Source organism: Nonomuraea sp. NPDC049400 (assembly GCF_044466425.1).
GTDB lineage: Bacteria > Actinomycetota > Actinomycetes > Streptosporangiales > Streptosporangiaceae > Nonomuraea.
This window is the reverse complement of the sequence record NZ_JBITMP010000007.1, coordinates 56,569-112,625: the sequence shown is the minus strand read 5'-3', so window position 1 is coordinate 112,625 and position 56,057 is coordinate 56,569. Positions and strand designations below refer to the sequence as shown.

Annotated in this window: 50 protein-coding genes (2 of these 50 only partly in view); 19 read left to right on the top strand and 31 right to left on the bottom strand. The window is 70.3% G+C overall.

Annotated features, from left to right (window positions below):
* Positions 1-1,208, top strand: partial view of a xanthine dehydrogenase family protein molybdopterin-binding subunit gene (locus ACIBVN_RS12400; RefSeq protein WP_397135522.1) — the 3' portion only. The gene continues 1,030 nt to the left of window position 1, outside the view; only the last 1,208 of its 2,238 coding nucleotides appear in the window; the start codon falls outside the window, past its left edge; its stop codon occupies positions 1,206-1,208.
* Here the strand turns inward: ACIBVN_RS12400 and ACIBVN_RS12395 are convergent.
* The 9 genes from ACIBVN_RS12395 to ACIBVN_RS12355 all read right to left on the bottom strand — a co-directional run bounded on the left by ACIBVN_RS12395 (position 1,201) and on the right by ACIBVN_RS12355 (position 16,575).
* Positions 1,201-2,493, bottom strand: coding sequence for an ArsB/NhaD family transporter (locus ACIBVN_RS12395; protein ID WP_397135966.1), 1,293 nt, complete (start codon positions 2,491-2,493; stop codon positions 1,201-1,203). The genes ACIBVN_RS12400 and ACIBVN_RS12395 overlap by 8 nt on opposite strands.
* Positions 2,494-2,625: 132 nt before the next feature.
* Entirely contained in the window at positions 2,626-4,212 is a 1,587-nt protein-coding gene (locus ACIBVN_RS12390) for a polysaccharide lyase family 1 protein (RefSeq protein ID WP_397135520.1), read from the bottom strand.
* A 162-nt stretch (positions 4,213-4,374) separates the two neighbouring features.
* Entirely contained in the window at positions 4,375-5,571 is a 1,197-nt protein-coding gene (locus tag ACIBVN_RS12385; protein ID WP_397135518.1) for a site-2 protease family protein, read from the bottom strand.
* Between the two features lie 55 nt (positions 5,572-5,626).
* Complete coding sequence (locus ACIBVN_RS12380) at positions 5,627-7,645, bottom strand: sensor histidine kinase (RefSeq protein ID WP_397135516.1); 2,019 nt, start codon at positions 7,643-7,645, stop codon at positions 5,627-5,629.
* 153 nt (positions 7,646-7,798) lie between these two features.
* On the bottom strand, positions 7,799-11,710 hold the full coding sequence (locus ACIBVN_RS12375) for an Ig-like domain-containing protein (RefSeq protein ID WP_397135514.1): 3,912 nt from the start codon (positions 11,708-11,710) through the stop codon (positions 7,799-7,801).
* 99 nt (positions 11,711-11,809) lie between these two features.
* Positions 11,810-13,642 carry a glycoside hydrolase family 127 protein gene (locus tag ACIBVN_RS12370; RefSeq protein ID WP_397135512.1) on the bottom strand — a complete coding sequence of 611 codons (1,833 nt, stop codon included), beginning with the start codon at positions 13,640-13,642 and terminating at the stop codon, positions 11,810-11,812.
* Positions 13,635-14,399, bottom strand: coding sequence for a carbohydrate ABC transporter permease (locus ACIBVN_RS12365; protein ID WP_349449182.1), 765 nt, complete (start codon positions 14,397-14,399; stop codon positions 13,635-13,637). Before ACIBVN_RS12365 ends, ACIBVN_RS12370 begins: the two co-directional genes overlap by 8 nt.
* A complete protein-coding gene (locus ACIBVN_RS12360) occupies positions 14,396-15,310 on the bottom strand; it encodes a carbohydrate ABC transporter permease (protein WP_397135510.1) in 915 nt (304 codons plus the stop codon). The genes ACIBVN_RS12365 and ACIBVN_RS12360 overlap by 4 nt, the downstream gene beginning before the upstream one ends.
* Positions 15,307-16,575 (bottom strand): ABC transporter substrate-binding protein, encoded by a 1,269-nt coding sequence (locus tag ACIBVN_RS12355; protein ID WP_397135508.1) that lies wholly within the window; start codon positions 16,573-16,575, stop codon positions 15,307-15,309. Before ACIBVN_RS12355 ends, ACIBVN_RS12360 begins: the two co-directional genes overlap by 4 nt.
* A 111-nt stretch (positions 16,576-16,686) precedes the next feature.
* Between ACIBVN_RS12355 and ACIBVN_RS12350 the strand changes: the two genes are divergently transcribed.
* Positions 16,687-17,700, top strand: a complete 1,014-nt coding sequence (locus ACIBVN_RS12350; protein WP_397135506.1) for a LacI family DNA-binding transcriptional regulator — start codon at positions 16,687-16,689, stop codon at positions 17,698-17,700.
* Between the two features lie 13 nt (positions 17,701-17,713).
* Here ACIBVN_RS12350 and ACIBVN_RS12345 read toward each other — a convergent pair whose 3' ends face one another.
* Positions 17,714-18,652: a beta-ketoacyl-ACP synthase III gene (locus ACIBVN_RS12345; protein ID WP_397135504.1), complete on the bottom strand. Its 939-nt coding sequence runs from the start codon at positions 18,650-18,652 to the stop codon at positions 17,714-17,716.
* A 46-nt stretch (positions 18,653-18,698) separates the two neighbouring features.
* Between ACIBVN_RS12345 and ACIBVN_RS12340 the strand changes: the two genes are divergently transcribed.
* Positions 18,699-19,304, top strand: a complete 606-nt coding sequence (locus tag ACIBVN_RS12340) for a TetR/AcrR family transcriptional regulator (protein WP_397135502.1) — start codon at positions 18,699-18,701, stop codon at positions 19,302-19,304.
* 106 nt (positions 19,305-19,410) lie between these two features.
* On the opposite strand, the gene ACIBVN_RS12335 is transcribed toward ACIBVN_RS12340, so the two are convergent.
* The 8 genes from ACIBVN_RS12335 to ACIBVN_RS12300 all read right to left on the bottom strand — a co-directional run bounded on the left by ACIBVN_RS12335 (position 19,411) and on the right by ACIBVN_RS12300 (position 23,953).
* The gene (locus ACIBVN_RS12335; RefSeq protein WP_397135500.1) at positions 19,411-19,626 is read right to left on the bottom strand and encodes a hypothetical protein; all 216 of its coding nucleotides are present in this window, start codon (positions 19,624-19,626) and stop codon (positions 19,411-19,413) included.
* A gap of 37 nt (positions 19,627-19,663) precedes the next feature.
* On the bottom strand, positions 19,664-20,014 hold the full coding sequence (locus ACIBVN_RS12330) for a nuclear transport factor 2 family protein (protein ID WP_397135498.1): 351 nt from the start codon (positions 20,012-20,014) through the stop codon (positions 19,664-19,666).
* 2 nt (positions 20,015-20,016) lie between these two features.
* Positions 20,017-20,334 carry a DUF3140 domain-containing protein gene (locus ACIBVN_RS12325; RefSeq protein ID WP_397135496.1) on the bottom strand — a complete coding sequence of 106 codons (318 nt, stop codon included), beginning with the start codon at positions 20,332-20,334 and terminating at the stop codon, positions 20,017-20,019.
* Positions 20,335-20,416: 82 nt separating this feature from the next.
* Entirely contained in the window at positions 20,417-20,863 is a 447-nt protein-coding gene (locus ACIBVN_RS12320; protein WP_397135494.1) for a YdeI/OmpD-associated family protein, read from the bottom strand.
* Positions 20,860-21,654, bottom strand: coding sequence for an alpha/beta fold hydrolase (locus ACIBVN_RS12315; RefSeq protein ID WP_397135492.1), 795 nt, complete (start codon positions 21,652-21,654; stop codon positions 20,860-20,862). Before ACIBVN_RS12315 ends, ACIBVN_RS12320 begins: the two co-directional genes overlap by 4 nt.
* A 319-nt stretch (positions 21,655-21,973) precedes the next feature.
* Entirely contained in the window at positions 21,974-22,990 is a 1,017-nt protein-coding gene (locus tag ACIBVN_RS12310; protein ID WP_397135490.1) for a LacI family DNA-binding transcriptional regulator, read from the bottom strand.
* A 68-nt stretch (positions 22,991-23,058) separates the two neighbouring features.
* Positions 23,059-23,328: a sulfurtransferase TusA family protein gene (locus tag ACIBVN_RS12305; RefSeq protein ID WP_397135488.1), complete on the bottom strand. Its 270-nt coding sequence runs from the start codon at positions 23,326-23,328 to the stop codon at positions 23,059-23,061.
* A gap of 22 nt (positions 23,329-23,350) precedes the next feature.
* Positions 23,351-23,953: a TetR/AcrR family transcriptional regulator gene (locus ACIBVN_RS12300; RefSeq protein ID WP_397135486.1), complete on the bottom strand. Its 603-nt coding sequence runs from the start codon at positions 23,951-23,953 to the stop codon at positions 23,351-23,353.
* A gap of 65 nt (positions 23,954-24,018) precedes the next feature.
* On the opposite strand from ACIBVN_RS12300, the gene ACIBVN_RS12295 reads away from it, so the two are divergent.
* Positions 24,019-25,266, top strand: coding sequence for an FAD-dependent oxidoreductase (locus ACIBVN_RS12295; RefSeq protein WP_397135484.1), 1,248 nt, complete (start codon positions 24,019-24,021; stop codon positions 25,264-25,266).
* Positions 25,267-25,380: 114 nt separating this feature from the next.
* Positions 25,381-28,218, top strand: coding sequence for a BTAD domain-containing putative transcriptional regulator (locus ACIBVN_RS12290; protein WP_397135482.1), 2,838 nt, complete (start codon positions 25,381-25,383; stop codon positions 28,216-28,218).
* A gap of 115 nt (positions 28,219-28,333) precedes the next feature.
* Here the strand turns inward: ACIBVN_RS12290 and ACIBVN_RS12285 are convergent, their stop codons facing one another.
* Together ACIBVN_RS12285 and ACIBVN_RS12280 are read right to left on the bottom strand one after the other, a co-directional pair.
* On the bottom strand, positions 28,334-29,218 hold the full coding sequence (locus ACIBVN_RS12285; RefSeq protein WP_397135480.1) for a phosphotransferase enzyme family protein: 885 nt from the start codon (positions 29,216-29,218) through the stop codon (positions 28,334-28,336).
* A 10-nt stretch (positions 29,219-29,228) separates the two neighbouring features.
* Complete coding sequence (locus tag ACIBVN_RS12280; protein WP_397135478.1) at positions 29,229-29,450, bottom strand: hypothetical protein; 222 nt, start codon at positions 29,448-29,450, stop codon at positions 29,229-29,231.
* A 52-nt stretch (positions 29,451-29,502) separates the two neighbouring features.
* Here ACIBVN_RS12280 and ACIBVN_RS12275 point away from each other — a divergent pair, with 52 nt between their 5' ends.
* The 3 genes from ACIBVN_RS12275 to ACIBVN_RS12265 all read left to right on the top strand — a co-directional run bounded on the left by ACIBVN_RS12275 (position 29,503) and on the right by ACIBVN_RS12265 (position 32,654).
* Complete coding sequence (locus ACIBVN_RS12275) at positions 29,503-30,639, top strand: sensor histidine kinase (protein WP_397135476.1); 1,137 nt, start codon at positions 29,503-29,505, stop codon at positions 30,637-30,639.
* Complete coding sequence (locus ACIBVN_RS12270) at positions 30,636-31,304, top strand: response regulator (RefSeq protein ID WP_397135474.1); 669 nt, start codon at positions 30,636-30,638, stop codon at positions 31,302-31,304. Before ACIBVN_RS12275 ends, ACIBVN_RS12270 begins: the two co-directional genes overlap by 4 nt.
* Before the next feature lie 96 nt (positions 31,305-31,400).
* Entirely contained in the window at positions 31,401-32,654 is a 1,254-nt protein-coding gene (locus ACIBVN_RS12265) for a cytochrome ubiquinol oxidase subunit I (protein WP_397135472.1), read from the top strand.
* 54 nt (positions 32,655-32,708) lie between these two features.
* Here the strand turns inward: ACIBVN_RS12265 and ACIBVN_RS12260 are convergent, their stop codons facing one another.
* Positions 32,709-33,923: an RNA-guided endonuclease InsQ/TnpB family protein gene (locus ACIBVN_RS12260; protein ID WP_397135470.1), complete on the bottom strand. Its 1,215-nt coding sequence runs from the start codon at positions 33,921-33,923 to the stop codon at positions 32,709-32,711.
* A gap of 122 nt (positions 33,924-34,045) precedes the next feature.
* Here ACIBVN_RS12260 and ACIBVN_RS12255 point away from each other — a divergent pair, with 122 nt between their 5' ends.
* A complete protein-coding gene (locus ACIBVN_RS12255; protein WP_397135468.1) occupies positions 34,046-34,786 on the top strand; it encodes a cytochrome d ubiquinol oxidase subunit II in 741 nt (246 codons plus the stop codon).
* Between the two features lie 3 nt (positions 34,787-34,789).
* On the opposite strand, the gene ACIBVN_RS12250 is transcribed toward ACIBVN_RS12255, so the two are convergent.
* On the bottom strand, positions 34,790-35,545 hold the full coding sequence (locus ACIBVN_RS12250; protein WP_397135466.1) for an alpha/beta fold hydrolase: 756 nt from the start codon (positions 35,543-35,545) through the stop codon (positions 34,790-34,792).
* 9 nt (positions 35,546-35,554) lie between these two features.
* Positions 35,555-36,289, bottom strand: coding sequence for an SDR family NAD(P)-dependent oxidoreductase (locus tag ACIBVN_RS12245; protein ID WP_397135464.1), 735 nt, complete (start codon positions 36,287-36,289; stop codon positions 35,555-35,557).
* A gap of 68 nt (positions 36,290-36,357) precedes the next feature.
* Here ACIBVN_RS12245 and ACIBVN_RS12240 point away from each other — a divergent pair, with 68 nt between their 5' ends.
* Positions 36,358-36,954: a TetR/AcrR family transcriptional regulator gene (locus ACIBVN_RS12240; RefSeq protein ID WP_397135462.1), complete on the top strand. Its 597-nt coding sequence runs from the start codon at positions 36,358-36,360 to the stop codon at positions 36,952-36,954.
* An 11-nt stretch (positions 36,955-36,965) separates the two neighbouring features.
* Here the strand turns inward: ACIBVN_RS12240 and ACIBVN_RS12235 are convergent, their stop codons facing one another.
* Positions 36,966-38,627, bottom strand: coding sequence for an alpha-amylase family protein (locus tag ACIBVN_RS12235; RefSeq protein ID WP_397135460.1), 1,662 nt, complete (start codon positions 38,625-38,627; stop codon positions 36,966-36,968).
* Positions 38,628-38,789: 162 nt separating this feature from the next.
* Here ACIBVN_RS12235 and ACIBVN_RS12230 point away from each other — a divergent pair, with 162 nt between their 5' ends.
* Complete coding sequence (locus ACIBVN_RS12230) at positions 38,790-41,348, top strand: choice-of-anchor P family protein (protein WP_397135458.1); 2,559 nt, start codon at positions 38,790-38,792, stop codon at positions 41,346-41,348.
* A gap of 33 nt (positions 41,349-41,381) precedes the next feature.
* Here ACIBVN_RS12230 and ACIBVN_RS12225 read toward each other — a convergent pair whose 3' ends face one another.
* The 4 genes from ACIBVN_RS12225 to ACIBVN_RS12210 all read right to left on the bottom strand — a co-directional run bounded on the left by ACIBVN_RS12225 (position 41,382) and on the right by ACIBVN_RS12210 (position 46,652).
* A complete protein-coding gene (locus ACIBVN_RS12225; protein ID WP_397135456.1) occupies positions 41,382-42,527 on the bottom strand; it encodes a helix-turn-helix domain-containing protein in 1,146 nt (381 codons plus the stop codon).
* A 63-nt stretch (positions 42,528-42,590) separates the two neighbouring features.
* Positions 42,591-42,791 carry an EF-hand domain-containing protein gene (locus ACIBVN_RS12220; protein ID WP_397135454.1) on the bottom strand — a complete coding sequence of 67 codons (201 nt, stop codon included), beginning with the start codon at positions 42,789-42,791 and terminating at the stop codon, positions 42,591-42,593.
* Positions 42,792-42,981: 190 nt separating this feature from the next.
* The gene (locus ACIBVN_RS12215; protein ID WP_397135452.1) at positions 42,982-44,274 is read right to left on the bottom strand and encodes a hypothetical protein; all 1,293 of its coding nucleotides are present in this window, start codon (positions 44,272-44,274) and stop codon (positions 42,982-42,984) included.
* A gap of 92 nt (positions 44,275-44,366) precedes the next feature.
* On the bottom strand, positions 44,367-46,652 hold the full coding sequence (locus ACIBVN_RS12210; RefSeq protein ID WP_397135450.1) for an MMPL family transporter: 2,286 nt from the start codon (positions 46,650-46,652) through the stop codon (positions 44,367-44,369).
* 178 nt (positions 46,653-46,830) lie between these two features.
* On the opposite strand from ACIBVN_RS12210, the gene ACIBVN_RS12205 reads away from it, so the two are divergent.
* Positions 46,831-48,081, top strand: a complete 1,251-nt coding sequence (locus tag ACIBVN_RS12205; protein ID WP_397135448.1) for an MFS transporter — start codon at positions 46,831-46,833, stop codon at positions 48,079-48,081.
* On the opposite strand, the gene ACIBVN_RS12200 is transcribed toward ACIBVN_RS12205, so the two are convergent.
* From ACIBVN_RS12200 to ACIBVN_RS12190, 3 genes are all read right to left on the bottom strand, one after another.
* Positions 48,073-48,525, bottom strand: coding sequence for a hypothetical protein (locus ACIBVN_RS12200; protein ID WP_397135446.1), 453 nt, complete (start codon positions 48,523-48,525; stop codon positions 48,073-48,075). The two genes, ACIBVN_RS12205 and ACIBVN_RS12200, sit on opposite strands and share 9 nt — an antisense overlap.
* A gap of 110 nt (positions 48,526-48,635) precedes the next feature.
* Positions 48,636-49,763: an NAD(P)/FAD-dependent oxidoreductase gene (locus tag ACIBVN_RS12195; protein WP_397135444.1), complete on the bottom strand. Its 1,128-nt coding sequence runs from the start codon at positions 49,761-49,763 to the stop codon at positions 48,636-48,638.
* 39 nt (positions 49,764-49,802) lie between these two features.
* Positions 49,803-50,429 carry a hypothetical protein gene (locus tag ACIBVN_RS12190; protein WP_397135442.1) on the bottom strand — a complete coding sequence of 209 codons (627 nt, stop codon included), beginning with the start codon at positions 50,427-50,429 and terminating at the stop codon, positions 49,803-49,805.
* Between the two features lie 63 nt (positions 50,430-50,492).
* On the opposite strand from ACIBVN_RS12190, the gene ACIBVN_RS12185 reads away from it, so the two are divergent.
* From ACIBVN_RS12185 to ACIBVN_RS12155, 7 genes are all read left to right on the top strand, one after another.
* On the top strand, positions 50,493-51,122 hold the full coding sequence (locus ACIBVN_RS12185; protein WP_397135440.1) for a helix-turn-helix domain-containing protein: 630 nt from the start codon (positions 50,493-50,495) through the stop codon (positions 51,120-51,122).
* Positions 51,123-51,203: 81 nt separating this feature from the next.
* On the top strand, positions 51,204-52,373 hold the full coding sequence (locus ACIBVN_RS12180) for a homogentisate 1,2-dioxygenase (RefSeq protein ID WP_397135438.1): 1,170 nt from the start codon (positions 51,204-51,206) through the stop codon (positions 52,371-52,373).
* Entirely contained in the window at positions 52,355-53,128 is a 774-nt protein-coding gene (locus ACIBVN_RS12175) for a hypothetical protein (protein ID WP_397135436.1), read from the top strand. Before ACIBVN_RS12180 ends, ACIBVN_RS12175 begins: the two co-directional genes overlap by 19 nt.
* Positions 53,129-53,192: 64 nt before the next feature.
* Complete coding sequence (fahA, locus tag ACIBVN_RS12170) at positions 53,193-54,296, top strand: fumarylacetoacetase (RefSeq protein ID WP_397135434.1); 1,104 nt, start codon at positions 53,193-53,195, stop codon at positions 54,294-54,296.
* Positions 54,297-54,369: 73 nt separating this feature from the next.
* Complete coding sequence (locus ACIBVN_RS12165; RefSeq protein WP_397135432.1) at positions 54,370-55,542, top strand: Ig-like domain-containing protein; 1,173 nt, start codon at positions 54,370-54,372, stop codon at positions 55,540-55,542.
* A gap of 72 nt (positions 55,543-55,614) precedes the next feature.
* Positions 55,615-56,046: an NfeD family protein gene (locus tag ACIBVN_RS12160; protein ID WP_397135430.1), complete on the top strand. Its 432-nt coding sequence runs from the start codon at positions 55,615-55,617 to the stop codon at positions 56,044-56,046.
* A gap of 3 nt (positions 56,047-56,049) precedes the next feature.
* Positions 56,050-56,057 carry the 5' portion of an SPFH domain-containing protein gene (locus tag ACIBVN_RS12155; protein ID WP_397135428.1) on the top strand. 1,069 nt of this gene lie beyond the right edge of the window, so 8 of the gene's 1,077 nt are visible here — the first part of the coding sequence; the start codon lies at positions 56,050-56,052; the stop codon falls past the right edge of the window.

Below are 56,057 nucleotides of genomic sequence, written 5' to 3'. Positions count from 1 at the left end.
ACCTGCTCTCGAACACGGCCATGCGGGCCCCCGGCGAGTCCATCGGCACGTTCGCCCTGGAATCGGCCGTGGACGAGCTGGCCTGGGAGCTGGGCATGGACCCGATCGAGCTGCGCATGCGCAACGAGCCCGCGCGCAACCCGATGGACGGCAAGCGGTTCGCGCACCGGATGTTGCGCGAGGCGTACGAGGTGGGGGCGGAGCGGTTCGGGTGGCGCGAGCGCGATCCGCGACCCGGGTCGATGCGCGACGGGCGGTGGCTGGTCGGCATGGGCGTGGCGTCCGCGTACCATCCGGCGTTCCAGCTCCCAGCGAACGTCACCGTGCGGCTGGGCGCGGACGGCGGGGTCGTGGTGCGGTGTGGCCTGCACGAGATCGGCGTGGGCGCGGCGACCGCGCAGGCGCAGATCGCCGCCGACGAGCTGGGGGTGCCGCTGGAGTCGGTACGCGTCGAGATCGGCGACTCCGAGTTGCCCGATGGCCCGATGGCGGGCGGATCTGGGCAGACGGCGAGCGTGGCCGCCGGTGTGGTGGAGGCCTGCCGCAAGCTTCGGCGTTCCGCGCTCGATCTGGCGCGGAAGTCACCGGCCTCCCCGCTGCGCGGCGTGACCGCTCCACAGGCCAGGGACGGCGGGCTCTACCAGGGCTCTCGCGGGGAGACGTACGCGGAGATCCTTACCCGCGCCGGGCGCGACCACCTGGAGGCCGCGGCCGGGATGGGCATGCTCCGGTTCCTGGCGAAGACCGTGCGCGAGCGCAGGCGGTGGGTGAAGGCCGCGTCCGGGGCGCAGTTCTGCGAGGTGCGGGTGGACCGGGACACCGGCGAGGTACGGGTGTCGCGCTGGGTGGGCGTGTTCGACGTCGGCAGGGTGATCAACGCCAAGACGGTGGCGAGCCAGCTGCGCGGCGGCATCGTGATGGGCATCGGCCTGGCGCTGTCGGAGGAGACGCTGGTCGACCAGCGCACAGGGCGGATCGTGAACGCGAGCCTGGCCGAGTACCACGTGCCCGTGCACGCCGACATCCCGCGCATCGACGTGCACTGCCTGGACGAGCCGGACCCGACGATGCCGCTGGGGCTGATCGGCGTGGGCGAGGTGGGCATCACGGGCGTCGGCGCGGCCGTCGCGAACGCCGTGCGCCACGCCACGGGCAAGCGGGTCCAGGATCTGCCGATCACGCTCGACAAGCTGCTGCCGCTCAGGTGAGGTAGCGGAACCACAAATAGGGCACCGACAGCGCCACGGTCACCAACGTGACCACCAGCCCGTACTTGGTGAACTGCCAGAAGCTGATCGGGGTGCCGTTGCGGGCGGCGACGCCGAGGATGACGACGTTGGCCGCCGCCCCGACGGCCGTGGCGTTGCCGCCCAGGTCGGCTCCGATGGCCAGCGCCCACCACAGCACCTGCGCGGGCCCGTTGCCCCCATTGGCGTGCACGAGGTCGGCCACGATGGGGCTCATGGTGGCGACGTACGGGATGTTGTCCACGACGGCCGACAGCCCTGTCGAGACCCACAGCAGCAGCATCGTGGTCAGGCCGAGCTGCCCGTGGGTGGCCTCGGCGGCGGCCTTCGAGACCTGGCCGATGACCCCGGTCTCCACCAGCGACCCGACCATGACGAACAGCCCCGCGAAGAACACCAGCGTCGGCCACTCGACCTCGCTGATGGCCTCCTCGGTCGTCACCTTCGTGGCCGCCACCAGCACCCCCGCGCCCAGCAGCGCCACCACGGACGGCGCGTAGTGCAGCACGGGGTGCAGCACGAACGCCGCCATCACCAGGGCCAGCACGGCGAGCGACTGCCACAGGAGCCTGCGGTCGGCGATGGCCTCCCGCTCGTTCAACGCCATGACCTCCGCGGCCCGCTCGGGGTCGTACCGGAACGACGCCCTGAACAACCACCTGCACAGCCCGACGAACACCGCCACCAGCACGACGATCAGCGGCGCCATGTGGACGAGGAAGTCGTTGAAGGTCAGGCCGCCGCGGCTGGCGATGATGATGTTCGGCGGGTCGCCGACCAGCGTGGCCGCGCCGCCGATGTTGGACGCCATGGCCTCGGCGATCAGGTACGGGGCCACGGACACCGACAGCCGCTCGCACACCAGGAACGTCACGGGGGCGATCAGCAGCACGGTGGTCACGTTGTCCAGCAGCGCGGAGGCGAACGCGGTGATCACGATCAGCAGCGCCATGAGCCGGAACGGCCGTCCCTTGGCGCGTTTCGCCGCCCAGATCGCCAAAAATTCGAATATCCCGGTCTGCTTCAGGACGCCGACGATGACCATCATGCCGAGCAGCAGGAAGATCACATTCCAGTCGATCCCGGAACGCTCGTCGAAGAACGCCGCTTCCGCGTCGGTGGCGTGGATCAGCAGCATGACCCCCGCGCCGCCGAGCGCCGCGGCGACCCGGTGCACCTTCTCGGTGGCGATCAGGGTGTACGCGCCGAGGAAGGCCACCACAGCCACCCACGCTGTGACGGTCATGAGGGCTCCGGAGAAATAGACGGCCAGGAACGGCGGAACGATCGCCGACCAGACTTCCCGGCACACCCATCAATAACCTATCAAGTAGCACAAGGGCCGCCGTCCGCATCCGGGCGGCGGCCCAAGGCGTGATCAGATCTTCCCCACCCCGGAGCCCGCGGTAACCGCGGCCTTCACGGTGTTCGGGTCGTCCAGGCTGTAGCCGTAGTACGAGCTCGGCTCCTGCACGCTGCCGCTGCAGTCAGGAGCGCCGGACTCGTCGACGAACACGTTGTTCCGCGCGACGCACCTGCCCGCGGGACCGGCGTAGTGGTTGCTCACCGGCTCCTCGACGCGCTCGAAGTAGTTGCCCTCGACCACGCAGCCGGCGTTCGCCTGGCAGGCCACCCCGACGTCGGTGTTGTAGACGTAATAGTTGTTGAACACGTGCACCGGCTCCCCGAACCGCACCCGCGGGTTGCGCTGCGGCGTCCGGTCGAACCAGTTGTGGTGATACGTCACCTTCAGCCGGCCGATGTCCTGCGCTCCATTGCTGTCGTCGTGGCCGAGCAGCATGTTCTTGGTGTGGTTGTGGGTGTGGTTCCAGGAGACGGTGACGTACGAGGAGCCGCGTTTGATGTCGATCAGCCCGTCGTAGCCGCCGGACAGGTCGTTGTGGTCGATCCAGACATGGTGGCTGAACATCTGGACGTTGATCGAGTCGTCCGTGGCCTTGGTGAAGGTCAGGTTGCGGATGATGACGTTGTGCACGGCGTCCGCGGGCGGCGCGGTGACCGCGTCGTCCGGCGGCAGGCCGATGTTGAGCCCGCCACCGGTGATGCCGGAACCGCCGCCGACGCCCACGATGGTCTTGTCCGAGGCGACGTTGTGCATCCCGGTGGGGACCGTGATCATCCCGCGTACGCAGATGTTCAGCGGCCCGCTCTGCCCGATCGCGGAGATCAGCTCGGCGGCCGTGTCCACCTCGACCGTCGGCCCGCCGGCACCGCCCGTCGTGCCGTTCTGCCCCCAGGCGTTCACCGAGGCGAACCCCGTGGGCGTGCCGGGGCTGGAGCACGTACCGGCAGGGGGCGGCGTCGGGGTGGTCGGCGGGGACGTGGGGCCGCCGACGTCGGTCACCAGCACGTCGTCGAACGAGGCGCTGGCATAGTAACCGGCCAGCCCCGCCCGCCCGGAGCCGATCGTGGAGTCGCTCGCCGAGACGACCGCCACGTTGTCCACGAACCCGCGCAGCGTCGTGCCGAACGCCTCGAGCCTGAGCGTGTACCACGTGCCCGCGGTCACCGTGGCCGCTGCCGTGGCGAGCGTCACCGGGCCGCCGCCGGTGCGCTTGCCGAGGACGACCGAGCCGGCGTTGCTCAGGCCGAGGAAGTAGTAGCTGCTGGTGCTCTGCGCCCTGGCCACCACCGCGACGTGCCGGTTCGCGCCGTTGAACGCGATCGGCTTCACCCGCGCCTGCACCGCCTGGTCCGTCCAGCCCGTGCCGGCCACCGCGCGGGAGTCCGCGCTGGTGCCCGACTGCCGGTACGCCCGGGAGCCGTCGGTCACCACCGACCAGCTCCCTCCGGACGTCGACCAGCCCGTGGAGTTCCCGTCCTCGAAGTCGTCGCCGAACAGCGTCGCGGCGGACGCGCCCGGCATCGCCCAGATCGCGGTGACCATGGCCGCCGCGAGGGCGGCGATCGCTAAGCGAGTCTTGCGTGCTTTCCTTCTGCGCACCGTAGGGCCTCCGGTTGTGATGGGGGCAAGCCGTGACCACGGAACCATTTGCGGAAACTCGCGAGCTTCACACCTTTATGCAACCGATTGTTAGGCGAGTCAATGCGTATGGTGTGCAGTTTTGTTGCAGCAGATCACCATCCTGCAAGCGATTGCACGGCGTCAGGCGGCGTCGCGGTGATGCCCGTGGTAGGGCGGGGCGAGGTCCGCACCGCGCGGACCCGAAAGTGCGCCGCGCAGGTCGGCCGTCTGGATCGTCCGGCTGATGTCCGTGGGCGTCAGCAGCCCGACCAGCCGCCCGGCCGCATCGAGCACGACCGCCCGCCCGTCGGCGGCCCCCTGCATCCGCTCCAGCAGGTCGGTCAGCGGCTCCTCGGGGCGGGCCCGCGGCACGTCCTGCGGCGGGCAGGCGATGTCCGCGAGCCGTACGGTGTCGCGCAGCTCCTCCTTCACCTCGCGGATCCGGTTGAGCGTCACCATGCCGCGGAAGGACCCGTCCTGACCCACCAGCGGATATGTGGACAGCCGGTGCCGCAGCACCACCCGCTCGATGAGCCCGGACACGGTCTCGTCCGGCGAGGCGACCACGGGGTGCGACGACATCGCGTCCGCGACGCGGATCCCGTGCAGGGCGGCGCCGAGCCGGGTCTGCTGCTCCTCGGCGGTGGCGGCGTTCACCAGGAAGAGGCCGATCAGCGCCAGCCACAGCCCGTCGAAGCTGCGACCGGTGGCCACCTCCAGGAACCCCAGCGCGATGAGCGTGTACCCGAACCAGCGGCCGGACCGTGCGGCGATGATCGCCGCCCGCGCCCGGTCGTGCCAGCGCGCCCACAGGATCGCCCGCAGCACCCGTCCGCCGTCCAGCGGCGCCGCCGGGATCAGGTTGAACACGGCGAGCAGCACGTTCACCCCGGCCAGATACACGAACATCCCGGCCACCAGCGACGCCCCGGAGACCAGCCCCGAGACCAGCCACGCCACCGCCCCGAACACCAGCCCGGCGAGCAGGCTCGTCACGGGGCCCACCACCGCGATCTTCAGATCCGCGCCGGGCGTGCGCGGCTCCCCCTTCAGCTCCGCCACCCCGCCCAGCAGCCAGAGCGTGATCCGCGACACCTCGACGCCCTCCCGCCGCGCCATGATCGCGTGCGCCAGCTCGTGCGCGAGCAGCGAGGCCAGGAACAGCACGGCCGCCACCAGTCCGGCCAGCAGGTAGACGGCCAGCGGGTGGCCGGGGAAGACCGCGGGGAAGCGCCCGAAGGCCAGCCCGAACACCAGGATCGCGACGATGACCAGCACGCTGATGTTGAGCCCCACCTGCACGCCCCCGATGCGGCCCAAAGGGATCGATGAACGCATGTCGCCTCCCGGGGGGATCGACTTACTCACCCCCTGCTGCCCGCGAAGGCGCGTCTCAGGCCACCTCGCGAGCGGTCAGCAGCGGAAGCATGACCTCCACGCGCGTACCGGCGCCGGACTCGCCGTTGACCACGCAGATCCCGCCCAGCTCCGCCGCCCGCTCGCGCATCGACCCGAGCCCCACGCCCGCACGATGCTCCTCGGGCAGTCCCTTGCCGTCGTCGGCGATCAGCACGCGCAGCACCGACCGCTCCCGCTGCAGGACGATCCGGGCGGTGGTGGCCTGGGCGTGCCGCCGGACGTTGGTGAGGGCCTCCTGGACGATCCGGTAGACCGCCACCTCGACGGCTGCGGGCAGCTCCGACAGGTCACCCTCCACCTCGACCTCGGCGGGCGGCGTGGACTGCCCGGCCAGCTCACCCACCGCCCGGACCAGGCCCAGGTCGTCGAGCGCGGGCGGGCGCAGGCCGTACACGAGCTCGCGGATGTCCCCCGTGACCGCGCCCATGCCCGTGTGCAGCTCGCGCAGCAGCTCGTCGGCCGCCTCCGGGGACTTCTTCAGGCTGAGCCTGGCCATGTTGATGGTCATCGCCATGGCCGAGAGGGTCTGGCCGAGCCCGTCGTGCAGGTCGCGGCGCAGGCGGCGGCGCTCCTCCTCCCTGGTCGTCAGGATGCGCTCCCTGGAACGTTGCAGGTCCGCCGCCATCCGCACCGCGTGCGCCACGTCCGCCGCGTACGGCGTGAGCGTGGCCAGCACCCGCTCGTTGTGCGCGGCGGGGAAGCGGCGCGGTCCCGGCGGCCCGACGAGCAGGCGGCCGACGCGCTCCCCGTGCCAGATCAGCGGCACCTCGCGCACCTCCGGCCCCACCCGGCCGCTCTCGACGTAACGGGGCTCGCCGTCGGCCACCTCCACGGCCACGCCCTCGACCGCCAGCCCGTCGCGCAGCACGCTCACCACCGAGGTCAGCGCCTCGGCCGGGTCACCGCGCCGCAGCGCCTGGGTCAGGCGCTCCGCCAGCACGCCGGGGTCGCCGACGGCCCCGTACAGGAGCCGGTCCACGGCCCGCTGCAACGCGCGCCGCAGCGGCTGGAAGAACGCGCCCGCGAACAGCGCGGCGGCGACCCCGGCGACCTGGCCGTAGCCGGAGACCAGCAGGCTCGACAGCGCTCCCGCGCCGAAGTAGACCGCGCTGATCACGACCACCACCCCGGCGGCCACGAACGCCCGGCTGATCACCGTGTCGATCCCGTAGAGCCGGTAGCGCATCACCGAGAACGCCACGGCGATCGGGATGAGAGCCGCCCAGCAGGTCGCGGCCCACATGAATCCGGGCACGTACGCGCCCACGACCAGGAACACGATGTACCCGGAGAACGCCAGCAGCGGCCAGCCGATCTGCCGCCTGGTGACGTGGTCCGCGCGTCGCATCCGCGACGCCAGTGACAGCGCCGCCAGCGCCATGGAGACGTAGATGCCCGTCCAGGCGATCAACGACACCGTCTCCGCGTACGGGGCCAGTGCCGGAATCTGCAGCGGGTTGGGGATGACCTTCGGGAACGGGTAGCCCGCGGCGGGCGGGGGCATCCGGAACACCCTGCGCAGCAAGTCAGCCGTGATGGCGGCGAGGCCAAGCCACAGGGCGAACCGCCAGCGCGGGGAGGGCAGCCGGCCGTCCGGTGAGTACAGCGGCAGCACCATCGTGAGCGCCGCCCCGCACACCGCCCAGCCGAGCGCGACCGGCAGTCGCAGGTAGCCCGCGAGGAGGAGGTCCCCATCGGCGGCTGCGCGGATCATCAGCGCCTGCGAGAGGTCGCTGACCGCGGCCGCGAGCCCGCCCGCGCACATCAGCCAGGCCATGTTCAGCCGGGGCCGGTGGAAGATGAGGAACGCGCCCACCGCGGGGAACGTCAGCCCGGCCGCGGTCTGGGGTGACACCGTGGCCTCGGGCGTCCACTCAGGTGGCAGGGCCGCCCAGACCAGCAGCGCGGCCACGGAGAGCACCGGCGACAGCACCGCCATGGCGACGGCGGCGGACCGCACGCCCGCCGCTCTCCCGGTGAATCCCGCAGCCATTCCCCCGCCCCCGCCTCTCCGATGCCAGGTACGCCTCCCGATGAAGAGGATTATGACCGCTTTATCGGGATAAACCTGTCCACCGTTTCGGCGCCTGCGGAGACCCCGCCCTGGCCTGCGATCCCGCGGAGGCCAGGGCAGGGAGCCGAGAAGCTACTCCACGGTCACCGTGGCCTTGGCGGCAACGGTCGTGCCCGAGACCTGGCCGCTCACCGTGAACGTGCCCGGCTGGGCGTACTTGTCAGGGCTGATCGCCTCCCAGGTGACCGGCACCGAGCTGTCCTTGGACCCGTCGTTGTACGTCGCCACGACGGTCTCGGGCAGCGAAGGAGCGACCCCGGCCCGGGTCGTGACCGCCTCCTCGGCGATCGAGGTGATCGTCACCGCGGACGTCGTGCGGACGTACACGGTGGCCTGGGCGGGCTGGCGCACGCCCTCGGCCAGACCGGCGACGGTGAAGCTGGTGCCGCCGGTCTTGACCTGGTCCGGCGTCACCTGCTGCCAGGTGACGGCGGCCGAGCTGCGCGCGCCGTCCGCGTACAGGGTCTCCACGGTGGCCGGCAGCTTGGGCAGCGTGTCGACCAGGGTGGGGACGTGCACGGGGCGCACGGTGTCCGGCGGGACCTCGTACGCCTTGACCTCCAGCAGACCGACCGACGCCCCGGCGGCCTCGAGCTGGACGCGCAGCTTCGAGGTCGTGACGGTGTCGAACGAGACGGTGTTGTAGGCGTCGATCGCCTTGGGATAGGAGGCGACGCCGGCGACGTCCTCGAACGAGTCTCCGTCCCACTGCTGGATCTTCCACGAGGCGGGCACGCGCACGCCGCCGGTGTCGTCGAAGAAGTACACGTCGGCCTTGTTCAACCGCACCGGCGACGGCCATTCGAGCTGCACCCACTGCGTGCCCTGCTGCGGCCAGGTGCCCCAGCGCGGGTTGGCGCCGTCGTTGGAGCGCGGCGGGTCGATGCCGTCGTTGATCGCGGTGACCTTCTCCCACGGCGAGGTGTAGGAGGCGGTGGGCGTGGCCCTGGGCGCCACGTTCACCTGAGCCGCCTGGGCCGTGGCGGCGACGGTCACGGTCGTCGAGGTGCTCTTCGCGCCGTCCGTGGCGGTCAGCTTGAGCCGGTACGTGCCCGGCTCGGAGAACGAGACCACGGTGTCGGTGCCCGTCGGGGCGGTGAAGAACACCTCACCGGGACCGTCGACCTCGGCCCACTGGGTCGTGAGCCTGCCCGACGGCAACGCGTCGTCCTTGACCACCGCGTCGAGCCTGGCCTGGCCCGGACGGTTGAACGTGGGATCGAGCACGACCACCACGGACGGCGCCTTGTTGACGACCGAGCCGGCGTCGGCGCCCGTCAGGTACGCCTGCACTTCCTTCACGCCCGTCGCGTAGCCGGGCTGGTGCGTGACCAGCACCCGCAGCTTCTGCGCCGTCACAGCCGGGAAGCGGACCACGTTGAGGTTCGCCCGCGGGTAGACCGGCTTCCTGGCCAGGCTCGGCACGTCCTTCCAGGCGTCGCCGTCCTGGTACTGCAGGGTGTAGAAGGCGGGCTCCCGGTAGCCGCCCGCCTTGCGGTCGTTGTAGAAGTACAGCTTGACCTGGTCGACCTTCCGGGCCGAGCCGAGGTCCACCTCCAGCCAGTCCTGGGGCTTGCCTGAGCCCTTGCTGCCCCAGTACGGCTCGTTGATCGTGAAACCGTCCACCGCGCCTGCCGGGTCGCCGTGGGAGGCGGTGGCGGACTTGACCAGGTTCGGGCGGGTGGAGCGCAGGTCCACACCGGCCTTCTGGAACAGGTCCTCGACGCGGTCGCCCGTCAGCTCCACCTGGGCGGGGGCCTTCATCGAGGTGGCCTTCTCGGCGTGCACCACCTGACCGCCCTCGACCTTGCCCGTCGCCGGGTCCCAGACGGCGTGCGCGAGCCCGGACAGGGTGACCTTGCGCTTGCCGTCGATCAGGATGGAGTACCCCTCGGGCACCCCGGCGTAGTGGCTCTTCCCGTCGCCCGGCTTGTCCCACACGATGGTGAGGTCGTGGCCCCGGTAGTTGATGGCGTTGACGGTGAAGTGGTCCCAGCCGATGTCCACCGGCCAGAGCTCGACCTTGCCGTCCGAGCGCGGGCGCAGGCCCATGACGTCCTCGATGACCGTCCAGTTGCTGCTGCCCAGGATCGTGTGGTGGATCCAGGAGCGGTAGCCGATGGTCTTGGTCGCGGGGTTCCAGTCGGCCCAGAACTCGTTGGCGTCGGGGTAGCGGGTGTCGCCGCCGACGTACTGCGACCAGGCGTTCCAGTACAGGAGCTGCTTGTACTGGTCGGCGGTGATGTACGGCGAGGTGTACTGCCGCAGCGCCTTGGAGAACAGCGCGAAGTTCCGGGTGGAGTTGATCTGCGAGAAGTTGTTGGAGCCGGGGTTCCCGGCCTCTGCGGCCTCCGCCTTGTCCTTCTGGTTAGCCGTATATGCCGGGAATATCGGATATTCCGCGGGGTCGGTCCACAGGCGCAGCGCCTCCCGGTACTTCGGGTCGTCCGTCGGCACGAGCCCGGTCGCGTACGGGATGTAGTTGTTCGACTCCTTCCACGGGATCAGGTTGCCCGTCTGGAGGTCGCGGTGCTTGAACAGCTTGTTCTGCTCGTCCCAGAGCAGCGTGAGGATGCCGTTCTTGACCTGGTCGGCCACGCCGCGCATCTCGGTCGCCTTCGCGGAGTCGCCCACCAGCTCGTACGCCTGCGCCGCCGCCATCGCGTTGGCGTAGACGTAGGCGCCTTCGAGCCGCTCGTTGGCCCGTTCGTAGTAGTGGAACGACACCGCGTCGGCGTCGTTGCCGGTCATGTACTCCCGCTCGTACTCGATGACCCCGTTCTTGTTGGAGTCGTACGCGTTGAGCTGGCCGTACACGTCCTTCTCTGCGTAGCGGGCGAGGTTGCGCAGGATCGACGGCTGCCCGCCGTGGATCTGGTAGCTCTCCAGTGCCGCGGCCGAGATGTACTGCGTGTAGCTGTTCGACCAGTTCTCGGGGTCGCCCGGGTTGTCGGTGTACTTCGAGTTGCGTGAGACCTCGCCCGCCGACACCCACGGTCCGTACGAGTAGATCGGGTCCCGCAGGTACTTGAGGTCCTGCACGAACATCGGCACGGTCAGCACGATCGCGTTGTTGTAGCCCAGCGCCCCCTCGACCGAGGTCGGGAACTGGAAGTCGTTCCCGGGGATGTCGGCGTCGAGGAAGTTGAAGCGCATGAGCCACCAGCGGTAGTACACGAACTTCTTGATGTTCTCGTCGGGCACGTCGATGTAGGGCAGGTTCTCGGCCCACCAGGCGTTGTAGTCCTGGAGCTGGCGGCGCAGCGCGTCCTGCGGCGAGCGTCCCTTGTAGCCGTCGTACTCGGCCCGCGAGCCGGCGAGCTCCTCGGTGGCGAAGCCCATCTGCACCTTGGCCCGCACGGTCTTGCCCGGCTCGACCGTCACCGAGCCCTTCAGCGTGCCGTCGGAGACCTTCAGCCCGTCACCGCTGAGCCGGGGGAAGATCGTGGTCAGCCTGTTCTTGGCGAACACGGTGCCGGTCAGCTCCCGGTCGCCGTCGGCCGTCCTGGTGTAGGGCGAGGTCACGGTGATCGGCACAGAACGCGACGCGGATCCCGTGTTGGTGATCTCCAGCGTCGTCACGGCCACGTTCTCGCGCGTGATGAACTTCTTCACCCCGACCGAGAGCCCGTCGCCCGTGTACTGTCCGGTCCAGTGGCTGGGCATCTGCATCCGCTTGGCGACGTCCTCGGCGAGCTCGCTGCCCAGCGAGATCTCGTACGCGCCGCGGTTGTCGATGCTCTCCCAATAGGCCGCGTACCCGCCGAACCCGATGACCGACGGATCGTGCTCCTTCATGAACAGCGCCCGCCCGCGCGACATCAACCACGGGCCCGCCGGATCGTCGCCAGGCCGGGCCAGCATGCGGTCGATCCAGTACGAGTCGCCGCCCTTCTCCTTCTTGTAGATCTCCGCCATCATCTTGCGCGAGTCGTACGCCACGGGCTCGGCGGGCACGGGATCGGCGCCGGTGAACACCGGCATGCCGAGGCTGTCCTCCGCGGCGTACGAGGGTGACGCGGCTAGCGAAGCTGTGAGCGCTAACACAGCTAAGCACACCAACGGTTTACGCACTTGCCTCTCCTAGATCGGTAGCCAGACACGCATGGTCGCGGGGCCGCGGTTGCCCCACCGGTGGTAGGGCACGAGCCGGAGCCTGACGTCCGCGCCGCTCGCCCGCCCGCCGGAGGCGGGCGCGTACGGCCAGCCGCCGCCGTCGCCGGAGCCCAGCGACGCCTCGACCTCCAGCTCCACGACGCCGTCCGCCTCGTGCTCCACGGGCGGCTGCACCCGCGCGGTCAGGTCGCCGAGCGGCGGCTCGTCGCCCACCGACTCCGCGCAGTAGACCAGCGGCCCCCGCTCCACCGCCGCGCTCCCCCGCAGCGCGTCGATCCGCCGGTCAGGGAACGTCCACCTGGGCGCCATCGGCAGCTCCAGCCGGATCTCGTCACCGGCCCGCCACGGACCCTCGACGTAGGCGTAGCCGGGGTCGACGGGGCGGATCGCCGGGCTCTCCTCCAGCGGCGCCTCCGGCGAGGACGCCGGGACACGCGCGAGCGTCGCGTCCGCGGCCCACGCCGGGACCCGCAGCCCGATCCGGCCCTCGCCGCCCTCCAGCACCCGGACGGTCACCGAGCCGTTCCACGGGTAGCCGGTCTCCACACGCACCGCCAGCCCGCCGTGCCGGATCTCCGACGGCGTGTGGTGGTGGATCTGGATGCCGTCGGCCGACGAGGTCGCGACGTACCCGGGCAGCGAGGCGAGCGTGCGGGCGATGTTGTGCGGGCAGCAGGACACGTCGAACCAGGGCGAGCGCAGCCCGCCCTCGGCTGCGTGGTTGACACCTTCGAGCGGCGTCGCGGGCACCCGCACCTGCAGTGGGTTGGCGTAGAAGAACGACCGGCCGTCCAGCGCCACCCCCGTGGCGAGCACGTTGTACATGGTCCGCTCGGCCAGGTCGGCATACCGGACGTCGCCGGTGGCCAGCAGCAGCCGGTGCGCCAGCATGATGGAGGCGATGCCGGCGCAGGTCTCGTTGTAGGCCCGGTCCGGCGGCAGCTCGTAGTCCTCGCCGAACGACTCGTCGATGTGCCGCGAGCCCATGCCGCCGGTGAGGTGCGTGCGGCGGGCGACCGTGCGCTCCCACTGCGCCTCGACCGCCTTCAGCAGCTCCTGGTCGCCGGTCTCGACGGCCACGTCGACCACGCCGGAGGCCAGGTAGAGCGCGCGTACCGCGTGCCCGCGGAACACCTGCGCCTGCCTGACCGGCATGTCGTCCTGGTAGTAGGCGCGGCCGAAGGGGATGTCGGCGAGCGCGGGGACGCCGCGGCGCTCGACGAAGCGGCGGGCCATCTCCAGGTAGCGTTCGGTGCCGGTGACGCGGTAGAGCTCGACGAGCGCCATCTCGATCTCGGGGTGCCCGCAGGTCTCGGTGCCTTCCATGAAGCGGCGGCAGACGTGGTCCGCGGCCTTGATGGCGACCTGGGTGAGCCGGTCCTCGCCGTGCATGCGCAGCCTGGCGACCCCGGCCTGGATGAGATGGCCGTAGCAGTAGAGCTCGTGGCCCCACTCGAAGTCGGTGTAGCGGCTGCCGGACCAGCGGGTGTTGATGTAGCCGTCGCCCTCCTGCGCCTGGCCCACGGTCTCGGCCAGCGCGGGCAGCCCCGGATGGTCGGCCCAGGCCATGGCCTCCAGCAGCTTGTAGGTCTCCGAGTCGCTGAACTCCCGGCCCCTGCGGGGACGCACCCCACGGAAGTTGGGGATCCAGCCTTCGCGTTCCTCCCATTCCACGCAGTGGGCGATGGTCACCTCGCGGTTGAGCGCCGCCCGGTCGCCCCAGAAGCCGCAGCTCAGCCGTACCTTGTCGAGGCCGAGGGGGGACAGGACGCCCGATGAGGGCAGGACAGGATTAGCCACGCAGAGCTCCTGACATGAATCCGCGCACGTAGTGGCGCTGCAACACGATGAAGAGGATGAGACAGGGGACGGCCATGACCATGACGCCGGCCTGGAGCATGCCGTAGTCGATCGCGCCGAACGTGTGCTGCGTCATGCTGACCACGGCCACCGGCAGGGTGAACGAGGACCCGTCGTTGAGCAGGATGAGCGGTGCGAAGAAGTCGTTCCACGAGGCGAGGAACGCGAACAGGCCCACCGTGATCAGCGCGGGCCGCACGGCGTGCAGCAGGATCCTGGCGAAGGCCCGGAACGTGCCGCACCCGTCCACCAGCGCCGCCTCCTCCAGCTCGCGGGGCAGCGCCTCGAACGCGTTGCGCATCATGAACAGCGCGAACGGCAGCTGGAACATGACGAACACCAGCGACAGGCCGACCAGCGAGTTCTGCAGGCCGAGGTAGCCGAGCAGGACGTAGAGCGGGATCAGGATCGTCGCGTACGGCACCATGAGGATCGCCAGCGTGGCCAGGAACAGCACGTTCTTGCCCGGGAAGTCGAAGCGGGCGAAGCCGTAGCCGCCGAGCGCGGAGATCACCAACGTGCCGGCCACGGTCATCGCCGACACCAGCACGCTGTTGGTCGCGTACGTGCCGAGCCCCTCGCCGAAACGGGCCATCTCCAGGTAGTTCGACGGCTCCTCCATCGAGGCGTAGCCGCTCCACACCAGCGGGAACAGGAACAGCACCGCCAGGGCGGACAGCGTGAGATACCGGCTCATCGCAGCCTCCGCATCATCACCGTGTTGAGCCCGACGAGGGCCACGAGCAGGACGACCGAGAGCGCCGCCGCGCCGCCGAGGTCGAAGCGGAAGAAGGCGTCGCGGTAGACGACCATGACCATCGAGACCGTGCTGTTGTCGGGGCCGCCGTTGGTGAAGACGAAGAACTGGTCGAAGGCCAGCAGCGAGCCGGTGACGCTGAGGATCAGCATCAGCGCGAGGGTGGGGCGCAGCAGCGGCAACGTGATCTTGGTGAACACCTGCCAGCGGTTCGCGCCGTCGCTCCTGGCGGCCTCGTACACCTCGGTCGGGATCGCCTGCAGGCCGGTCAGCAGGATGAGCATGTTGAACCCGGCGAAACGCCACAACACCAGCGCGATCGTGGAGAACAGCGCCATGTTGGGCGTGCCGATCCACTTGACCGGCTCGCTGGTGATGCCCAGCACCTGGAGCATGGGGTCGATGGGGCCGAAGTCGTTGTTCAGCATCCCGTAGAACAGCAGACCGGCGGCGGCGAAGCCGACGGCGCCGGGCAGGAAGAACGCGGTCCTGAAGAAGCCGATGCCCCGCCTGCGGTCCTGCACCAGCAGGGCCAGGCCCAGCGCGACGGCCGACAGCAGGACCGTCGTGATGGCGGTGTACTTCAGCGTGAAGAGGACCGCGTCGATGAAGAGGGGGTTGTCACCGATCTTGAGGTAGTTGTCGGGGGCGTTGAACGTGGCCGGGCCGAGCAGAGGCCAGCGGTTGAGCGACATCCAGACGACCAGCACCAGGGGCGCGAGGAAGAGCACGCCCACGATGACGGCCGTCGGGGCCGCGTAGAGCCACCCCTGGACCTTCCTGCTCCGCCACCGGGCGGACGGCGCGGAGTGAGCCGGCCGCCGCCCGGATCGGGTAATCGTCAAGGTCATTGCTGCAGCGACTTCGTGATCTCGGCGTTGAGCTGGGGGACCTTCGAGGCGTCACCGAACACGGCCTCGCGGGCCAGCCGGAGCCACGGTCCCTGCGGGTCGTTGAAGGTCTGGCCGAAGCGCAGCGCGTACGGCGTCTGGCCCTTGGCCACCAGCGAGTTGATCAGCACCACGCGCGGGTCCTCCGCGGAGTACTTGTTGCTGGCCAGGTCGGTACGCGCGAGCACGTCCTTGTTCTTGGCCATGATCTCGACCTGGGCCTCGTCGGAGACCGTCCAGGACAGGAAGTCCCAGGCCGCGTCGGGGTTCTTGGACGTGGCGGAGATGCCGACGGAGTCACCGCCCACGAACGTCGACTCGCCGCCGTCGGGGCCCGCGATCGGGGTGACGCCGATCTTCATGTCCTTCGGCATCAGGCCGAGCGTGGTGGAGGGCATCGGCATGACGCCGATCTCACCCTTGGGGAAGAAGCCGGTCCAGGTCGGGCCCTGCTCCTCCTTGGCCGTCGGTCCGGTGATCTTCTTCTCGTACAGGTCGCGCCAGATCTTGAACACGTCCGTCATCGCGGCCTGGTCGTTGAGCGACTGGGTGCCCTCGGCGTTCATCACCTGGCCGCCGGCGGCCCAGACCGAGGGCCAGAACGTGAACACGTAGCAGCCGCCGCAGTTGCCGCCGAAGAAGGTGCCGTGGACCTTGCCGTCCTTGCCCAGCTTCTGCTGGATCGTGGTGGCCTGCTGGGCGAACTCCTTCAGGGACTTCGGGCCCTTCTCCGGGTCGAGCCCGGCCTTCTGGTACAGGTCCTTGTTCCAGAACCAGACCGACAGGTCGAGGGTGTGCGGGAGCGTGTACTGCTTCCCGTCGAGCGTGCCGAGCTTCATGTGCGAGGGCGCGAGGCCGTCCTTGAACGACAGCTTGGCGATCCTGTCCGTGACGTCCATGAACAGGCCCTGCGAGGTGTAGTTCGGGACGAAGATGACGTCGGCCGCGAACACGTCGGGGAGCTGCTTGGCACCCGCCGCGGCGGCGATGCGCGGCTGGTAGTTGTCGGTCGGAATGACGGTGAGCTTCACCTGGATGTTCTTGTGACTGCTGTTGTACGCCTGGACCAGCCGCTCGCTCTGCGCCTGGGTGGCGGCGCGGGTCCACATGGTGATCGTCACGGGGCCTTCCGACGGCTTGGCGCTCTCGCCGCCCCCGCTGCCGCAGGCCGCCGCTGTGAGCGCTAACACGCCGAGGAGGGAGATCCCGGCCAGCCTTCGTCTCATGATGTGCTCCTGGACTTAAAGGTTTTCGGAAACGTAGAAGAAACAAGAGTCCATGTCAATGGGTGCTAGGGTTCTAGGCAGTTCACAGGCGGCCGAAAAGGATTTCGAAACATGGCGAGTAAGCGGGCGACCATCTCAGATGTGGCCTCGCTGGCGGGGGTCTCGATCGCCACGGCGTCCAAAGCACTGAACGGGCGCCAGGACGTGCGGGCGGCCACGCGCGAGCGCGTGCTCGCCGCCGCAGCGGAGCTCTCCTTCCAGCCGAACGCCCTGGCCAGGGGGCTGATCTCGGGGCAGACGCGCACGGTCGGCCTGCTGACCTCCGACAGCGTCGGCCGGTTCGGCATCCCGGTGCTGCTCGGGGCGGAGGACGCCTTCGGCGCCGGCGAGATGGCCGTGCTGCTGTGCGACGCGCGGGGCGACGCGATCAGGGAGCAGCACCATGTGCGCGCGCTGCTGTCACGCCGCGTGGACGGGCTGATCGTGGTGGGCGAGAGCACGAACCCGCGGCCGTCGGTGAGCAAGGACCTGCCGATCCCGGTCGTGTACGCCTACGGGCCGTCGGAGGACCCGTCGGACGTGTCGTTCGTGCCGGACGACGTGGGCGCGGCGGCCATGGCCGTCAACCACCTGCTGGCCATGGGCCGCCGCAGGATCGCGCACATCACCGGCCCGACGCACTACAAGGCGACCCGCGACCGCGAGGCGGGCCTGCGCCAGGCGCTCGAGGAGGCGGGCGTGGCACAGGCCGGGCAGACGCTGACGGGGCCGTGGTCGCAGCGCTGGGGGCGGCACGCGGCCGAGATGCTGCTGATGGCCGAGCCGGAGATCGACGCGGTGTTCTGCGGAAGCGACCAGATCGCGGCCGGTTTCGTGGAGACGGCCAGGGAACGCGGGCGCCGGATGCCTGACGACATCGCGGTGGTCGGCTACGACAACTGGGAGGTGCTCTCCACGGAGACCCGGCCGGCGCTGACCACGGTGGACATGAACCTCGAGGTCCTGGGCAGGACGGCCGCCCAGCACCTCTTCGCCGCCATCGACGGCAAGGCGACGCCGGGGGTGCACAAGATGCCCTGCCAGCTCGTGATCCGCGACTCCACCTCCCCGCCGGGCATCTCCTGACCTCTCAGCCGGCTCAGGGGCAGCGTACGACCATCCCCGCGTAGGACAGGTTTCCGCCGAAGCCGAACAGGAGCATCGGTGCCCCGCGCCGGATCTCGCCTCGCTCCAGCAGCTTCGACAGTGCCAGCGGCACGCTCGCGGCCGAGGTGTTCCCCGACTCCACGACGTCACGCGCCACGATCGCGTTGACCGCGCCCAGCTTGGCCGCGATGGGCTCGATGATGCGCAGGTTCGCCTGGTGGAAGACCACCGCCGCCAGGTCCTCTGGCCGTACGCCGCCGCGCTCGCACGCCCGGCGGGCGATGTCGGGGAGCTGGGTGGTGGCCCACCGGTAGACGGTCTGCCCGTCCTGGGCGAAGCGGGTCGGGGTGCCCTCGATGCGTACGGCGGTGCCCAGCTCCGGCGCGGAGCCCCACACCACCGGGCCGATCTCCGCCTCGGCAGCCGCGCTGACCACGGCCGCCCCCGCCCCGTCGCCGGTCAGCACGCACGTGGTCCGGTCGGTCCAGTCGGTGACCGCCGTCATCTTGTCCGCCCCCACGACCAGGGCGTTCGTGGCCGCCCCCGCGCGGATGGCGTGGTCGGCCGTTGCCAGGGCGTGGGTGAAGCCTGAGCACGACACGCCGACGTCCATCAGGGCCGCGGCGGGCACGCCGAGCTTGGCGGCGACGCGGGAGGCTACGTTGGGGGCACGCTCGGTCTGCGTACAGGTGGCGATGAGCAGGAGGTCGATGTCGGCGGCGTCCAGGCCGCTCGCCGCCAGGGCCTTGGCGGCGGCGTGCCCGGCCAGGTCGGCCACGCTCTCCTCGGGCCCGGCCACATGTCTGGTACGGATGCCGACCCGCTTGCTGATCCACTCGTCGCTGGTGTCCACCATGGCCGCCAAATCCCCATTTGTCAGGATTTTTGCTGGTTGATAGTGGCCTGTGGCGACAAGTCGTGATCCGTTCATGGGTCGGACTATAGCAACCGAACGTTCGGACGCTAAAGTAGCCGGCATGAGCCCGCGTAAGTCAGTCGCCGAAGCCCTCGGCACGCGTGCGGCCATCCTCGACCGCTCGGTCGCCATCGCCTCCGCCGAGGGGCTCGAGGGGCTGACCATCGGCCGCCTCGCCGGCGAGCTGGGCATGAGCAAGTCAGGCGTGCTGGGGCACTTCGGCTCCAAGGAGGCGTTGCAGCTCGCGGTCCTCGACCGTGCCGGGGAGGTCTTCCGCGCCGAGGTCTGGGAGCCCGCCCGGCCCACCGAGCCCGGGCTGTCCCGGCTGCGGGTGCTCTGCGAGGCGTGGATCTCCTACCTGGAACGCCGGGTCTTCCCCGGTGGATGCTTCTTCATGGCCGCGGCGCACGAGTTCGACGGCAGGCCGGGGCCGGTGCGGGACGCGGTCGAGTCCCGGTTCGACGTCTGGCGCGAGCGGCTGCGCAAGGAGGCCCGGCGCGCGGTGGACGCAGGCGACCTGCCGGAGTGGACGGATCCCGATCAGCTCGTGTTCGAACTGCTGGGCATGGCCATGGCCCTGAACCACGCCATCCAGCTGCACCGCGACCCGCGGGCACCGGACCGCGCCCGCCGCGCCGTACAAGCCCGCCTGAGCCCGGATCTCTGAATCCAGGGCGACACCCCACGGCGGGACGCATCCGCGGAAATCCGATGGCAGCGTTGTACACCCGGTCGCGTGCTCCGTGAGGGCGACCGGGGAGCCGGGTCGTGTGCTAGGCGCCCGCCGACAGCCGCTCGAAGAGGGCCACCGCCGCCTTCCGGACCTCGTCCGGAGCAACCCCGTCCAGCGTCTCCCTGGCGTGCGAGATGTCGCGGGTGGTGGCAAGCGTGATGGCCACGGACGAGGCGGCGGCGTGGTCGATCGATCCCGTCGGGGCGGCGTCGGCCAGTTCCTGAGCGCTCGCGGCGAGGTCGAGGTTGTCTCTCAACGGATCTCCTCGGATGAAGACGGTTCGGCCCATTGCATCATTTGACGTCCTGTCGCATCCACCATTCGGTGAATTCCCGGCATCGGCCGTCGGGTACGAACCTGATCACCCACAGGTTACTGTACGTTTTGTCCGGATATGTCGTGACCCCCTGGATAACGCTTACTTCGTCGGTCACGGACACCGGCTGCCACTCGAACCTGGCTTCACCTGGTTTGTCCTGCCGCCCCAGCCACTGCGAGACGATCTCGTCGCGCCCCTCCCACGGCGGGTTGTGCGGCTCGGTGTAGTAAAGGGCGTCCTCGGTGAAGAGGGCGGAGATCTCGTCGGGATCGTTCGAGTTCCAGGCTCGTACGTAGCCCTCGACCCACGGGCGCGGCTCGACCATGCCTACCCTCTCAACGGATCGTGGCCCACGGACATGAGCTCGCGCCGCGACTCGTCGTCCGTCCGCTCGCCCAGGGTCTCGACCAGGTCCACGACCTGCCGCATCACGTCGATGTCGCCCCTGGTGAGGTCGCCCTTCCGCTTGCCCAGGACGTGCAGCACGCCACGCCCCAGCTCGTCGATGCCCAGATCGGGGTCGGACGGGAAACCGTCCTCGTCGGAGGCGTCGGCCAGCAGGTGCACGCGCAGCTCCTCGGAGTTCATGTTCACCAGCCGGTGGAACTCGTCCCACAGCATGTCGGTGTCAAAGCCCTCAGTCATGGTGGCCGCATACCCGCCGAACACTACGTTACGCGCCTCTCTGCGGCAGGACAGGGCTTACGCTGGGCAAACATCCTCACCTTCAGCCGATGCCGTCGGCGAGCCTGGCGATCGTGTCGGCGACGCGCCGCTGCCTGGTCTCCGGCTTCTTGGCGCCCTCGATCTGCAGCACGTACCGCCTCTGGCGCGAGTAGGACAGGCTTTCGAAGAACTTCCTCGCCTCGGGAGCGCGCTCGAGCGCCTCGGCCAGGTCGGCGGGCACCTCGACCTCCCGGGGCGCGGTGTCGAGCGCGACCTCCACCTCCACCTCGTCGCCCGCCGACACGCCCGCGCCCTGCCGGTTCTCGGCGCTGAGCGGCAGCAGGAACCGGCCGCCCCTCGGGGCCACAGTGCTGCGGTAGGTGTGGGAGTTGATCGTGACCGTCACGGAGGGCCGCTTGCCGGCGCCGAGCCCCTCGACGACCTCGGCGGGGACCTCGAATCCCGTGGCGGTCTTGCTGCCCAGCTCGATCGTGGTGCGGAACCTCATCGGAAGAACCCCTCCAGCACGGGCGCCAGCGCCGCCGCCTTGACGATGTGGGTCTGGCCTTCGAGCGTACGGTGCTCGGCGTCGGGCAGGAGCTCGGCCAGCGACCTGGCGGCGTTGCGGATCCACGTCTGGCTCTTGCCGCCGTCCATGACGAGCGTGGGCACCTTCACCGAGGCCCAGCTCGACGCCGGGTACGGGGTGCCGTGCTCGTACGGGACCACGAACGCCGCGTCGTACGGGATCGTGTGCGCCACGGCCTTCAGCGAGGACCAGGCGGGCATGAACCGCATCATGGCCACGACCACCGCCGGGAGGCCGACGCCCTTGCGCATGAAGTAGCGGACGGCGTCGGCGCTGCGGCCCTCGGCCACCAGCTCGTCGAGCCGGCGCTGGTAGTCGCCGGGGATGGGTGGCCTGCTGCCGTCCACGATGAACGGCGGCTCGTAGAGCGCGAGCTTCTCGACCGGCACCCCGCTCTCGACGGCCGCCAGCGCCACGGCGGCGCCCGACGACGTGCCGTACAGGCGCACCCCGCCGCCGGTCTCCGCGACCAGCGCGGCCAGGTCCTCGATCTCGCGCTCCGGGGCGTAGGGCTTGGTGTCGCCGCTCTCTCCGCGACCGCGCCGGTCATAGGTGTAGACCGTGAAGCTCGTGGCCAGCGCGGTGGCGAGGTCGGTGTTGATGCTCTGCCCGCGATAGCTCATCGCGCCGTCCACGAGGATGACCGCGGGGCCCTGGCCTGCGCGGGTGTACGCGATGGAGGTGCCGTCCGCCGAGATGACCTTGCTCATGATGTCCTCCCTCTCCCTGGGATGACTGTAGTTGCCGACAAAAAAATTTGTCAAGACTCCACCCGCGAGCCTGGTCACGGTTCGTGTGATTTCCGATCTCGTTTAGGTATAGGCGTACTCAGGCGTTCTGCCCCGAACTCCGTCATGGTGGAGCCGCCTCTGCGCGGGGGACGCGGGGGCGGCTTCACGGAACGTGCCGCGAAGGAGGGGACGGCACGTGCCGCGGGTCGGACCGGGCGGTCTGCCAGCCGCCTGCCTCCGGCCCGCGGCACGCGCCGCAACGCACCCGGCTCGGGCCGCGTGGGGGGAACCTGAAGGTCTACGTCGGCTGAGGAGCGGGGCCGGTGCTGCCGCGCGGCGTGAGGACGGCTACCTGGTCCTCGAAGGGGGGCACGCTCTCGCCCGCGATCAGCGCGAGCAGCCTTTGGGCGGCGTGCGCCCCGTATGCCGGGATGTCGCGGGTGAGCGCCGTCAGCGGCGGCCGGACGACCTGGGCGAGCGGCGAGTCGTCCCAGGCCACGATGGACAGGTCGCGCGGCACCTCCACCCGCATCTCCTGGGCGACGGACATGCCTGCCACGGCCATGATGTCGTTGTCGTAGACGATCGCCGTGGGCCGGTGGGGGGAGCTGAGCAGCCGCCTGGTGGCCCTGGCGCCCTCCTCGCCGGTGTAGTCGGTGTGCACGGTGACGTGTTCGGCCACGCCCTCGCACGCCTGGGCGAACGCCTGGTCGCGTACGGTCGTGTGCACCAGCTCGGGCAGCCCGGCCACCCGCGCGATGCGGCGGTGGCCCAGCGCCATCAGGTAGCCGACGGTCTCGCGCACCGCCTCGCCGTCATCGGACCAGATGGCCGAGAGCGAGCCCGACTCCGAGGGGTGGCCGATGACCACGACCGGCATGCCGAGCTGCTCCAGCTCGCTCACCCGGGTGTCTGAATAGTGGAGATCGACGAGGAACACGCCGTCGATCCGGCTCTCGCCCCACCAGCGCCGGTAGACCTCGCTCTCCTGCTCGTGGCTCGTGACGACCTGGAGCAGCAGCGCGTACGAGCGGTCGGCGAGCACGCCCTCGATGCCGCTGATCAGCTCCATGAAGAACGGCTCGACGCCAAGGATGCGCGCGGGACGGCAGAGCGCGAGGCCGACGCAGTTGGCCCTGGCGCCGTTGAGTGCGCGCGCCGCGCTGTTGGGCCGCCAGCCGATCTCCTCGGCGATGGCCACGATCCTGGCCCGTGTCGCGGCCGACACCCCCGGCTGCCCGTTGAGCGCGTAGGAGACCGCCACCTTTGACACCCCGGCCCGGCTGGCGATGTCGGCGATCGTGGGTCGCTTCACGGTCTCCCCTTCTGAACCGGATAACCCTCATACTCTAGGCCACCCCTTCCGGTAAGGGAATTAACCGCTTAAGCCACGTGCCACGGCTTGGCTTCCTCGGTCTCGCTGGCCTGGCCTGCCACGCGCAGCGCGTACGTGGGCCGCTCCGCCCCCGGCACGGGTCCGAGGTACGTGTGCCCGGTCAGGTGGCACCAGGCGGGCAGGTCGACGGGCGCGGCGGGATCGGCGGCGATCAGGTGGATCACGGCTCCTGGACCGGCCGTGCGCACGTGCCCGCGCAGCTCGATGAGCAGCTGCACGCAGAGCTTGTCGCCACCGTCCACGACTAGATCAGGCATACACCCAGGAAACCACCAAACTTCACGAACCGGGGACGTTCCCCAGGTGGCCCACGAGCTTCTCGATCTCCCGCGCGTAGTGCTCGGCGAACTCCGGCGAGGCCGGGTCCAGGTCCCACACGGCCCGGACGAGCTGCGGGAAGGAGATGCCCGCCGCCGCCATGGAGAACAGCGCCACCAGCACCGCCGCCGGGTCGAGGTCCGCGGGGAGCTCCCCGTCCCGCTGGCGCTGCCGCAGGTGCTCGAGATCCCTGCGTACGTCCTCGACGAACGCGGGGTCGGGCGGGGCGTCGTCGGTGAGGCCCTCCCAGAGCATCAGCCTGCCGTAGTCGCGGCGCTCGGCGTTGCCCCGCACGTATCCGGCGGCCAGCGCGCCGAGCGAGGACGAGCGGTCGGCGAACGCGCTCTCCTCGGCCTGCCAGCGCCTGGTCAGGGCCTGGTGCAGGCCCTCCTTGCCGCCGAAGTAGTAGGAGATCAGCTGCTTGTTGACCCCGGCCCTGGCGGCGATCTCGCTGACCCGCGCGCCGGCGAACCCCTTGGCCGCGAACTCCTCCAGCGCGGCCTGCAGGATGCGGGCCTTCGTGCGCTCGGGGTCGCGCTGCTTCTCCTCCGGTGCTCGTCTCATGCGGCGGACTTTATCATCCATCCGGATGGTTGACAGAATCATCCAAACGGATGATAGTTGCCGTCATGACACGGAACATCGCGATCATCGGTGGCGGCGTCGGCGGGCTCTGCCTGGCCCAAGGACTGCGCAAGGCGGGCCTCGACGTGACCGTCTACGAGCGGGACACAACCCCGGCGGACCGGCTGCAGGGCTACCGTGTGCACATCGACCCGGACGGCGCCCGCGCGCTGCACGACTGCCTGCCCCCGCATCTGTGGCGGGCCTTCCTCGACACGACCGGCCACAGCGGCCAGGACTTCGGCTTCCTCACCGAGCGGCTGGAGCTGCTCACGCTGCTCGAGACACCCAAGGCGACCGACCCTGCCGACGACCATCACTCGGTCAGCCGCATCACGCTCAGGCAGGTGCTGCTGTCGGGGCTCGACGACGTCGTGCGGTTCGGCAAGTCGTACGAGAGGTACGAGCGGCTCCCCGACGGGCGGGTCGAGCTGTTCTTCGCGGACGGCACCAGCGAGAGCGCGGACATCGTGGTCGGCGCGGACGGCGGGAACTCGCGGGTGCGCAGGCAGTACCTGCCCCACGCCGAGCGGGTGGAGACCGGGATCACGACGGTGGCCGGCAAGTTCCCGCTCACCGAAGAGACCAGGAAGCTCGTGGCGCCGCGGCTGACGGACGGGCCGAACAACGTCATCCCGCCGAAGGGCATGGGGCTGTTCACCGCGCCGCACGACCTGCACGGCGAGGTCGCGTACGGCGGGATCGGGGTGACGGAGCAGGCGGGCGCGCTGATGGACAACACCAGCAGCTACATACTGTGGGCGTTCGGCGCGAACGGCTCCCGCTTCCCCGCCGACATTTCCGAAATGTCGGGCGAGCGGCTCAAGGTCACCGTGGCGCGGATGATCGAATCCTGGGACCCCGACCTGCGCAGGCTGGTCGACATGTCGCACCCCGACACGGTCACCCTGCTGCCGATCCGCACCTCCGTCCCGATCGCCCCCTGGCCGGCCACGAACATCACCCTGCTCGGCGACGCCATCCACAGCATGACGCCGATGCGCGGCATCGGCGCGAACACCGCGCTCCGCGACGCCCGCCTGCTCTGCCAGGCTCTCACCGGCTCGATCTCGATCGAGGCCATCGCGGACTACGAGGCCCAGATGCGCGAGTACGGCTTCGCCGCGGTCCGCGACTCGCTGCGGGCGGCCGAGCAGTTCGTCGGCGAAAGCCGGGTGGCGCGAGCAGGGTTCAAGATCTTCCTCCGGCTGGCGCGGCGCTTCCCCTCGCTGAAGGCCAAGGCGTTCTCCTGACCCCGCCTCGGCTCTTGCGGACATCCCGTTTCCCCTCCGAGGGACCCCCGGCGGAGTGGGGAGGAAAGCGGAGCGCGGTCGTAATGTGGAGTCGGCGTACGCGGGGAGGGTGGGGTGCGGGTCGGGATCCTGGGGCCGCTTCAGGTGGCGGGATGCGAGGTCGGCGGTGCCCGGGTGCGGGCGCTGCTGGTGCGGCTGGCGCTGGACCCCGGCCGCGTCGTGACCGCCGACCGGCTGATCGACGACCTGTGGCCGGACGAGCCGCCCGCCCATCCCATGGCGGCGCTGCAGTCGCTGGTGTCCAGGGCGCGCAGGGAGGCACCCGGCCTGATCGCGTCCCACCCCGCCGGATACTTGCTCGACGTGCCGCCGGATGAGGTGGACGCGTGGGCGTTCGAGCGGCTCGTACGGGCCGGTGACGTGCACAGGGCGCTGGCGTTGTGGCGGGGCGCGGCGCTGGCTGACGCGTACGAGCTGCCCTTCGCCGAGGCCCCGGCGGCCCGCCTGGAGGAGCTGCGCCGCACCGCCCTGGCCACGAGGATCGCCGGCGACCTCACCGCCGGCAGCGGGACCGGGCTGGTGGCCGAGCTGGAGGGGCTGGTCGCCGCTCATCCGTTACGCGAGCCGTTCCATGCCCTGCTGATCCGCGCGCTGGCCGCGAACGGGCGGCGGGCGGAGGCGCTCGACGTCTTCGAACGGACAAGAGCCGCCCTGGCCGCGGAGCTGGGCGTCGATCCCGGACCCGAGCTGCGCGAAGCCCACCTGGAAGCGCTCAAGGACGCCGAGCCGAAGAGCAATCTGCCCGCCCGGCTCACGAGCTTCGTAGGCCGGTCCGAGGACATCTCCCGGCTGAACGGGCTCCTCGACAGTGCCAGGCTGGTCACGCTCGTCGGCCCCGGCGGGGCGGGGAAGACCCGGCTGGCCGTGGAGGTGGCCGCGAAGCTGACGGTGCCGGACGGCGTGTGGCTGGTCGAGCTGGCCGCCGCCACCGACGTACGGGCCGCCGTGGAGAGCGTGCTCAGGACGACCGACCTCACCAGCGCCCTGCGTGGCACCGCGCCCCTGATCGTGCTGGACAACTGCGAGCACGTGATCGAGGACGCCGCCAGGACCGCGCAGTGGCTGCTGTCCGAGGCAGCGGGGCTGAGGATCATCGCCACCAGCAGGGAGCCGCTCGACATCCCTGGCGAGGCGCTGCACCAGGTCCTGCCGCTGCCCGAGGGGAAGGCGGCCGAGCTGTTCGTGGACCGGGCCGCCGCCGCCAGGCCCGACCTCCGGCTGAGGCGGCAGGAGGCCGCGCGGATCTGCCGCGAGCTCGACGGCATCCCGCTGGCCATCGAGCTGGCCGCCGCGCGCCTGCGTACGATGCCGGTGTCCGTGCTGGTCCAGCAGCTCGGCGACCGGCTGGCCTTCCGCGGCGGCCGCACGTCGGAGCCCCGTCACCGCACGCTGCGCGCGGTCATCGACTGGAGCTGGAACCTGCTCTCCGAACGTGAGCGCGAGCTGCTCCGCGGCCTGACGGTGTTCTCGGGCGGCGCCACGTACGAGGCGATCTCCCAGGTCTGCGGCGGCGACCTGGACCTGCTCTCCTCGCTGGTGGACAAGTCGCTCATCGCGGTCTCGGGCGAGCGCTACACGATGCTGGAGACCATCAGGCAGTACGCCGCCGCCGACCTCCCCGCGCTCCGCCAGGCCCACGCCCGCTACTACACCGAGCTGGCCGAGACCGCCGACCCTCACCTGCGGACCGGCGAGCAGCTCAAGTGGCTGGCCGTGCTGGACGCCGAGCAGGGCAACCTGGACGCGGCGCTGCGCCACTCCGACGACCCGCTCAGGCTGATCCTGCCGCGGTTCTGGCCGTGGATCATGCGTGGCAGGCATCGCGAGATCAGCGAGCAGGCCACGTCGGTGCTGCGCAGGGTGGGCGACGACCCGCCGCCTGGCCGGGAGCTGGCGCACGGGATCTGCCAGGTGCTGTCGGGAGCCCCGCCGACCGAGGCGGTGCTCGGGTCCGACCACCCCGCCGCCCTCAACTCGTGGGCGCTGGCCGGGGCCGGCGCGCCCGCCGACGTGGTGCGGCTCACCGAGCGGCAGGCAGCACGGCTGCGCGACCATCCCGACCTGTGGACCAGGTCGGCGGCGCTGCTGGGCGCGGGCATCGTGCGGTTCGAGTACGGGGCGGTGGCCGGGGCCGAGGACCTACTGGAGCCGGCGGTCGACGGGTTCAGGGCCGTCGGGGACCGGTGGGGGCAGTGGGCGGGGCTCTTCTGGCTGTCGCTGGTCGCGGAGAACCGCGGGGACTTCGCCGCGGCGGTCGCCCTGGCCGAGGAGCCGGAGCGGCTGGCCACCGAGCTCTCCGGGCTCGACACGCCGCTCGGGCCGATGACGTTCCTGGTCCGCGTCGGTCAGCTCAAGGCACGCGCGGGCGATCACGCCGGAGCGGCCAGCGCCCTGGAACGGGCCTGGGAGTCGGCCGTACGGTCCGAGGACCGGGCGATCGCCGCCAGGGTCATGCACGCCAGGGCCGAGCTGGCCAGGCGCACCGGCGACCTGGACGAGGCCGCCCGGCTGCTGGAGGCGGCGCTGGCGCTCGACGTCGAGGTGCCGGCCCAGCTCAGGGCGTACATGAACGTCGAGCTCGCCCGGGTGCGCGAGCCCCGCGAGCCGCTGCGCCGGGCGCTGGAGCTGATGACCACGTGCTCCGACAGGACCGCGCGGGCGAGCGTGCTGGAGGGCGTGGCCGAGCACCTGGAGCCGGTGGCGGCGGCTGAGCTGCTCGGCGCCGCCCGGGCGTTGCGCGGGATCGACGAGTCCGCCGATCCCCACGTCAACGAGCTGGCGGGTAAGTGCCTGGCCGCGCTGGGCGAGGACGGCTACCGCGCGGCGTCGGCGAGGGGGGCGGCGATGCCGAACCCCGAGAGGTACGCGTTGAGGCCGCTCTCCTCCCCGTGACAGCCGATGTAGCCGTCGGGGCGGACGAGCATGACGCCCCGCCGGCCGTCGAGCGGCGTGTTCGTCATGGGGATGACGATGCACGGGGGCGCTGCCGGATCTCTGTCAGCCGCTTTCAGGGGCGCAGCCGATGGAACAGCGCCACGCGGGCGCGGTGGTACTCGAGGTCCTCCTCGTCGTGCCGTACCCCCGCGCGCACCGCCTTGTGGAAGTAGGCGTACTCCCTGCGGAGCTTGTGCCTGATGAGCTGGGCCAGCGCCTCCTCGTCCAGCTCTCCGGCGGTGCCGCCCGCCTCGTGGTACGCGGCCACGAACTCCTTGCTCGGCCCGAACTCGTCATCGCCCCATTCGAGCGCCGCCGCCGCCAACTCCACCTCAGGGGCGCCGACGAACGCCTCGTCCCAGTCGAGCACGGCCACGATGTCGCCGTGCCTGGCCAGCGTGTTGCCGGTGTAGTAGTCGCCGTGGAGCGGGTGGCGCAGCGGGTGCCGGGCATGGAACTCCGCCAGCCAGCGGTCCAGCGCGGGATCGCCGAGGTCGAGTGCGTCCTGGGGCGGATCGCCGTAGAGACCGGATTCCTGGAAGGCGGGTACGGGGCGCGGGGCCGGGCGGAACGTGGCCAACGACTCATGCAGCCTGGCCAGCAGCCGTGCCCCCGCCACGCGCTGCGCGGGGACGTCGGAGTCCGGCCATTCGCCCTCGACGTACGGCCAGCAGGAGATCGGGCGGCCCGCCACCGTGATGACCGTCGCCCCGTCAGCGGTGGGAACGGGTGCGACGGCCTCGGGGAGAGTGGTGGCGGCGTGCAGGGCGGTCGCGTGGCACCACTCGGACTCGACGGCGGCACGCCCCGCGGGGCCGACGCGGACGACGTGGCCGTCCAGCCGGTAGGCGGCGGACTCCTCTCCGCCGTGCAGGCGCTCGCCTTCGCCCGTGAACCCCCACGTCAGGGCCACGGCCTCGCGGATCTCGGGGGTCAGCGGGGTCTTCGTGTAGATCACCCTGCCGAACCTACGTGACGCCTTCTTGCTGGAGGCGCTGGAGCAGCACGTCCCGGCGGCGCTCGAGCTGGGCGATCAGCTCTTCCTGCTCGTCCGCCTGACTGATCACGGCCGAGACCTCCATCTGGTCGGTCGCGCCGAAGTCCCGGATCTGGTTGCGCACGTCCTTGTTCTCGGCCTTCAACCGGGCCAGATCCTCTTCGATCTGCCGGAGTTCGTCCTTTGTGCTCATTTACCTGCTCTACCCAGATGCGTCCCGCCGATTACCCCGCACAATGGGAGGCATGCGAAGGCCCTCCACCAGCACGATCGTGTCAATCGTCGTGATCGCGACGACCTTGGTCGGCGTGGCCATCACGTACGCGCTGCGAGGGGAAGCGCAGCCCAACGCCCTCGACCTGGTGCTGCCGATCATCGGCTGCGGCGCGCTGCTGCTGCGGGAGCGCTATCCCGTCGGCGCGCTGATCCTGGTGATGGTGTCCGTCGCCGTGTACTACCGGTACGCGGGGCTCGACGGGCCGCTCGCCGTGCTGCCGTTCGTCGTCCTCTACACCGCGGCCGACCGGGGCCACCTCACCGCGGCCATCGCGGTAGGGGCGGCGTCACTGCTGGGCATGGGTCTCGGCGAGACCGGCGGCGTCAGGCACGTGGACAACAGCCTGTTCCTCATGCTCGCCGGCTGGGAGGTCGCGGCCATCGCGTTCGGCGGCGTCACCCGCAACCGCCGCGCCTACCTGCAGGCGGTCGAGCAGCGTGCGCTCGAGGCCGAGCACAGCAAGGAGGAGGAGGCCAGGCGGCGGGCGAGCGAGGAGCGGCTGCGGATCGCGCGCGAGCTGCACGACGTGCTCGGGCACAACATCTCCATGATCAACGTGCAGGCCGCGGCGGCGCTGCACGGGTTGAAGAAGCGGCCGGAGGACGCCGAGACGGCGCTACGGACGATCAAGGACACCAGCAAGGAGACGCTGCGCGAGCTGCGGACCACGCTGGGCGTGCTGCGCCAGGTGGACGAGGACGCGCCGACCTCGCCCCCCGACAGCCTGTCGCGAGTGGACGCGCTGGTCGCGGCTTCGGGGCTGGAGGTGCGTACGGAGCTGTCCGGGCCGCTCGACGCCGTGCCGACCGAGGTGGACCTGGCCGCCGCACGCATCGTGCGGGAAGCGCTGACCAACGTCTCCCGCCATTCCGGCACGACCCAGGCTACGCTCACGATCAACAACGCGTCCGGAAATATCGTGATCTGCGTGGAGGATGATGGGCCGGGCGCCACGTACGACGAAGGCAGCGGCTTCGGCCTGCAGGGCATGCGCGAGCGCGCCACCGCGCTCGGCGGCACTCTGGAGGCCGGCCCCCGCGCCGAGGGCGGCTTCCGCGTGGTCGCCCACCTGCCACTGAACCTGCCATCGAACGGGGCCGGATGATCCGCGTACTGCTCGCCGACGACCAGACCCTGGTACGGGCCGGATTCCGGTCCATACTCAGCGACGAGGACGACTTCGAGGTCGTCGCCGAGGCCGCCAACGGCGCGGCGGCCGTGACCGCGGCCCGCGAGCACCGGCCCGACGTGGTGCTCATGGACATCCGCATGCCGGAGCTCGACGGCCTGGAGGCCACCCGCCAGATCACCGGCGATCCGCGGCTCGAGGGCGTCAAGGTGATCATCCTGACCACGTTCGACCTGGACGACTACGTCTACGCCGCGCTGCGCGCCGGTGCGAGCGGCTTCCTGGTCAAGGACACCGAGCCGGCCGAGCTGATCCACGCGGTCAGGGTCGTGGCCAGAGGCGACGCGCTGATCGCCCCGTCGATCACGCGGCGGCTGATCGCCGAGTTCGCGGACCGGGTCAAGCGCCCCGACCCCGGCCCGGAGCTGAACGCGCTCACCGAGCGCGAGCGCGAGGTCATGACGCTGGTGGCCGGTGGCCTGTCGAACGACGAGATCGCGGCCCACCTCGTGCTCAGCCCCGCGACGGCGAAGACGCACGTCAGCCGCATCATGACCAAGCTGTCGGTACGTGACAGGGCACAGCTCGTGATCATCGCGTACGAGGCCGGCATGATCGTCCCGGGCTGGGTTACACCCTGAGTCGTACGCCCGCCGATCTCATGCGACCAGAGATGTACGGCAGGTTGCCGCCCGGGCATGACGCGGCGGGTGGAGCCGTACCGGGAATCTCGGACCATGGACACCGTGGACCTGGCCCGCCTGCAGTTCGCGCTCACGGCGGGCGCGCACTTCCTCTTCGTGGCGCTGACGCTCGGCCTGGCGACGCTGGTCGCCGCGATCCAGACCTGGGCCACCTTCAGCGGCAACCCCGTGCACCTGCGGATGACGCGGTTCTGGGGCCAGCTCTACATCATCAACTACGCGATGGGCATCGTCACCGGGCTGGTGATGGAGTTCCAGCTCGGGCTGTCGTGGAGCGGGCTCACGGAGTACGCGGGCAACGTCTTCGGGTCGGCGCTGGCGATCGAGACGCTGGTGGCGTTCTTCGTCGAGTCCACGTTCCTGGGCCTGTGGATCTTCGGCTGGGACCGGCTGAACCGGTGGGCGCACCTGGCGCTGATCTGGATCGTGACGCTGACCGCGTACGCGTCGGCGTTCTGGATCATGGTCGCGAACGGCTTCCTGCAGCACCCGATCGGCCACGTGGTGGACGGCGGCGTGCTGCGGCTGGCGGACTTCGGGGCGATGGTGGCCAACCCGGCGGCACTGTCGGCGTTCGGCCACGTCATGGGCGGCGCGATGGTCACCGGCGGGTTCTTCATGGCCGGGGTGAGCGCGTACCACCTGCGTAAGCGCACCGCAGAGCAGGACTTCTTCCGCAAGTCGCTGCGGATCGGGATCGGGATGGCGGTGCCCGCGCTGTTCGTCACCGCGACGTTCGGCGGGCTCGGGTTCGAGACGCTGCAACCGTCCAAGGCGGCGGCGTGGTCCGGCTCCGCTGCCGAGAGGGCGGCGATCCAGGCGCAGATGGAGGCCACCCACGGAGCCGGCGACTACCTGCCGCCGGTGGACACCGTGCAAGCCGCAGGCATCACCATGCTGATGCTCTGGATGGTGATGACGGTGGTCGCGTCGCTGAGCGCCCTGCTCGTGCTCTTCCGTCCGGCCGTGCGCGGGTTCAGGCTGTGGCACTGGCTGCTGGCCCTGACGATCCCGGTCCCGTTCGTGACCATGCTGGCCGGCTGGGTCTTCCGCGAGGTGGGGCGCCAGCCGTGGGCCGTGTACGGGCTGCTGAAGACGGCCGACGCGATGTCACCGGTGTCCGCGGCCCAGATGCGCTTCTCCATCATCGCCTTCACCACGGTGTTCGCCGTGCTGATCGCGATCAACTACTGGCTGCTGGCCAGGCACGCCCGCCGCGGGCCCGCCGCCGCGGCGCTGGGCGCCACCGCTGCCTCCCCCGCCCCCGCCCCCGCCCTTTCCCTCTGAGGAGCCGTCGTGACTCCACCCACCGCTGGAGCGGCGGGCTTCCTGCGTCAGTGGCTAGGCCGCTGCGCAGAGGGCCAGCCCGGCCCTGTTGAGTACGTTAATAGCGCCGACGTGGTCAGCATTGGCGGTAAAGCCGCACGCCGTACATCGGAACTCGGCCTGGGTCTTGCGGTTCTCCGCCGACACATGCCCGCACTGAGGTCGCGGGCAGGTGCGGGAGGTGTTGCGGGCGTCCACTTCGATCACACGGCGACCGGCGCTTTCAGCCTTGTTCGCCAGGATCTGAAGGAACAGCCCCCAACCCGCGTCCAGAATCGATCGGTTGAGCCCTGCTTTGGCCGACGCGCCGTTCGGCAGGAACGCCCCTGCATTGCCGGTGTCAGGCTTGGGTGCGGGCGTCTTGGTCATGCCCGCCATGTTCAACTTCTCGTGGGCGATCACATCGTGATCGCGGATCAGCTCGAGCGCCGCCTTGTAGTGGTGATCGAGCCGCTGGCGCCGTACCTTGGCGTGCAGCTTGGCGACCTTCCGGGCGGCCGCGCGGTGCTTCTTCGTGCGCCGCTTCGTGCGCTTGGGAAAAGTGTCCAGGTGCCGCTGAGCGGCGGCCAGCTCTTCGGCCATCGCTTCGAGGAAGCGCGGGTTCTCCTTCTGCTCACCGTTGGAGTCGGTGAAGAAGCGCACCGTGCCCATGTCGATGCCCACGATGCTGCCGGTCTTGGGCAGCGGCTCGGCTGGTACGTCAACGCAGGCGAGGATGACGTACCAGCGGCGGCCTTCCCGCTTGACGCTGATCGTCTTGACACGGCCTTTGACGGGACGGTGCTGGTGGACACGGATATGCCCGACACCCTGCAACCGCACATAGGTCACGGTCGGGTGGTGGGGCTGGGAATCCCAGCGGCAGCCGTCGCCGTCCTTGGGAAACTCCACGGTGTCGAAGTGGCCAACACCCTTGAATCTGGGGTATCCGGGCTTGTCCCCGGCCTTGACGCGGCGGAAGAACGCGGCGAACGCTTTATCGAGCCGCCGCAGGGTGGCCTGCTGGCTGGAGAACGACCAGCGGGCCTGGTCGAGATCGAATGCCCTGATCTCCTTAAGCTGCGCGGATTGCTCGCCATAGCGGATCGTCGTCTTCGACGGATGACAGTAGGCGTCGCGCCGCTCCTGCAAAGCGGCGTTGTAGAGCGTGCAGTGGTCGGCCAGCATCGCACGCAGTGCCTGCTCCTGATGCGTGGTGGGGCGCAACAGGAACTTGAAGGACCTGTGCACCCCCACCTCCCACATTCAGTAACGAGACAACCACGCTATCGGCTGACACCGACAAAACTCGAAGGGAGGGAGCGCGGAGTGGACCACCGGCTGACGCCGGTGGTCCACTCCGCGCGAACTTGATGGAGATCTTCATCCTGGCCTTCTTCGCGCTCGGCTACCTCGTGCTGGCCGGGGCCGACATCGGGGTCGGCATGGTGCTGCCGTACCTGGGCAGGTCGGCGGACGAGCGGCGCGAGGTGATCGCCGCCATCGCGCCCTTCTTCCTGGGCAACGAGGTCTGGCTGGTGGCCACGGCGGGCGTGCTCGCCGGGCTGTTCCCCGAGCTGGAGGGCACGCTGCTGAGCGGCAACTACACGCTGGTCGTGACGCTGCTCCTGGCGTGGATCGTCCGCGACATGGGCCTGTGGCTGCGCGGACGGGTGCCGGGGCCGCGGTGGCAGGCGTTCTGGGACGGCGCGATCGTGGCCGGCAGCTGGGGCCTGGCGCTGAGCTGGGGTGCGCTGCTCAGCCACGTGCTGCTCGGCGTCCGCGCCCCGATCGCCGTGCTGTCCGCCCTGGTGGTGGCCGCCCTGTTCGCCACGCACGGGCTGGCCTTCGCGGCGCTGCGGCTGCGCGGAACCCTCCGGGAGCGGGCCGCCGTGCTGTCGGGCGGTGCGGGCGAGGCCCGCACCTACGCGCTGACGGCCGCCACGCTCCTCGCGGTGGGCGTGCTGGCGGGGCTCCGGCTGCCACTGCACCCCGGCACGTCCGGCTCCGTGCTGGTGCCGGTCATCCTGGCACTGATCCCGCTGCTGGTGGCCGCCCAGGGCTGGGTGTGGTGGACGTTCAGGCACCGGGTCACGGGACCTTCCTACCTTTGACTCTTACGCGGTGATGAACTCCCTGATCACCTTCGTGACCTCGGCCGGCCGCTCGTGCAGGACGACGTGGCCGCTGTCCAGCTCGGCGTACTCGCTGCCGGGCAGCGCCGCGTGCAGCGCGCGGGCGTGCTCCACCGGGATCAGGTAGTCCCGGGTGTTGCCGACGACCAGCGTGGGAGCCGTGATCTTCGGCAGCAGGTCTCTGATGTCGATGCGGAGGTCCAGCTCGATCTGTCTCAGCGTCCCGTGCGGGGGCTCGCCGGCCATGAGGGCCTCGGCGCCGGCTTCTGCCACGTACTCGGGGCTGAAACCCACCAGCGGGCCGTACGCGGCGAAGCTCTCCGGGTCGGTGGCCGCGAGCTTGGCCCATGTCCGCAGGCCGAGACGGAGCCGGGAGTCCGCCGCGTGCGTCCAGCCGGCGATCAGGACCAGGCGCCTGACCAGATCGGGATGCTCGGCCGCGACCGCCACGGCCACGGCGGCGCCCAGCGAGAAGCCGACCAGGTCGGACGGGCCCTCGAACGTGGCCGCGACCTGGCCGGCGAGCAGGTCGAGCGTGAGGTCGCCGCCGGAGTCCGCGGTCTGGCCGCTGCCCGCGTAGTCGGGGGTGATGACGGTGCGGATGTCGGCGAGTCCCGGCACGAGGTGGGCGTAGTTCGTTACGGCGTCGCCGCCGGTGCCGTGGACCATGACCAGGCCGGGTCCGCTGCCCTCCCGGCGGTAGTGGACCTGGCCCGAGCTGTGGGTGATGGTGGGCATGCGCGTCTCCTAGAGGTTTCCGCCGCCGGTGGCGTCGATGGTGCTGCCGGTGATGAAGCTCGCCTCCGGCGAGGCGACGAACGCCACCGCGTTCGCGATCTCGTCCACCTGGCCGATCCGGTTGAGCGCGTGCCTGCCGGCCGCGTACGCCTCCGCCTCCGGGTCACCGCGCAGCCAGCCGGCGTTGACGTCTGTGTCGATGATGCCGGGCGCGACGTTGTTGACCGTGATGCCGCGCGGTCCCAGCTCCTTGGCCAGCGCCAGCGTGAACACCTGCACGGCGCCCTTGGTCATCGCGTACGCGATCCCCTCAGGGAAGGCGATGCGCGCCACGCCCGAGGTGATGTTGACGATCCTGCCGTGGTCGGGGATCAGCGGCAGCAGCTGCTGGGTGAGGAAGAACAGCCCCTTGACGTTGACCGCGAACACCCGGTCGTAAGCCTCGGGCGTCTCCTCCGCGATGGGCTTGGACATGCCGATGCCCGCATTGTTGACCAGCACGTCCAGGACGGCCGTCGCGCTTCTCAGCCGCTCCGCGAGCCGGTGCACGTCCTCCTGCCGTCCCAGGTCGGCCTGTACGGCGAACGCGCTGCCACCCTCCTGCTCGATCAGGCCGACGACCTCCTTGGCGGCCGTCTCATCCGTGGCGTAGTTGACGGCCACGCGGAAGCCGTCCCTGGCCAGGCGCAACGCGATGGCGCGGCCGATCCCCCTGCTGGATCCCGTCACGAGGGCAGTCTTCATCCCTGTCGCACCTTTCTTTAGCGATCGATACAGAACCATAACATAGCGATCGCTATAGAATGCTTGGCATGGCCAGACAACGGGCGTTCGACAAGGAGGCGGCGCTGGAGCGGGCGCTGCTCACGTTCTGGCGGCACGGCTACGAGGCGACCTCGGTCGCCGAGCTGACCGCCGTCATGGGGATCAGACCGCCCAGCCTGTACGCGGCCTTCGGGGACAAGCGGCGGCTGTTCGAGGAGGCGGTGCGGCGTTACCAGGAGACGTACGGGGCTTTCACGACACGGGCGCTCGCCGAGGAGGCGACGGGGCGTGCGGCCATCGAACGGGTGCTCCGGGAGTCGGCCGCCGAGTACGCGAGCGACTCCCATCCGGCGGGGTGCCTGATCATCACGGCCGCGGTGAACTGCGGGCCCGAGTCGGCCGAGGTCCAGGAGTTGCTGCGGGGGTTCAGGGAGGCCGCCAAGGCGGCGCTGAAGGCGCGGATCGACGAGGACCTGGCCGCCGGGCGGCTCCCCGCGGACACGGACACGGCGGGGCTGGCGACGTTCTACGCGGCGGTGATCCAGGGCATGTCCACGCAGTCCTGCGACGGCGCCTCCCACGCGGACCTCCTCCGCGTCGCCACCCTCGCCATGTCCGCCTGGCCCGCCACGCCCTCACCCTGACCCCGCGCGGGTCACAGGGATTTGACCGAGGCGTCCTCCGGAGGGATCTGCGGGGGTGAGGCGCGCAACCAGCGGCAGCCGTGCGGGTCCAGCGGGACCCGTACCGAGCCGTCCGCCGAGACCTCCAGCGTGCCGTCCACCAGGAGGTCCGTGAGGTGGTACCCCTCTAATCCCTCCAGCGTCAGCTCCACGTCCCTGGCCGTGTCGCACAGGTTGTGCGTGACCACCACCGTGGCCTCGTCGGCGTCGCAGCGGTGGGCGAGGACCGCGCGGTGGCCGGTCTCCAGCACCGTGTGGCGGCCCCACGCCAGCTCCGGGCACTCGCGGTAGCGCTCGATCAGCAGCTGGAACCAGCGCAGCAGCGAGTTCACGTCCCGCTTCTGGTCGGCCACGTTCACCCGGTCGGGCGCGAAGGAGCCCTCCGGGATCTCGCGTACCGGCGAGCCTTGGGTGAACCCGCCGTCCGCCGACCACTGCATGGGGATGCGGACCGCCATGCGGCCCTCCTCGTCGAGGTTCTCCCCCATGCCGATCTCCTCGCCGTAGAAGATCACGGGCGTGCCCGGCAGCGAGAACAGCAGGCTGTAGGCCATCTTGATGCGCCGCAGATCCCCGCCGAACATGCTCGGCAGGCGACGGCGCAGGCCCCTGCCGTAGATCTGCATGTCCGCACGCGGCCCGAACGCCTCGAAGACCTCTTGCCGCTCCTCCTCCGTGAGCTTGTCGAGGGTGAGCTCGTCGTGGTTGCGCAGGAACATGGCCCACTGGCAGTCCTTGGGCGGCTGGGGGCGCTCGCGCAGGGCGCGGGCGAGGGGCGTGGCGTCGTTGCGGGCCATCGACAACCAGGCGTTCTGCATGCCGACGAAGTCGAAGCACATGGTGAGCTGGTCGCCGAGGCCGTCGCCGAAGTATGAGATCAGGTCCTTGTACGGGACGTTGACCTCGCCCAGCAGGATCGACCCGCCCTTGCGCCGCGTCATGAACGCCCGCAGGTCCGCCAGGAACTCGTGCGGGTTCGCCAGCTTCGGGTTGACGTTCTCGATGAGGAACGGCACCGCGTCCACCCTGAACCCGGCCAGCCCGAGCTCCATCCAGAAGCCGAGTATGCGCGCGATCTCGTCCCTGACCTCGGGGTTGCCGACGTTCAGGTCCGGCTGGTGCCGGTAGAAGCTGTGCAGGTAGTACTGTCCCGACCCCTCGTCGTACTCCCAGACGCTGTTCTCCTTGTCGGGGAAGACGATCTGTGAGGGGTCGTCCGGCTCGGGGGTGTCGGACCAGACGTACCAGTCGCGCATGGGCGAGTCCCTGCTCGACCTGGCCTCGACGAACCAGGGGTGCTGGTCCGACGTGTGGTTGACGACGAGGTCCGCGATCACCCGCAGCCCGCGGTCGTGGGCGGTGCGCATGAACTCCACGAAGTCGCCCAGCGTGCCCAGACGCGGGTCGACGCTGTAGAAGTCGGTGACGTCGTACCCGTCGTCCCTGTTGGGGGTGGGGAAGAACGGCATGAGCCAGAGGCACGTCACGCCCAGCCTCGCGAGGTAGTCGATCTGCTGCGTCAGGCCGCGGAAGTCGCCCACGCCGTCGCCGTTGCCGTCCTTGAACGTCTCCACGTCGAGGCAGTAGACGACGGCGTTCTTGTACCAGACATCAGAGGTATAGGTCAGACGCATAGGCAGGCGCTACCCCGGACACGGGCATCCGAACGACCAGGCCCTCATCAAAATAATGGCCAGGAAAATTGAGTAGCGGGGTGCTCAGGTCGTTGCTCGCGGACCCGCCCACAATGATGGTTCAGCTGTCCCGCCCATAAACCATTACAAAGGAGGGATACCATGCGCAGGCCCTTGGCAAAACCGTACGTTTTCCTGGTCGCTGTCCTCGCTCTGACGGCGGTATGGGCGGTGCCGTCCCCTGCCCGCGCCATCTCCGGCAATCATCCTCTTGCCGTGGTGCTGTGCAAATTCACGGACCAGCAGGACGAGCCCCACAATGTGGCCTACTACGAGGACATGTTCTCCCAGAGTGGAGCCGGGAAGAAAGGCGTGTTCGACTATTGGAAGGATGTCTCTTACGGCAACCTCGACCTCACCGGCACAATCGTGAAGGGCTGGTACACGGCGGACAAGACCGTGGCCGAGTTCAATGTGCTGAATCGGGCCAGCCAGATAGACGTGTGCGCGTCCAAGGCCGACCCCGACATCGCCTTCGAGGACTTCGCGGGCGTGGTGGTCCTCACGAACCACACCAACCTGAACGGGCCCCTGTTCGGGGGCGGGCCGCCCACGCAGATCGGCGGGAAGACGTACCCCGCGCTCGGCAGGATGGCCGCGGAAGAGGACCAGGCCCTCTCCGGCATCCTGCACGAGACCGGGCACTCATTCGGGCTGGACCACTCCCGTAAGCTCTCCACCTCCACCTCGCATTACAACGACAAGTACGACGTGATGAGCTGCTTCGGGTGTTACACGACCCCCAAGCATTCCTATCAAGGAGATGGCGGGCCGGGGCTGAACGCGGTCATGCTCGAAATCGCGCAATGGTTGCCGCCGAACCGCGTCTCGACCTTCGACAACAACCAATGCCGGCAGCAGACCTACACCATGGCCGCCCTGAACCATCCCGAGGCCGGCGGCCCTCTTGAGCTGCGGATCCCGGCGAGCGTGAGCATTCCCAACGCGGCGGACGCCAGTGGGCAGACCACGTCGACGACCACGAGTGACTACTACACGGTCGAGCTGCGGTCGAAGTCGGGCTGGGATCAGGGCATTCCCCAAGACGCGTTCGTCCTGCATCTGAAGGGCCAGGACAACATCTCGTACTGGGTGGACGCGGCGGGCGGGATGACCGCGGGAAAGGTCTACGCGGACGCCGCGCAGAAGGCTTATGTGGCGGTCAACTCCATCGACCCGACCCCGGCATCCACAGGCGTCGTGACGCTCGCCTCGTGCAAGATCAACGCGAAACTCGCCTACTCCGGGCCCACCAGCGGCGACTACCATGACCCGGTCACCCTGACCGCCGATCTGGCGGTGGACCCCAGCGCCGCCCCGATCCCCAACGCCCGGGTCAACCTGTCGCTCGGCTCGCAGAGCTGCTCCGACGTCACTGACGTATCCGGGCGGGCCTCCTGCCAGATCGTGCTCGACCAGGTTCCCGGCACGTATTCCGTTGAAGCCTCGTATGCCGGCAACGACGTCTACAACGCGCAGACGAGTACGAAGACGTTCACGATCAACAAGCGGAACACGGTTGTCCAGTACACCGGTCCTGCCAAGGTGACGAACGGCTCGGCCGCCACGTTCCAGGCCACCCTCGCCGAGAAGGACGGCGACCAGATCGAGGGCCGAACGGTGTCCTTCACGCTGGGAACGGGAGCGACCGCACAGACATGCGGCGGGAAGAGCGACCCGGCAGGCGTCGCCCGGTGCGAGATCTCGCGCGTGCTGCAGCCAGCGGGGCAGACCGCGATGCGAGTGGCCTTCGCGGGTGACGACTTCTACGTCGCGTCGGGCGCGGACGCCACAGTGGAAGCCCTGAAGGGGAAGGCATCCGTCAGCTACGGAGGGCCGTCCAACATCGCCAACGACTTCCCCGCGACGTTCCAGGCGACCCTGACCCAGGAGGACAGGAGCATTCCGCTTGAGAACCGGACCGTCACCTTCACCGTGGGCAGCGGTTCGTCGGCGCAGAAGTGCAGCGGGACCACGGACGCCGGCGGTCACGCGAAGTGCACCATCGCGAAGGTGGCCCAGCCCGCCACCGCCACCGGCGTGGGCGTCCAGGTGGCCTTCGCCGGCGACGACTTCTTCCTTCCAGCCGGCGCGTCCGCCACGGTCAAGCTGCTCTACTACACCGGCAGGTCGTACGGTCTCTCGGCCAAGGTCGCCCTGCTCCCGCCCACCGTCGTGAGCGACACCGGCGAGGTCTCTACGGCGGCCAAGTCGGCCAATGAGAAGTCGGCTGCCTCTGTGTCCCTCGGGATCGTCTCCGCGTCCGCGGTCAGCGCGAGCGTCACGACAGGAGCGGGAACGTCGACAGGGAGGGCCACCACGGGGGATGTGACGATCGGTGTCCCCGGTCTTCCGGTCATCCGCGCCACCGACGTGCGAGCCACCTCGCAGAGCACCTGCCAGGTCGGCCCGTTCACGGCGACGGCGACAGGGACCGTGACCATTGGATCGCTGACTGTCGGCGGCATCGTCCAGCCCACCACCACGGTGGCGCCGAACACTGTCATCCGGGTCGGCACAGCGACGATCACGCTCAATGAGCAGAAGCCGGTTCCGGGGTCCTCGGCCGGATCACTCGTCAACGCGATCCACATCAGTGCTCCGGGGGTCGCCGATGTCGTGGTCTCCGCGGCAAGGAGCGACATCCACAACTGTCCGTGACGTACGCCGGTTTACGGAGTGCGCTCCGGGCCCTCAGGTCCCCTGGGCGGCCTGCCTGGCCCGGAGCGCTATCTCCAGCTCGAAGCGGATGTCCGGGTCGGCGAGTTGATCTCCGTACAGCTCCTCGAGCTGCCGCACCCGGTAGCGCACGGTCTGCGGGTGCACGTGCAGCCTGGCGGCCACCTCGCCCGCGCCGCGCCCGTACCGCAGCCAGGCCAGCAACGTCTCCGCCAGCCGGTCCTGCTGCGCGGGCCGCAGGTGGGCCAGGGGCGCGAGCCGCACTTCTGCCAGCGCGTTGACCAGCTCCTCGTCCTTGAACACCACCAGCGTCGCCATGTGGTCCTCGCACCGCAGCGGCCCTCTGGGCAGGACGCCGCGCCGCGACAGCTCCAGCGCCTCTCCGGCCCACCGCAGCGAGGTCTCGGCGGCGGCCAGGGGCACGGCGGGGCCGATCGCGGCCCGGCGGCCGCGCAGGGCGTGCTCGAGCAGCTTGGCCCGGCCGGGTCCGTTCGGGTCGGGCGCGAGCAGGCACGGGACGGTCCTGTCCACGCCCACGAGCACGTCGGGGGCCAGCGCGGGCGCGCCGTGCCGGTCGTCGAGCGCCACGCAGGCGACGGTCTTGGGCAGCCGCCACCCGGCGGACTTGGCCAGGTCGGCGACGGCCTCCGCGCTGGCGGGCGGGCGGCTGAGCAGCAGGTCGAGCAGGCGGGCGCGGCGGCGCTCGATCTCGCCGGCCGCGTGCGCCCTGGCCTCCTCGAAGCCCTCGGCCGCCGCGTCGGCGAGCTGGTCGAGGTAGACGAAGATGGCCTCGCCCAGGTCGTACAGGGTCTGCGGGGACAGCCCGAGCGGCTCCGCGAGCTCCGTGAGTCGCCGCCAGCCGACCCGGGCACCGAGCCGCATCGCGGTCTGGAGCGGCTCGAGGTTGCGGCCCTCGGCCGCCTCGCCCTTGCCGATCATGCGGAACGGCTCGGGGTCCCAGGGGACGCCCGGGTGCTCGATGCGGTCGAGGAAGCCCTCGACGGCCTGCTCGACCGCCATTCTGATGACCTTGATGTAAAGATCGTCCGATGGCCGGGCGTACTCGGGGATCCGGGCCTGGATCTGCTCGATCACCTCTTCCGTGACCGTGCCGATGCCCGCCCTGAGTGCTTGCACGGGGATATCACTCGTGATGATCATCGTCCCTCCCGTCGCCATTGTGACCCAGGCAACAGGAGCTTGTGTAGCAAGAGCTTGTTTTTGTCACTTCTGGAGGAAGCTGGCGAACTCCTCCTTGTCGATCAGGCCGTCGCCGTCCTTGTCGAGCTTCAGCACGCCTTCCTGCGCGGCCTCCAGGGTGATCGGCTGGCCGATCACCTCCATCAACCGGACGAGCTCGACGGCGGAGATGCGGCCGTCGTTGTCGGCGTCGATGAGGTCGAAGGTGATGGCGTAGTCGCTCATGTGTCGCCCTTCCAACGGAATCGATGTCGCGTCAGACCTTAGTGGCGACTTGTCGTAGCGCGTCGATGAATGCCGCGACTTGTGGGCTCTTATCCCCTTAGCGCCAGGCCGCCGCCCGCATGTTTCCACGGTACGACGAGGCCCGGGCACCGGCGTCGTGGAGACGCGGTGCCCGGGCCGTCGGGGAAGGTCAGGCGGCGTGGAGGTAGACCTGGCCGAAGACCTCCGACAGGTTCTTCAGGTCGGTGGCCACGTCGACCTCGGGGTTGGCCGGGTCGTAGATGGTGGCCAGGCGGGCGCGCACGGAGTCGAGCTTCTTGAGCTGGTCCCAGGTGGCATTGGCGGCCCACTTCTCGCCGTACACCCGGCTGACCTGGCCCTGGTCGTTCTGCCAGCGGGTCCACAGCGTGACGGTCTCCGCGGCGTCGTCCTGGAGCGGGGAGGCGACACGTTCGGTGATGGCCTTGGTGGCCTGCTCCTCGGTCAGCTGGGAGGTCCCGGAAGCGGCGAAGGTGGCGTCCTCGGCGGCGATCTGGGCGTAGGCGTCCCAGGCGCGGGCGCGCACCTGGATCGACTGGTTGCGCTGGGCCTCGGCGGCGTCGATCTTCCAGGTCGCGTACTCGTTGGCCAGGTGGCCGTTGTCGAGGGCGAGCTGGTCGATCAGGCCCTTGAAGAGCCACGCGCCGATGCGCTCGGGGTCGAGCAGCGGGTACTTCTTGGTCATCTCGGCCTTGCAGGCGTCGTTCGCGCCGCAGCCGAACACCGGGACCACCGTGTGCGCGGCCAGCTTCTTGCCCGGCACCGCGGTCCGCAGCGCGGCCGTGGTCTCGGCGACGAACTTGTCCAGCTCGTCCGCCGTGGTGAACGTCTGGTTGAAGCCGAGCTGCGAGGTGAACCTGATCCCGACGACGCCCGGCTGTGCGGCGACCAGCGCGGCGACCTTCTTGACCGCCTCGGCCAGCTTGCCCGCCTTGTAGTCGTCGGCCAGCTCGGTCTCGATCCAGAGGCGCATGTTCGTCTGCGCGACGGCCTGCGCTGCCTTGCCCGCCGGGGTCGCCTGGGCGGCGGTCTTCTCGGCGGCGGTGACCCCGGTGGGGTCGACGTAGCCGCACTCGTCACCGTTCTGGCAGTCGGGCGTGCCGCCGTCCTCGGCGCCGGGGACGTCCGGGGAGTCGACGTCGTGCATCTCGCCGTCGCCCTCGGACTCGGGGCACTCGTTGCCCTCTTCGGTGCAGTCCACCGTGATGGGGTCCACCGGCTCGGCTTCACCCATGTGCTGGCCGTCGTTCTCCAGCCAGAACGCCGCGATGTCCGCGGCCTCCTCGGGGGTGGCCATCCACCGGCAGACCACGTACGCCGGGGTGTCGGCGGACAACAGGTCGTTACAGCTCTTGGGGTCGTCCTCCGACCACGCCGGAACACCGATGCCTAGGAGTGAGAGGGCGAGTCCGATGACGAAGAGCTGCCGTAACCGTAGTCGCATGGCACCTTAACTTCCAGGGGGATGATCGTGGGCATATCGCACACTATCCGGACGATCAATAACGTTCAATGAAATCCGACTTAACGTCCGCCTCACTCGTCCAATTCGACCCATTGCCAGCCGGACCCGTCGGCGTTGGCGCGCACCGCCCTGGCACGCCCCGCCGCCACTTTCTCCCATCCTGGCCGCGCGAGCTCCGCGGGCTCGGCGGGCGCCGGCACGGGATCGGTGTCCACACCGAAGACGGCCGGCCTTCCCTTGACGGTCAGCACCGGGAGACGCTCCTGACCACCCGCCGTGATCGAAGGACGGTCCACGGGTGGCAGCCGACGGGGCGGCAGGTCCTCGCGCGGCTCAGCGCGTTCGCGGGAGCGGAGCGGCCACCAGCTCGCGGGGCCCAGCAGCCGCATGGAGGCAGGCCCAAGCAGCACGCGCACCAGCAGGGTGTCCACCGCGATCGCCACACACAGCCCCACCCCGAACAGCCGCACCACCGTGATCCCGGCCGCCGCGAACGCCCCGGCGACCGCCGTCGGCAACAACGCCGCACCCGTGATCACTCCGCCCGTCTCCCGCAGCCCCGCCGCCACGGCACCGGCGTGGTCCCCGGTACGCAGCCACTCGGAACGCGCCCGGGAGACCAGGTACACCTCGTGGTTCGCGGACACCCCGAAGAGCACGACCACGATCAGCACAGCCACGGAAACGTCGACAGGCCCCGCGAAACCCAGCAGGCCATGCTGGAACGCCCACGCCAGCACCCCGAACGAGGCCCCGGCGGACAGCACGATCGCCGGCAACGTGCGAACGGGCAGCACCAGCGACCCGAACGCCGCGCACAGCAGCACCAGCAGCACCGAGCAGACCACCACCGCCGGCCACGGCAGGGTGGCCGAGAGGCTGTCCATGAGGTCCAGCCGCGCGGCGGTGGGCCCGCCCACCACGACCTGCCGTACGCCCGGCCCTGGAGCCAGGGACCTGATCGACCTGACCAGGCCCTCCGCCTCGGCCGACATGGGGTCGAGGTCGTGCCGTACGGCGAGCCGCACGGCGCCGTTCTTCCTCGACTCCCCCGCGACCTCGACACCCTTGACGTGCGGCAGCCGCTCCACCTGCTCCATGAGGGGCCGGGCATAGAGTGAGCCGTCCGCCAGCACGTGCACGTCGATCGGCGAGAGAGCGTTCCTGGGGAAGTCGCGGTCGAGGGTCTCTGCCACCCGGCGGCTCTCGGAGGCGGCGGGGAGCGCCCTGTGGTCCGCGTTCCCGAACTGGAGGTGCGAGAGCGGCGCCGCCAGCGACACCAGCACGACCGTGACCGCCACCAGGTACACGACCGGCCGGCGCACCACGCTGGACGCGACGGCGTGCCACCCGCCGCCGCCCGGCCGTACGGACCCGAAGTCGGGCATCACCCTCAGCGCGTCCACGCGCGGGCCGAGTATCCCCAGCAGGGCAGGCAGCACGACGAGCGCGGCCACGGCCGCGACGAGCGCCACCGCCGCCGCCCCCAGCCCGATCGAGCGCAGGAACGGCTGCGGGAACAGCAGCAGCCCCAGCAGCGACGCGGCCACCGTCGCCCCTGAGACGGCGACGGCCCGTCCTGCCGAGGCCATCGTCCGCGCCACCGCCTGCTCGTTCGACGCCCCGCCCGCGATCTCCGCTCTGAACGCCCTGAGCATGAGCAGCGAATGGCCGGCGGCCAGCCCGAGCCCGAGCAGCACGACGGCGTACCAGGAGTAGACGGACACCTCGGGGAGCAGCGCCAGCGCGCCGAGCACCGCGAGCAGCCCCACGACCAGCGGCAGCAGCGCCGCCACCAGGCTCCCGAACAGCGCCACGAGCAGCACCAGCAGCACCGGGCCGGCGATGGCCGAGACGCGGGCCAGGTCGGCGGCCGCCTGCCCGTCCAGCTCCGCCTGCGTCGGCACCGTCCCGCCGACCTCGACGTTGAGGTTCTTGACGCTCCTGAGCCGCTGCGCGAGCGCCGCGTAGCTCTCCCTCTTGGCGCCCTTCAGCGTGATCAGCGCGTACGTCGAGTGCCCGTCCCTGGACACCATCTCCTTCGACCCCGTCGTCCAGTACGTGGCCCTCCGGCGCACATGGTCTGCCGGCAGCCCGCGCAGCGAGTCGTGCACCGCCTTCTTGTACCGCGGGTCGCGCACCTTGACCGCCGGGTGCCGGTAGAGGACGACCACGTCGGGGCTCTGGAAGCCGTACCACTGCTCGGCCAAGCGCGCGGCGGTCACGGAGCCGGCGCCCGGGTCCTCGAAGCCGCCGCTCGTCACCCGCCCTGACATGGCCGCCGGCGCGACGAGCAGGGCCGCCGCCAGGCTCAGCGCCAGGAGCGTCCACCTACCGCGATAGACCAGCCGACCCATGGAGTCCCCTCGCCGACAGCCGGGCCCTAGCAAGTTACGGGAGAACGGGGGCCGGATTCTTGCCAAAGGCGAACACATTCCGCGTCCGGTCTTGTTACCGGAGGAATATTCACACGACAGAGGCCGAGAACAGCGGCAGAATAGCGGAGTTTGGCCATTTTCCAGGGGGTTTACAGCGGTGCACAGCTATCTACGCGATCTCGGACTGCTCCGGGACCGCCGGTTCGCGTTGATGCTGTCGGCGAGGACTGTCGCGGTCCTGGGCAGCGCGTTCGCACCGGTGGCCCTGGCGTTCGGCGTGCTCGCCCTGCCCGGCGCCACCGCCGCCACCCTGTCCGTCGTGCTCACCGCCGAGGCGGTGCCCATGATCGCGTTCACCCTGTTCGGCGGCGTGCTCGCGGACCGGCTGCCGCGGAACTGGGTGCTGATGGCCGGCGACTTCCTGATGGCGGCGGGGTACTTCGCGCTGGCGGCGATGCTGCTCTCCGGCTGGACTCCGCTGCCCGCGCTGTGTGTGGCGGCGGCGCTGAGCGGGGTGGCCACGGCGATCGCGTTCCCCGCGTTCACCGGGATCATCCCCGAGGTCGTGCCCGTGGATCAGCTGCAGGCGGGCAACGCGCTGATCGGTCTGGGCGGTAACGCCGCGCGGGTGGCGGGCGCGGTGCTGGGCGGCGCCACGGTGGTGCTCGTCGGCGGCGGCTGGGCGCTGATCGTGAGTGGCGCGATGTTCTCGGCGGCGGGACTGCTGATCGCCATGATGCGGTTGCAGCCGGCCGCGCAGCAGCGGGAGCCCGGGCAGCGGCACTCGGTGCTGGCCGATCTGCGGGAAGGCTGGCGCGAGTTCAGCTCGCGGCAGTGGATCTGGGTGGTGGTCGCGCAGTTCTCGCTGATGGTCATGGCCATCCAGGCCGGTCACGGGGTGCTCGGCCCGCTGCTGGCGAAGGAGTCCCTGGGCGGCCCGGCGGCCTGGTCCGCGTTCCTGGCGGGCGAGGCCGTCGGGACGCTCGTCGGGGTGCTGACCGCGATGCGGCTCCGGCCGCGCCGCCCCATTCTGGTGGCCGTGCTGCTCTGCCTGCCGCCGGCGCTGCCGTACGCGCTGCTCGGTCTGGACGCGCCGCTCTGGGCGATCGTGATCGGGGCGTTCGTGCTTGGCGTGTGCTTCGACGTGTTCGGCGTGCTGTGGCAGACCACCATGCAGCGCGAGGTCCCGCGCGAGTCGCTGTCGCGGGTCAGCTCGTACGACCTGCTCGGGTCGCTGATGTTCGGCCCGATCGGGCTGATGCTGGCGGGGCGGGCGGCGGACTGGTTCGGCACGGAGGAGTCGCTGCTCGGATGCGCGGTCATCATCGTGCTGTCCACGCTCGCCGCTCTGCTCTCCCCCGGGGTGCGCAATCTCAGGGCGCCGGAGGGCGAGCTGGTCTCACGCTGACTTGAAGTAGGCGTTGGCCCGAGGCTGGAACATCAGCGTCACCGCCCCCAGCACGGCGGCCAGGTGCAGGATCCTGCTGCCCGCGAAGATCAGCTCCATCGCGCCCGCCCCGGCCACGGCCTCGCTGATCGAGCCCCCGGCCAGCAGCCACCGGGCGGGCTCGATCACGAGCGAGAGCGTGCCGAAGATCCCGAGCGTCCCGGCGAGGGTCAGGCGCGCCCAGTTCTCCCCGCGCTTGACCCGCAGCGCCAGGAAGACGGCCCCGGCGAACACCGCCAGCCGGAACCCGCCCTGGGGCAGCATCTCCATGAAGGTGGCGGTGCCCTCGTACAGCTGCTGAGAGATCATCATGACGGCCTCGAACGCGCCGAAGGCCACGGCCGCCAGCCAGAGCATGGCGGCCGTCTGCACGACGGGCGGCGGGTCGGTTCTGCGCGGATCCATGACGGTGCTCATTGCGGACCTCCGATAGGTGAGCGGCTGTATCAGAAGTGTCCGCCGCGAGCCCGGGCGGAATCATGCCCGCCGTCCCCCGAGTTCCGGTAAGGCGCGCCCTACCAGAGCTGTCCGCTCGTCCTCAGCCCGCGGGAGGGGGCCCGCTCGTGCAGCCCGAAGCGCGGCTCCGGCCCGTGCTCGCCCTCGAGCACGCCCGCCACGTACGCGGCCAGCGCGGGAGCGTGCTTGAACCCGTGCCCCGAGTCGCCGCCCAGCAGCCACACCCCGGGCGACACCTCGGCGATCAGCCACTCGGCGTCGGGCGTGAGCGGATACTGGCACACCTGGCTGAACAGCACCGGCGCGTCCCCCAGCGACGGGAACCTGCGCCGCAGGTAGCTCCTGGCCCGCTCGACGCTGTCCGCGTCCACCACCCGCTCGCCGTGCTCCGGCTCGTACGGCGGCCCTTCCAGGTCCGAGGTGGCCTTCATCCCGACCCCGTCCACGTCGCCGTGCCCGTAGGCGGAGGCCCCGTAGTCCACCCAGGCGGGCGTCTCGGGCACGGACCAGGCGGCCGGCGCCGCGAAGTGCAGCGTGTCCTGCTTGGTCACCGTGATGGGCACGTGCTCGAACAGCCCGGGCAGCCACGCGCCGCAGGCCCACACCACCCGGTCGGCGTGCCGTACCTCGCCGTCGATCTCGACGGCCGCGGCCCCGGTCACAGGCTCCTTCACGGGCACCGCACGCGCCCTAACCAGCCGGACCCCTGCCGCCACCGCCAGACCGGCGGTCACCTGGGTCGCCCGCCTGGCCCTGACCACGCCCGCGTGCGGCTCCCAGAGCAGGAAGCTCAGGTCGTCACCGCGGAAGTCGGGGAAGAACCGCGACCCGTCGGCAGGGTCCAGCACCTCACACGGAATGTCCAGATTTTTCAGGACTCGGGCGCTGGCCTGCTCCCACCCGTCCGGCGTCTGCGCGAACCACACCATGCCCGCCTCGTGGTACAGCCTCTCGCCGGCCCTCTCCTCCAGCCGCCGCCAGCCGTCCCGCGCCTGCCAGGCGAGCCCGGCGTACCAGTCGTCGTCGCCGTGCGCGCAGCGCAACAGGCGCGTCTCCCCCGCGCTGGCCTGCCGTACGTGGCCCGGCCTGTGCTGCTCGACGAGCGTCACCTCCCAGCCGGCGTCGGCCAGCCGCAGTGCCAGCGATGAGCCCCATATGCCCGCTCCGACCACAATGACCGATTTCATGGGACCACGGTGACCGGAAACGGCACGCGACCGCAAGACTCAGACGACGATGAGCCGTACCACGACGCCCGCGCAGTTGCCCGCCACGCAGATCCGCACCGGCACCTCCGAGATGCCGGCCGCCGCGGGCACGCCGCCCACCTGGCCGTCGGGGCCGATGGTCACGCCGTGGGGCAGCCTGGCGCGGTCGGTCACGGTGAACGTGGGCACCACGCCCGGCGGGCCGCCGTTGACGCCGATCTCGCCGCTCAACGGTACGCCGGTCCGGCCTGGGAAGGTCAGCTCGCGCGGCTCCCAGGGCACGTTGCCGTGCACGACGAGGGTGAGCCGCTGCTCCTGGCACGACTGGCCATCGCAGATCTGGACGGGGGCGACGTACGTGCCGGGGCGCTGCGGCGTGCCGTACAGCAGGCCGTTCTCGTCGATCTTGATCCCGACCGCGAGATAGGCGGGGCGGAACGTGACGCCCTTGGCGGTGGGCAGCAGCCGCTTGCGCACCTCGATGCCCTCGGTGAGGTCGAACGTGTCCTCGACCAGGCTGCCGCCGGGAGGGTCGAGCGGGATCTGCCGGGCCATGAACGTCACGGCAAGCCTGGGCACGGCGGAGTAGAGCGCGCACATGGCGAGCACAGCGAGTCCGAGCACCCACCACTGCCGCATCGTCATCCCCCCGACGGTCCATTCCGCTATGTACCCCGTGTATTCACTGCGTCACAGATAATCGGTCGCATGGCCGCTGAATCCGCTCAGACCCTGGAACGCGGGCTCCGCCTGCTCAGACTGCTCGCCGACGGCAAGGGCGGTCGCACGCCCACGGAGCTGAGCGCCGAGCTGTCGCTGAGCCGTCCCGTGGTGTACCGGCTGCTGACGACGCTGATGAGCGAGGGGTTCGTCCGCAGGGACGCCGAGGGGCGGGTGCATCTGGGCTTCGGGGTGCTGGTGCTGGCGCAGGCGGTGCAGCCGCTGCTGCGGGCGGCTGCCGTGCCGACGTTGCGGCGGCTGGCCGAGGACGTGGGCGCGACCGCGCACCTGACCGTGGCCGAGGGCGAGGACGGGCTGGCCGTGGCGGTGGTGGAGCCGTCCTGGACCGACATGCACGTGGCCTACCGCGAGGGCGCGCGCCATCCGCTGACGAAAGGCGCGGCGGGGCAGGCGATCCTGGCTCTGCGCGAGGGGCGTGACGACTACTTCACGTCGGAGGGGCAGTTGCAGGAAGGGGCGCGGGGCGTCGCCGCGCCCGTCACCGGCTTGCCCTGGTTGGAGGCGTCGGTGGGGGTGGTGACGTTCGGACCGCTGGAGGAGTCCACGGGCTCTCGGGTGGTCGCCGCCGCCGCCGAGCTGACCGCCGCGCTGGGTTGACATCTCCAGACCGATGGCGGACGGTTGTTACACATAAAGGACACTTCCGTCCGGTTAACGGACATTTCTTCGGAGGTAGGGATGCCGTACTACCGCGTCGTTGGGGAGGTGCCGCGCAAGCGGCACGTGCAGTTCAGGCGGCCGGACGGCGGTCTCTACGCCGAGGAGCTGATGGGCGAGGAGGGCTTCTCGTCCGACTCCTCGCTGCTCTACCACCGCCACCTGCCGACCGCGATCATCAAGGCGGAGTCGGTCACGCCCACGGCGGAGACGCGGCTGGAGCCCAACCTGCCGCTTTCGCCGCGCCATTTCCGCACGCAGGAGCTGTCCAGCGCGGGCGACCTGGTCAAGGGGCGCATGCTGCTGGCGGGCAACGGCGACGTCCGATTGTCGTACGCCACCAGCGACCGGGCGAGCGAGCTCTACCGCAACTCGATGGGCGACGAGTGCGTCTACGTGCAGGGCGGCCGGGTCAGGTTCGAGTCCACGTACGGCGTGATCGAGGCCGGGGAGGGCGACTACATCGTCATCCCGACCGGCACGATCCACCGCTGGGTGCCGGACGGCCAGGTCAGCGTGCTGGCCATCGAGGCGGGCGGGCACATCAGGCCGCCCAAGCGCTACCTGTCGCAGTACGGGCAGTTCCTCGAGCACGCCCCCTACTGCGAGCGCGACCTGCGCGCACCGGCCGAGCCCCTCCTCGTCGAGGGCGAGGAGGTGCCGGTGCTGGTGCGCACGCGTGGCGGGCTGAGCAGGCTGGTCTACCGCAACCACCCGTTCGACGTGGTGGGCTGGGACGGCTACCTCTACCCGTTCGCGTTCAACATCGACGACTTCGAGCCGATCGTGAAGAAGACGCACGCGCCGCCGCCCGTCCACCAGACGTTCGAGGGGCCGGGGTTCGTGGTGTGCTCGTTCTGCCCGCGGCCGCTCGACTTCCATCCCGAGTCCGTGCCGATCCCGTACAACCACCACAACGTGGACTCCGACGAGTTCATGTTCTACGTGGGCGGCGACTACTCCGCGCGCAAGGGCTCGGGCATCGACGTCGGCTCGATCTCGCTGCATCCCGCCGGGTTCACGCACGGGCCGCAGCCGGGGGCGGTCGAGGCGGTGATCGACGCGGTCTCCCGCGGCGTCACGACGACGAGCGAGAAGGCCGTCATGGTGGACACGTTCCGCCCGCTCGACCTGGGCCAGGGCGCGCTGTCCTGCGAGGACCCCGGCTACGCGTGGACGTGGTCACGATGAACGTCTACACGGCACTGGTGGACGACGCGGGGCTGTTCCCGCCGACGTCCCTGCACATGGACGAGGCGCTGGCCCGCAACCGGCGCGATCTGGAGCGGGGCAGCTCCGTGCTCACGCACCGCTTCCTCTGCCCGGCCAGCCGGCTGCACCGGCTGCGCGACATGGAGTACCGGCCGCGGCGGATCGGGCTCATCGTGGACCAGGAGGAGGTGCCCGGCTTCGACGACCTGCCCGTGGACTTCGTGGAGGCCGCGCTGCCGGACGGCATGACGGTCGACCGGCTGGCGCGGGGGCTCGGGCTGCCGGCGAGCGTGCGGCTCTTCGTGGAGGTGCCGCCTGGGAAGCTGGGCGTCGACGTGCCCGAGGGCGTGGGGCTGAAGGTGCGCTGCGGCGGGCTGACGGCGGAGGCGTTCCCGCCGGCGGAGCATCTCGCCGCGTTCATCAGGTTCTGCGTCGAGCACGACATCCCGTTCAAGGCCACGGCCGGGCTGCACCACGCCGTACGCCACTTCGACCCCTCGCTCGGCGTCGACCGGCACGGCTTCCTGAACCTGGTGCTGGCGGTCTGCGAGGCCGTGGACGGGCGCGACCCCGTGCCCGTGCTGCGCACGACCGACGTCGGCCACATCGTGCGGCTCGCGCAGTCCGTACAGGACGACACCGCGAAACGGGCGCGGCAGCTGCTGGTGAGCTACGGCTCATGCAGCACCAGCATCCCCGTCGAGGACCTGCGCACACTGGGGCTGATCACGTGAACGAGCGAAGCGAGAGAACCAATGGACACAGCACCTTTGTCACAGGACCGACGAAGGAGGGCCTGTGACTTTCGGAGTGGACAATCTTCCTTACGCGGTCTTCTCGCGCCCCGGTGAGGCGCCCCGGGTGGGCGTGCGGTACGGCGACCAGGTGCTCGACCTGGCGCCCGCCCTGCACGACGAGGTCTTCAACGCCCCCTCGCTCAACCCGTTCATGGCACGCGGGCGCGGGGCCTGGCACGACACCAGGGCGCTCATCCAGAACAAGCTCACCGGCGACACCTCGATGACGGAACGGCACCTGGTCCCGCTGGAGCAGGTGCGGCTGCACCTGCCGTTCGAGGTGGCCGACTACGTCGACTTCTACTGCTCGATCGACCACGCGAGCAACATCGGCCAGATCTTCCGGCCCGGCACCGAGCCGCTGCAGCCGAACTGGCGGCACCTGCCCGTCGGCTACCACGGCAGGGCGGGCACGGTCGTCGTGTCGGGCACGCCGGTCAAGCGCCCGCAGGGGCAGCTCGGACCGGGGGTGTTCGGGCCGTGCGCGAAGCTGGACATCGAGGCGGAGCTGGGGTTCGTGGTCGGCGCGCCGACCACGCTCGGCTCGCCCGCCGGGGCTTTCGAGGACCACGTGTTCGGGGTGACGCTGGTCAACGACTGGAGCGCGCGCGACATCCAGGCGTGGGAGTACGTGCCGCTCGGGCCGTTCCTCGGCAAGTCCTTCGCCACGTCGATCTCGCCGTGGATCACGCCGCTGGAGGCGCTGCCCAGGATCCCCGGCCGTGCCCAGGATCCCCCGCCGGTGGACTACCTGCGCAGGCAGGGCGACTGGGGGCTGGACATCTCACTCGAAGTCCTGCTCAACGGGGAGGTCGTGTCGCGGCCTCCGTACTCGAGCATGTACTGGACGCCCGACCAGATGCTCGCGCACATGACGGTGAACGGGGCCTCGCTGCGTACCGGAGACCTGTTCGCCAGCGGCACAATCTCGGGGCCCTCGCCGGGCGAGCGCGGCTCGCTCATCGAACTGACCTGGAACGGGAGCGAGCCGCTCAAGCTCGCGAGCGGCGAGACCCGCTCGTTCCTCGAGGACGGGGACACGGTGACCATCCGGGCCACCGCCGGTGACCTGACATTGGGAGAAGTTTCCGGAACAATCGCATAAGTGACTCAACGTGCTTGCCTGCTGACTCACCGCTACCCTGGGATCGACCCTCCCTCGGACGCACAGGAGTGACATGCGGCAGGCGGTGCTGACTTGTGTCACCTTCCTTCTCCTGGTCAGCGGCTGCACGTCCGTGACGGCCGAGACGCCGCTCTCGCCTCCGGTCGTGCAGGTCTCGCCGGCCTTCGACGCCAAGCGCGCCCGCACCGACCGGGGCCTGGTGGTCAGGGCGCTCGGCGGCACGCTCAGCCGGGTGCTGGTCTTCGAGGGCGGGGCGCAGGTGCCTGGCCGGCTCGACGGCTCCCGTACGGTCTGGCGCTCCGCCTGGACGCTCAAACCCGCGGCCGAATACACGGTGACCGCCACGGCCGCAGGCGTCCGCGGCCCGGCCACGGTGGCCATGGGCCGCTTCCGCACCCGCGCGGTCGCGCGTGGCTTCCAGGTGGCCTCGACGACACCGCTGCCGGGCGAGACGGTCGGCACCGGCATGCCGGTCATCGTCGACTTCGACACTCCGATAGCGGACAAGGCGGCCGTCGAGCGGACGCTGGAGGTCAAGGCGGAGAGCCCGGTCGAGGGCGCGTGGCGGTGGACCAGCGACACCCAGGTGGTCTACCGCCCCCGCCGGTTCTGGACTCCGCACCAGCAGGTCACGGTCACCGCGCATCTGGCGGGCGCACGCGCGGGCGCGGGCCGCTACGGCGCCGCCGACTCCACTTTCGCCTTCACCGTCGGCCGCGCGCAGACCAGCTCGATCGACACCAGGACCCACCAGATGCTCGTCCGCCGCGACGGCGTGATCGTGCAGCGGATGCCCATCAGCGCGGGCATGGCCACCACCCCCGAATACACCACGACCAGCGGCATCCACCTGACCATGGACAAGGGCAACCCGGTCCGCATGATTTCCCCAGGGCGGGTCAAAGGCGATCCCGGCTATTACGACCTGATGATCGACCATGCGGTGCGCATTTCCAACAGCGGCGAATACGTGCACGCCAAAGACAATGTGTGGGCGCAGGGCCGGGCAAACGTCAGCCACGGCTGCATCAATTCCAGGCCCGACCAGGCGGCTTGGTTCTACCGGAGCTCGCTGCGCGGCGACCCGGTCACGATCACCGGCACCGACCGCGAGCTCGAATGGAACAACGGATGGGGCTTCTGGCAGCTGCCGTGGGAGAAATGGCGGCAGGGAAGCGCCTTACTCGACGCCGATCGCGCAAGTGACCGGGTGCCGCAGGGATGATTCCAGGATTACGGTAGAGAGGGGGGAACCACTAGCGGACACAGGCCCGTTGTCCCATCAGGAGGGCCGGACATGGATGACTGGATCATCTGGGTAATCCTCGCGGTAGTCCTCGGCGTGGCCGAGCTGTTCACCCTCACGGCCTCGCTCGGGCTGCTGGGCGCGGCCGCGCTCCTGACCGCGCTCACCGCGGCCATCGGATTGCCCATCCCCCTGCAGTTGCTGTGCTTCGCCGTCTCGTCCGCGGCCGGCCTGCTGGTGCTCAGGCCGATCGCGATGCGCCACATCAGGCAGCCGCAGCTGCAGCGGTTCGGCGTGGAAGCACTGGTCGGCAAGCCCGCCTACGTCGTCTCTGAGGTGACGGGCCGCGACGGTCGCGTACGCATCGGGGGCGAGGAATGGTCGGCGCGCGCCTACGACGAGACGCTGGTGATCCCCGAGGGGGCGACCGTCGACATCATCGAGATCGAAGGGGCGACAGCCCTCGTCTATCCCCGGGAGTGACACATGGATCC

What these genes read in the sequence shown, in the direction of transcription:
- ACIBVN_RS12235 (WP_397135460.1), bottom strand. Translation starts at nt 38,627, where the DNA reads ATGCGTCTGACCTATACCTCTGATGTCTGGTACAAGAACGCCGTCGTC.
- ACIBVN_RS12300 (WP_397135486.1), bottom strand. Translation starts at nt 23,953, where the DNA reads ATGAGACGAGCACCGGAGGAGAAGCAGCGCGACCCCGAGCGCACGAAG.
- ACIBVN_RS12280 (WP_397135478.1), bottom strand. Translation starts at nt 29,450, where the DNA reads ATGAGCACAAAGGACGAACTCCGGCAGATCGAAGAGGATCTGGCCCGG.
- ACIBVN_RS12210 (WP_397135450.1), bottom strand. Translation starts at nt 46,652, where the DNA reads ATGGGTCGGCTGGTCTATCGCGGTAGGTGGACGCTCCTGGCGCTGAGC.
- ACIBVN_RS12230 (WP_397135458.1), top strand. Translation starts at nt 38,790, where the DNA reads ATGCGCAGGCCCTTGGCAAAACCGTACGTTTTCCTGGTCGCTGTCCTC.
- ACIBVN_RS12295 (WP_397135484.1), top strand. Translation starts at nt 24,019, where the DNA reads ATGACACGGAACATCGCGATCATCGGTGGCGGCGTCGGCGGGCTCTGC.
- ACIBVN_RS12365 (WP_349449182.1), bottom strand. Translation starts at nt 14,399, where the DNA reads ATGAGCCGGTATCTCACGCTGTCCGCCCTGGCGGTGCTGTTCCTGTTC.
- ACIBVN_RS12385 (WP_397135518.1), bottom strand. Translation starts at nt 5,571, where the DNA reads ATGCGTTCATCGATCCCTTTGGGCCGCATCGGGGGCGTGCAGGTGGGG.
- ACIBVN_RS12270 (WP_397135474.1), top strand. Translation starts at nt 30,636, where the DNA reads ATGATCCGCGTACTGCTCGCCGACGACCAGACCCTGGTACGGGCCGGA.
- ACIBVN_RS12325 (WP_397135496.1), bottom strand. Translation starts at nt 20,334, where the DNA reads ATGACTGAGGGCTTTGACACCGACATGCTGTGGGACGAGTTCCACCGG.
- ACIBVN_RS12200 (WP_397135446.1), bottom strand. Translation starts at nt 48,525, where the DNA reads ATGGATCCGCGCAGAACCGACCCGCCGCCCGTCGTGCAGACGGCCGCC.
- ACIBVN_RS12250 (WP_397135466.1), bottom strand. Translation starts at nt 35,545, where the DNA reads ATGCCCACCATCACCCACAGCTCGGGCCAGGTCCACTACCGCCGGGAG.
- ACIBVN_RS12255 (WP_397135468.1), top strand. Translation starts at nt 34,046, where the DNA reads ATGGAGATCTTCATCCTGGCCTTCTTCGCGCTCGGCTACCTCGTGCTG.
- ACIBVN_RS12265 (WP_397135472.1), top strand. Translation starts at nt 31,401, where the DNA reads ATGGACACCGTGGACCTGGCCCGCCTGCAGTTCGCGCTCACGGCGGGC.
- ACIBVN_RS12375 (WP_397135514.1), bottom strand. Translation starts at nt 11,710, where the DNA reads ATGCCGGTGTTCACCGGCGCCGATCCCGTGCCCGCCGAGCCCGTGGCG.
- ACIBVN_RS12330 (WP_397135498.1), bottom strand. Translation starts at nt 20,014, where the DNA reads ATGGTCGAGCCGCGCCCGTGGGTCGAGGGCTACGTACGAGCCTGGAAC.
- ACIBVN_RS12345 (WP_397135504.1), bottom strand. Translation starts at nt 18,652, where the DNA reads ATGAACGGATCACGACTTGTCGCCACAGGCCACTATCAACCAGCAAAA.
- ACIBVN_RS12160 (WP_397135430.1), top strand. Translation starts at nt 55,615, where the DNA reads ATGGATGACTGGATCATCTGGGTAATCCTCGCGGTAGTCCTCGGCGTG.
- ACIBVN_RS12220 (WP_397135454.1), bottom strand. Translation starts at nt 42,791, where the DNA reads ATGAGCGACTACGCCATCACCTTCGACCTCATCGACGCCGACAACGAC.
- ACIBVN_RS12190 (WP_397135442.1), bottom strand. Translation starts at nt 50,429, where the DNA reads ATGACGATGCGGCAGTGGTGGGTGCTCGGACTCGCTGTGCTCGCCATG.
- ACIBVN_RS12380 (WP_397135516.1), bottom strand. Translation starts at nt 7,645, where the DNA reads ATGGCTGCGGGATTCACCGGGAGAGCGGCGGGCGTGCGGTCCGCCGCC.
- ACIBVN_RS12350 (WP_397135506.1), top strand. Translation starts at nt 16,687, where the DNA reads ATGGCGAGTAAGCGGGCGACCATCTCAGATGTGGCCTCGCTGGCGGGG.
- ACIBVN_RS12185 (WP_397135440.1), top strand. Translation starts at nt 50,493, where the DNA reads ATGGCCGCTGAATCCGCTCAGACCCTGGAACGCGGGCTCCGCCTGCTC.
- ACIBVN_RS12240 (WP_397135462.1), top strand. Translation starts at nt 36,358, where the DNA reads ATGGCCAGACAACGGGCGTTCGACAAGGAGGCGGCGCTGGAGCGGGCG.
- ACIBVN_RS12320 (WP_397135494.1), bottom strand. Translation starts at nt 20,863, where the DNA reads ATGAGGTTCCGCACCACGATCGAGCTGGGCAGCAAGACCGCCACGGGA.
- ACIBVN_RS12215 (WP_397135452.1), bottom strand. Translation starts at nt 44,274, where the DNA reads ATGCGACTACGGTTACGGCAGCTCTTCGTCATCGGACTCGCCCTCTCA.
- ACIBVN_RS12165 (WP_397135432.1), top strand. Translation starts at nt 54,370, where the DNA reads ATGCGGCAGGCGGTGCTGACTTGTGTCACCTTCCTTCTCCTGGTCAGC.
- ACIBVN_RS12360 (WP_397135510.1), bottom strand. Translation starts at nt 15,310, where the DNA reads ATGACCTTGACGATTACCCGATCCGGGCGGCGGCCGGCTCACTCCGCG.
- ACIBVN_RS12395 (WP_397135966.1), bottom strand. Translation starts at nt 2,493, where the DNA reads ATGACCGTCACAGCGTGGGTGGCTGTGGTGGCCTTCCTCGGCGCGTAC.
- ACIBVN_RS12275 (WP_397135476.1), top strand. Translation starts at nt 29,503, where the DNA reads ATGCGAAGGCCCTCCACCAGCACGATCGTGTCAATCGTCGTGATCGCG.
- ACIBVN_RS12180 (WP_397135438.1), top strand. Translation starts at nt 51,204, where the DNA reads ATGCCGTACTACCGCGTCGTTGGGGAGGTGCCGCGCAAGCGGCACGTG.
- ACIBVN_RS12245 (WP_397135464.1), bottom strand. Translation starts at nt 36,289, where the DNA reads ATGAAGACTGCCCTCGTGACGGGATCCAGCAGGGGGATCGGCCGCGCC.
- ACIBVN_RS12305 (WP_397135488.1), bottom strand. Translation starts at nt 23,328, where the DNA reads ATGCCTGATCTAGTCGTGGACGGTGGCGACAAGCTCTGCGTGCAGCTG.
- ACIBVN_RS12355 (WP_397135508.1), bottom strand. Translation starts at nt 16,575, where the DNA reads ATGAGACGAAGGCTGGCCGGGATCTCCCTCCTCGGCGTGTTAGCGCTC.
- ACIBVN_RS12340 (WP_397135502.1), top strand. Translation starts at nt 18,699, where the DNA reads ATGAGCCCGCGTAAGTCAGTCGCCGAAGCCCTCGGCACGCGTGCGGCC.
- ACIBVN_RS12225 (WP_397135456.1), bottom strand. Translation starts at nt 42,527, where the DNA reads ATGATCATCACGAGTGATATCCCCGTGCAAGCACTCAGGGCGGGCATC.
- ACIBVN_RS12315 (WP_397135492.1), bottom strand. Translation starts at nt 21,654, where the DNA reads ATGAGCAAGGTCATCTCGGCGGACGGCACCTCCATCGCGTACACCCGC.
- ACIBVN_RS12195 (WP_397135444.1), bottom strand. Translation starts at nt 49,763, where the DNA reads ATGAAATCGGTCATTGTGGTCGGAGCGGGCATATGGGGCTCATCGCTG.